47 protein-coding genes and 2 tRNA genes (1 of these 49 running past the window's edge) are annotated in these 57,081 nt (G+C 73.4%); 20 read left to right on the forward strand and 29 right to left on the reverse strand.

Annotation, left to right across the window (positions count from 1 at the left end; genetic code table 11):
- Positions 1-206: 206 nt before the first annotated feature.
- Both ACIP82_RS27120 and rsmI read right to left on the reverse strand, forming a co-directional pair.
- The gene (locus ACIP82_RS27120; protein WP_363606945.1) at positions 207-632 is read right to left on the reverse strand and encodes a hypothetical protein; all 426 of its coding nucleotides are present in this window, start codon (positions 630-632) and stop codon (positions 207-209) included.
- Between the two features lie 301 nt (positions 633-933).
- Entirely contained in the window at positions 934-1,803 is an 870-nt protein-coding gene (rsmI, locus tag ACIP82_RS27125; RefSeq protein ID WP_400657025.1) for a 16S rRNA (cytidine(1402)-2'-O)-methyltransferase, read from the reverse strand.
- A 105-nt stretch (positions 1,804-1,908) separates the two neighbouring features.
- Between rsmI and ACIP82_RS27130 the strand changes: the two genes are divergently transcribed.
- Together ACIP82_RS27130 and ACIP82_RS27135 are read left to right on the forward strand one after the other, a co-directional pair.
- A complete protein-coding gene (locus ACIP82_RS27130; RefSeq protein WP_400657027.1) occupies positions 1,909-3,750 on the forward strand; it encodes a dolichyl-phosphate-mannose--protein mannosyltransferase in 1,842 nt (613 codons plus the stop codon).
- A 163-nt stretch (positions 3,751-3,913) separates the two neighbouring features.
- Positions 3,914-5,683, forward strand: a complete 1,770-nt coding sequence (locus tag ACIP82_RS27135; protein WP_400657029.1) for a penicillin-binding transpeptidase domain-containing protein — start codon at positions 3,914-3,916, stop codon at positions 5,681-5,683.
- A 45-nt stretch (positions 5,684-5,728) separates the two neighbouring features.
- Here ACIP82_RS27135 and ACIP82_RS27140 read toward each other — a convergent pair whose 3' ends face one another.
- The 6 genes from ACIP82_RS27140 to ACIP82_RS27165 all read right to left on the reverse strand — a co-directional run bounded on the left by ACIP82_RS27140 (position 5,729) and on the right by ACIP82_RS27165 (position 12,871).
- Positions 5,729-7,138: a glycosyltransferase 87 family protein gene (locus tag ACIP82_RS27140; RefSeq protein WP_400657032.1), complete on the reverse strand. Its 1,410-nt coding sequence runs from the start codon at positions 7,136-7,138 to the stop codon at positions 5,729-5,731.
- Positions 7,139-7,275: 137 nt separating this feature from the next.
- Complete coding sequence (locus tag ACIP82_RS27145) at positions 7,276-8,832, reverse strand: amino acid permease (protein ID WP_400657121.1); 1,557 nt, start codon at positions 8,830-8,832, stop codon at positions 7,276-7,278.
- 180 nt (positions 8,833-9,012) lie between these two features.
- A complete protein-coding gene (locus ACIP82_RS27150) occupies positions 9,013-10,530 on the reverse strand; it encodes a penicillin-binding transpeptidase domain-containing protein (protein ID WP_400657035.1) in 1,518 nt (505 codons plus the stop codon).
- Complete coding sequence (locus ACIP82_RS27155) at positions 10,530-11,879, reverse strand: FtsW/RodA/SpoVE family cell cycle protein (protein ID WP_400657037.1); 1,350 nt, start codon at positions 11,877-11,879, stop codon at positions 10,530-10,532. Before ACIP82_RS27155 ends, ACIP82_RS27150 begins: the two co-directional genes overlap by 1 nt.
- A gap of 120 nt (positions 11,880-11,999) precedes the next feature.
- On the reverse strand, positions 12,000-12,584 hold the full coding sequence (locus ACIP82_RS27160; RefSeq protein WP_363606932.1) for a DUF1269 domain-containing protein: 585 nt from the start codon (positions 12,582-12,584) through the stop codon (positions 12,000-12,002).
- Positions 12,585-12,736: 152 nt separating this feature from the next.
- Positions 12,737-12,871, reverse strand: a complete 135-nt coding sequence (locus ACIP82_RS27165) for a hypothetical protein (protein WP_363606931.1) — start codon at positions 12,869-12,871, stop codon at positions 12,737-12,739.
- 154 nt (positions 12,872-13,025) lie between these two features.
- Here ACIP82_RS27165 and ACIP82_RS27170 point away from each other — a divergent pair, with 154 nt between their 5' ends.
- Both ACIP82_RS27170 and ACIP82_RS27175 read left to right on the forward strand, forming a co-directional pair.
- On the forward strand, positions 13,026-14,342 hold the full coding sequence (locus ACIP82_RS27170; RefSeq protein WP_363606930.1) for a VWA domain-containing protein: 1,317 nt from the start codon (positions 13,026-13,028) through the stop codon (positions 14,340-14,342).
- A gap of 2 nt (positions 14,343-14,344) precedes the next feature.
- Positions 14,345-15,235, forward strand: coding sequence for a peptidase (locus tag ACIP82_RS27175; protein ID WP_363606929.1), 891 nt, complete (start codon positions 14,345-14,347; stop codon positions 15,233-15,235).
- A gap of 145 nt (positions 15,236-15,380) precedes the next feature.
- Here ACIP82_RS27175 and ACIP82_RS27180 read toward each other — a convergent pair.
- The 8 genes from ACIP82_RS27180 to ACIP82_RS27215 all read right to left on the reverse strand — a co-directional run bounded on the left by ACIP82_RS27180 (position 15,381) and on the right by ACIP82_RS27215 (position 21,662).
- Positions 15,381-15,454, reverse strand: a tRNA-Ala gene (locus tag ACIP82_RS27180).
- Between the two features lie 81 nt (positions 15,455-15,535).
- Entirely contained in the window at positions 15,536-16,561 is a 1,026-nt protein-coding gene (locus ACIP82_RS27185; RefSeq protein ID WP_363606928.1) for a hypothetical protein, read from the reverse strand.
- Between the two features lie 150 nt (positions 16,562-16,711).
- Positions 16,712-17,320: a GNAT family protein gene (locus ACIP82_RS27190; protein WP_363606927.1), complete on the reverse strand. Its 609-nt coding sequence runs from the start codon at positions 17,318-17,320 to the stop codon at positions 16,712-16,714.
- Between the two features lie 14 nt (positions 17,321-17,334).
- Complete coding sequence (locus tag ACIP82_RS27195) at positions 17,335-17,838, reverse strand: molybdenum cofactor biosynthesis protein B (protein ID WP_400657042.1); 504 nt, start codon at positions 17,836-17,838, stop codon at positions 17,335-17,337.
- Positions 17,835-18,275, reverse strand: coding sequence for a cyclic pyranopterin monophosphate synthase MoaC (moaC, locus tag ACIP82_RS27200; protein ID WP_400657123.1), 441 nt, complete (start codon positions 18,273-18,275; stop codon positions 17,835-17,837). The genes ACIP82_RS27195 and moaC overlap by 4 nt, the downstream gene beginning before the upstream one ends.
- Positions 18,276-18,450: 175 nt before the next feature.
- Entirely contained in the window at positions 18,451-19,794 is a 1,344-nt protein-coding gene (gene glp / locus ACIP82_RS27205; RefSeq protein WP_400657044.1) for a gephyrin-like molybdotransferase Glp, read from the reverse strand.
- Between the two features lie 26 nt (positions 19,795-19,820).
- Positions 19,821-20,741: a UTP--glucose-1-phosphate uridylyltransferase GalU gene (gene galU, locus ACIP82_RS27210; protein ID WP_363606922.1), complete on the reverse strand. Its 921-nt coding sequence runs from the start codon at positions 20,739-20,741 to the stop codon at positions 19,821-19,823.
- A 51-nt stretch (positions 20,742-20,792) separates the two neighbouring features.
- A complete protein-coding gene (locus tag ACIP82_RS27215) occupies positions 20,793-21,662 on the reverse strand; it encodes a GGDEF domain-containing protein (protein WP_363606920.1) in 870 nt (289 codons plus the stop codon).
- A 60-nt stretch (positions 21,663-21,722) separates the two neighbouring features.
- On the opposite strand from ACIP82_RS27215, the gene ACIP82_RS27220 reads away from it, so the two are divergent.
- Positions 21,723-22,301 (forward strand): 5-formyltetrahydrofolate cyclo-ligase, encoded by a 579-nt coding sequence (locus tag ACIP82_RS27220; RefSeq protein WP_363606918.1) that lies wholly within the window; start codon positions 21,723-21,725, stop codon positions 22,299-22,301.
- Between the two features lie 140 nt (positions 22,302-22,441).
- On the opposite strand, the gene ACIP82_RS27225 is transcribed toward ACIP82_RS27220, so the two are convergent.
- Positions 22,442-25,156: a penicillin acylase family protein gene (locus ACIP82_RS27225; RefSeq protein ID WP_400657047.1), complete on the reverse strand. Its 2,715-nt coding sequence runs from the start codon at positions 25,154-25,156 to the stop codon at positions 22,442-22,444.
- Positions 25,157-25,472: 316 nt separating this feature from the next.
- Between ACIP82_RS27225 and ACIP82_RS27230 the strand changes: the two genes are divergently transcribed.
- From ACIP82_RS27230 to mscL, 4 genes are all read left to right on the forward strand, one after another.
- Entirely contained in the window at positions 25,473-26,963 is a 1,491-nt protein-coding gene (locus ACIP82_RS27230; protein ID WP_363606914.1) for a potassium/proton antiporter, read from the forward strand.
- A gap of 402 nt (positions 26,964-27,365) precedes the next feature.
- Positions 27,366-28,742: an MFS transporter gene (locus tag ACIP82_RS27235; protein WP_400657125.1), complete on the forward strand. Its 1,377-nt coding sequence runs from the start codon at positions 27,366-27,368 to the stop codon at positions 28,740-28,742.
- Between the two features lie 136 nt (positions 28,743-28,878).
- Positions 28,879-29,205, forward strand: a complete 327-nt coding sequence (locus ACIP82_RS27240) for an FmdB family zinc ribbon protein (RefSeq protein WP_400657050.1) — start codon at positions 28,879-28,881, stop codon at positions 29,203-29,205.
- 673 nt (positions 29,206-29,878) lie between these two features.
- Positions 29,879-30,298 carry a large conductance mechanosensitive channel protein MscL gene (gene mscL / locus ACIP82_RS27245; RefSeq protein ID WP_363606911.1) on the forward strand — a complete coding sequence of 140 codons (420 nt, stop codon included), beginning with the start codon at positions 29,879-29,881 and terminating at the stop codon, positions 30,296-30,298.
- Between the two features lie 33 nt (positions 30,299-30,331).
- On the opposite strand, the gene ACIP82_RS27250 is transcribed toward mscL, so the two are convergent.
- Both ACIP82_RS27250 and ACIP82_RS27255 read right to left on the reverse strand, forming a co-directional pair.
- A complete protein-coding gene (locus ACIP82_RS27250; RefSeq protein ID WP_400657052.1) occupies positions 30,332-30,565 on the reverse strand; it encodes a hypothetical protein in 234 nt (77 codons plus the stop codon).
- Positions 30,566-30,788: 223 nt separating this feature from the next.
- A complete protein-coding gene (locus tag ACIP82_RS27255; RefSeq protein WP_363606909.1) occupies positions 30,789-31,760 on the reverse strand; it encodes a sigma-70 family RNA polymerase sigma factor in 972 nt (323 codons plus the stop codon).
- 462 nt (positions 31,761-32,222) lie between these two features.
- On the opposite strand from ACIP82_RS27255, the gene ACIP82_RS27260 reads away from it, so the two are divergent.
- Complete coding sequence (locus ACIP82_RS27260; protein WP_363606908.1) at positions 32,223-33,080, forward strand: phosphatase PAP2 family protein; 858 nt, start codon at positions 32,223-32,225, stop codon at positions 33,078-33,080.
- 64 nt (positions 33,081-33,144) lie between these two features.
- Here the strand turns inward: ACIP82_RS27260 and ACIP82_RS27265 are convergent, their stop codons facing one another.
- From ACIP82_RS27265 to ACIP82_RS27275, 3 genes are all read right to left on the reverse strand, one after another.
- On the reverse strand, positions 33,145-35,652 hold the full coding sequence (locus ACIP82_RS27265; protein ID WP_400657054.1) for an ABC transporter permease: 2,508 nt from the start codon (positions 35,650-35,652) through the stop codon (positions 33,145-33,147).
- 332 nt (positions 35,653-35,984) lie between these two features.
- A tRNA-Arg gene (locus tag ACIP82_RS27270) sits at positions 35,985-36,057 on the reverse strand.
- 428 nt (positions 36,058-36,485) lie between these two features.
- Entirely contained in the window at positions 36,486-36,830 is a 345-nt protein-coding gene (locus ACIP82_RS27275; protein ID WP_363606906.1) for a protease inhibitor I42 family protein, read from the reverse strand.
- 599 nt (positions 36,831-37,429) lie between these two features.
- Here ACIP82_RS27275 and ACIP82_RS27280 point away from each other — a divergent pair.
- Both ACIP82_RS27280 and ACIP82_RS27285 read left to right on the forward strand, forming a co-directional pair.
- Complete coding sequence (locus ACIP82_RS27280) at positions 37,430-38,920, forward strand: glycosyltransferase family 39 protein (protein ID WP_363606904.1); 1,491 nt, start codon at positions 37,430-37,432, stop codon at positions 38,918-38,920.
- A gap of 122 nt (positions 38,921-39,042) precedes the next feature.
- Positions 39,043-40,029, forward strand: coding sequence for a YhjD/YihY/BrkB family envelope integrity protein (locus ACIP82_RS27285; RefSeq protein WP_363606903.1), 987 nt, complete (start codon positions 39,043-39,045; stop codon positions 40,027-40,029).
- A gap of 96 nt (positions 40,030-40,125) precedes the next feature.
- Here the strand turns inward: ACIP82_RS27285 and ACIP82_RS27290 are convergent, their stop codons facing one another.
- Positions 40,126-42,564: a hypothetical protein gene (locus tag ACIP82_RS27290; RefSeq protein ID WP_400657058.1), complete on the reverse strand. Its 2,439-nt coding sequence runs from the start codon at positions 42,562-42,564 to the stop codon at positions 40,126-40,128.
- A 298-nt stretch (positions 42,565-42,862) separates the two neighbouring features.
- Between ACIP82_RS27290 and ACIP82_RS27295 the strand changes: the two genes are divergently transcribed.
- From ACIP82_RS27295 to ACIP82_RS27305, 3 genes are all read left to right on the forward strand, one after another.
- Positions 42,863-43,609 (forward strand): GPP34 family phosphoprotein, encoded by a 747-nt coding sequence (locus ACIP82_RS27295; RefSeq protein WP_363606901.1) that lies wholly within the window; start codon positions 42,863-42,865, stop codon positions 43,607-43,609.
- A gap of 788 nt (positions 43,610-44,397) precedes the next feature.
- Entirely contained in the window at positions 44,398-45,261 is an 864-nt protein-coding gene (locus ACIP82_RS27300; RefSeq protein ID WP_363606899.1) for a helix-turn-helix transcriptional regulator, read from the forward strand.
- Positions 45,258-45,467 (forward strand): DUF397 domain-containing protein, encoded by a 210-nt coding sequence (locus ACIP82_RS27305; RefSeq protein ID WP_363606898.1) that lies wholly within the window; start codon positions 45,258-45,260, stop codon positions 45,465-45,467. The genes ACIP82_RS27300 and ACIP82_RS27305 overlap by 4 nt, the downstream gene beginning before the upstream one ends.
- Positions 45,468-45,590: 123 nt before the next feature.
- On the opposite strand, the gene ACIP82_RS27310 is transcribed toward ACIP82_RS27305, so the two are convergent.
- Both ACIP82_RS27310 and ACIP82_RS27315 read right to left on the reverse strand, forming a co-directional pair.
- On the reverse strand, positions 45,591-46,706 hold the full coding sequence (locus tag ACIP82_RS27310) for an ADP-ribosylglycohydrolase family protein (protein WP_363606897.1): 1,116 nt from the start codon (positions 46,704-46,706) through the stop codon (positions 45,591-45,593).
- 149 nt (positions 46,707-46,855) lie between these two features.
- Positions 46,856-49,429: a bifunctional FO biosynthesis protein CofGH gene (locus tag ACIP82_RS27315; protein WP_400657060.1), complete on the reverse strand. Its 2,574-nt coding sequence runs from the start codon at positions 49,427-49,429 to the stop codon at positions 46,856-46,858.
- Between the two features lie 181 nt (positions 49,430-49,610).
- Here ACIP82_RS27315 and ACIP82_RS27320 point away from each other — a divergent pair, with 181 nt between their 5' ends.
- The 3 genes from ACIP82_RS27320 to ACIP82_RS27330 all read left to right on the forward strand — a co-directional run bounded on the left by ACIP82_RS27320 (position 49,611) and on the right by ACIP82_RS27330 (position 52,916).
- Positions 49,611-50,927 carry an outer membrane lipoprotein carrier protein LolA gene (locus tag ACIP82_RS27320; RefSeq protein WP_400657062.1) on the forward strand — a complete coding sequence of 439 codons (1,317 nt, stop codon included), beginning with the start codon at positions 49,611-49,613 and terminating at the stop codon, positions 50,925-50,927.
- Positions 50,928-51,004: 77 nt separating this feature from the next.
- Positions 51,005-51,994: an ABC transporter ATP-binding protein gene (locus ACIP82_RS27325; RefSeq protein ID WP_400657064.1), complete on the forward strand. Its 990-nt coding sequence runs from the start codon at positions 51,005-51,007 to the stop codon at positions 51,992-51,994.
- A complete protein-coding gene (locus tag ACIP82_RS27330) occupies positions 51,981-52,916 on the forward strand; it encodes an ABC transporter permease (RefSeq protein WP_400657066.1) in 936 nt (311 codons plus the stop codon). Before ACIP82_RS27325 ends, ACIP82_RS27330 begins: the two co-directional genes overlap by 14 nt.
- A 44-nt stretch (positions 52,917-52,960) precedes the next feature.
- Here ACIP82_RS27330 and rarD read toward each other — a convergent pair whose 3' ends face one another.
- Together rarD and ACIP82_RS27340 are read right to left on the reverse strand one after the other, a co-directional pair.
- Positions 52,961-53,950, reverse strand: a complete 990-nt coding sequence (gene rarD / locus ACIP82_RS27335; protein ID WP_363606891.1) for an EamA family transporter RarD — start codon at positions 53,948-53,950, stop codon at positions 52,961-52,963.
- A gap of 169 nt (positions 53,951-54,119) precedes the next feature.
- Positions 54,120-54,968: an SDR family oxidoreductase gene (locus ACIP82_RS27340; RefSeq protein WP_400657069.1), complete on the reverse strand. Its 849-nt coding sequence runs from the start codon at positions 54,966-54,968 to the stop codon at positions 54,120-54,122.
- A gap of 115 nt (positions 54,969-55,083) precedes the next feature.
- On the opposite strand from ACIP82_RS27340, the gene ACIP82_RS27345 reads away from it, so the two are divergent.
- Complete coding sequence (locus ACIP82_RS27345; protein WP_400657127.1) at positions 55,084-55,473, forward strand: winged helix-turn-helix transcriptional regulator; 390 nt, start codon at positions 55,084-55,086, stop codon at positions 55,471-55,473.
- A 33-nt stretch (positions 55,474-55,506) separates the two neighbouring features.
- Here ACIP82_RS27345 and ACIP82_RS27350 read toward each other — a convergent pair whose 3' ends face one another.
- Complete coding sequence (locus ACIP82_RS27350; RefSeq protein WP_400657071.1) at positions 55,507-56,307, reverse strand: TetR/AcrR family transcriptional regulator; 801 nt, start codon at positions 56,305-56,307, stop codon at positions 55,507-55,509.
- Positions 56,308-56,351: 44 nt separating this feature from the next.
- Between ACIP82_RS27350 and ACIP82_RS27355 the strand changes: the two genes are divergently transcribed.
- Positions 56,352-56,552 (forward strand): DUF6011 domain-containing protein, encoded by a 201-nt coding sequence (locus tag ACIP82_RS27355; RefSeq protein WP_363606886.1) that lies wholly within the window; start codon positions 56,352-56,354, stop codon positions 56,550-56,552.
- A gap of 10 nt (positions 56,553-56,562) precedes the next feature.
- Here the strand turns inward: ACIP82_RS27355 and ACIP82_RS27360 are convergent, their stop codons facing one another.
- Positions 56,563-57,081 carry the final stretch of an ABC transporter ATP-binding protein gene (locus ACIP82_RS27360; protein WP_400657074.1) on the reverse strand. The gene runs 1,176 nt beyond the window's last position, so 519 of the gene's 1,695 nt are visible here — the last part of the coding sequence; the start codon falls outside the window, past its right edge; it ends in the stop codon at positions 56,563-56,565.

Genomic DNA, 57,081 nt, shown 5'->3' on the forward strand with positions numbered 1-57,081 from the left:
GGGGGGACCGGTTTTCCGCGGGGGGGGGGGTCCGGGTGGTGGTGTGGTCGGCCGGGGCCGCCTGGGGGGGAATTCGTCGTCGGGGGGGGGGGCCCCCCCCCCCGGGGGGGGGGGGGGCGGCCCGGCACCGTCGGCCGCTCACGCCGCTGGATGGTCGCCGCCCGCCGCGGAGGGGGTCGCGGTCGCGGTCGGCGCCGTCGCCGCGGTCAGCCCAGCAGCCGCGACCAGAACCGCGCCCACCGGCCCTGCGGGCGGACGGTGTCGGTGGCCGCCGGGGCCCCGGCCGGCTCGGCGTGCGCGGGGTAGCCGGGGGCGTGCTGCCAGTGCCGTTCGGCGCTGGCCACCCGGCCCTCGCGCATGATCCGGACGGTGTGGCCACCACAGCCCGGGCAGGTCGGCTTGAGCAGCGGGGACGGCACCCGGACACCGTTGGCGTGGTACTCGAACACGACGTGCCCGTCCCGGGCGGGGTGGTGCTCGATGTCGTACGCCTGCTCCCAGCCGTACCCGCAGCTCAGGCACGCGAAGGAGTAGGCCTCCCGAACGGTCTCCACGGGAGTGTGCGGCCGGCCCGCCGGGCCGGGGTCGCTCAGCGCGTTACCACCGAGGGGGCTACCGATCGTCTCGCTCATAGCCGTCTCCCAGCGCCCGCCGGGCGCTCGCCCGGCTGGGTCTTTCCTTCCCAGGAAATGCCCGGACCGCCCCGGCCGATACCCGTCTTGTGAAGACTTGGACGCTGGTTGGGAATCCCTATACGAAAGGAGGGATCCTGTACGAAAAGCGCGCCCAAAGCTTCAGCTCAACGAGTGTTTACCGGGGCCTCCTCTCCAAGGTACGCGCCCTCCCGGCCCCGGGCACTCCCGGTTTCCACCCGTTTTCCGGGGCCCGCTCCGGGCCCCGTTCCCGGCGTTCCCGGCGCGGGTTCCGGCCCGGCTACCCGGCCTTCCCGGCCGGCTTCCCCGCCTCGTTCTTGGCGGCGACCACCGCGTCGAACACCTCCCGCTTGGGCAGCGCGAGCTCCGCCGCGACCGCCGCGATGGCCTCCTTGCGGCGCTCCCCCGCCTCCTCCCGGACGGCCACCCGGCGGGCCAGTTCGGCCGGGCCCAGCTCCTGCGGCACGGCCGGCGGGGCGCCCGAGACCACCACGGTGATCTCGCCCCTGACGCCCTCGGCGGCCCAGGCCGCCAGCTCGCCGAGCGGTCCTCGCCTGACCTCCTCGTAGGTCTTGGTCAGCTCGCGGCAGACCGCGGCCGGCCGCTCGGCCCCGAACGCCTCGGCCATCGCGGCCAGCGCCTCGGCGATCCGGTGCGGGGCCTCGAAGAAGACCATGGTGCGCGGCTCGGCGGCGACCGAGGCGAGCTGGCGGGCCCGGTCCCCGGTCTTGCGCGGCAGGAAGCCCTCGAAGGTGAAGCGGTCCACCGGGAGGCCGGACAGCGCCAGTGCGGTGAGCACCGCGGACGGCCCGGGCACCGCGGTCACCTTCACGTCGGCGGCCACGGCGGCGGCCACCAGCCGGTAGCCGGGGTCGGAGACGGACGGCATCCCGGCGTCGGTCACCAGCAGCACCCGGGCGCCGCCGAGCAGCGCCTCGACCAGTTCGGGGGTCCGCCCGACCTCGTTGCCCTCGAAGTAGGAGACCACCCGCCCGACCGGGGTCACCCCGAGCGCCTGGGTGAGCCGGCGCAGCCGCCGGGTGTCCTCGGCCGCGATCACATCCGCGGCGGCCAGCTCGGTGAGCAGCCGGGGCGGGGCGTCCGAGACGTCGCCGATGGGGGTGCCTGCGAGAACGAGTACTCCTGTCACGCCCCCATCCTTTCAGCTTCCGGCCGCCGGGCGCTTTTGGTGACGATTCGGGCAGCTTCGGAGGGAGCCGTTCCCCGGCCGGCGACCGCCCCTACGATGTGGCGGATGAACGGCGACACGGCGGCGCAGACGCCTACTGGTACAGACCACACCGCGCAGGGTGGCGTTGGCGTGCCGGTCCTGACGGACCAGCCGTCCCCCGCCGTCCCCGGCCCCCGCGAGCCCGGACCGGAGCAGCCCGGACCGGACCGGCCCGGTCCACCGCGCCCGGCCTGGCTGCGCGGCCTGGTCCGGCACGGCTACACGCCCGCGCCCGCGGTCCCGCTGGCCGAGCGGCTGGTGCCGCCGATGCCGGACGGCCCGGGGGTGACGCCCGACCGGGTCGCGCCCTCCCCGCTGCTGCTGCGGCTCGGGATAGCCCTGCCGGACCGGCTCTGGTCCTGGCTCTGCCGCTGGGCGGGCTGGCTGGGCCCGCTGGCGGTGGCGCTGTTCGGCGGGCTGCTGCGGTTCACCGGCCTCGGCCAGCCGCACGCGATCATCTTCGACGAGACGTACTACGCCAAGGACGCCTACGCGCTCTGGCACGGCGGCTACGAGATCAGCTGGCCGGAGGGCGCCAACGAACAGATCATGACGCCGGGGGCGGCGGTGCCGTACCAGGCCGTCGCCAGCTATGTGGTCCATCCGCCGGTCGGCAAGTGGATCATCGGCGCGGGCGAGCAGCTCTTCGGGATGAACCCGTTCGGCTGGCGGTTCTCGGTGGCGTTGCTGGGCACGCTCTCCATCCTGATGGTGGCCCGGATCGCCCGCCGGCTGTTCCGTTCGACCCTGCTGGGCTGCGTGGCCGGGCTGCTGCTGGCGGTGGACGGTCTGCACTTCGTGCTCAGCCGGGCGGCGCTGCTGGACCTGATCGTGATGTTCTGGATCCTCGCCGCGTTCGGCTTCCTGCTGCTGGACCGCGACCGCACCCGGGCCCGGATCGCCGAGCGCCTCGGCGGCGTGGCGGACCCGGCGCTGGCCGGGCGGCTGAACCTGGGCTGGCGGCCGTACCGGATCGCGGCCGGTGTCTGTGTGGGGCTGACCTGCGCCACCAAGTGGAGCGGCCTCTACGTGGCGGCCGCGTTCGGCGTGCTGACGGTGCTCTGGGACGTGGGCGCGCGCCGGCTGGCCGGGGCGGGCCGGCCGCACCTGGCGACGCTGGTCCGGGACGTGGTGCCGGCCTTCGTCTCGGTGGTCGTGGTCTCGGTGGTCGTCTACATCACCTCCTGGTGGGGCTGGTTCGCCAGCAGCAACGCACCCGGCAAGGGCGGCTGGGGCCGGGACTGGGCGGTCGGCCGGGACGGTGCGACCTGGATCCCGGAGGGCCTGCGCGCGCTGTGGCACTACCACTCCACGGTGTACGAGTTCCACACCCACCTGAGCGACCCGCACACCTACCAGTCCAACCCGTGGAGCTGGCTGGTGCTGGGCCGGCCGGTCTCCTTCTTCTACGAGTCCCCGAAGCAGGGCCAGAGCGGCTGCACCGCGAGCGAGTGCGCCCGCGAGGTGCTGGGCATCGGCACCCCGCTGCTCTGGTGGGCGGGCCTGGTGGCCCTGGTCTACTGCCTGTGGCGCTGGGCGGCCCGCCGGGACTGGCGGGCCGGCGCGGTGCTCTGCGGCCTGGCCGCGGGCTATCTACCCTGGTTCGCCTACCAGCAGCGGACGATCTTCCTGTTCTACGCGGTGGCCTTCGTGCCGTTCCTGGCGCTCGCGGTGACCATGATGGTCGGCGCGCTGATCGGGCCCCCCGGCGCCTCCCGGGACCGCCGGGTCATCGGCTCCGCGGCGGCCGGCCTGCTGGTCCTGCTGATCATGTGGAACTTCCTCTTCTTCTACCCCCTCTACACGGGGCAGGCGATCCCGATGGAGGACTGGCGCCGGCGGATGTGGTTCACCAGCTGGATCTGAGCGCGGGACCGGTACCGGCGTGGTACGCGACACGTACCAGATCCGTCACAAGACCCGGTCATTTCGTCGGCGTACGGAGTCCGTCTGCCTACGCTGAACCCGGAACCCGTATCCGGCCACCGTCGGCTGCGACCTGTCGCCAGACCCCAGGGGGATCAGCACCATGCGCAGAGGCGCGAAGATCGGCATCATCACCGGCGTGTCCGTCGCCATGCTGGCGGGCGGCGGCTACGGGGCGTACAGCCTCATCGGCGGCTCCGACGACGCCGACGCGCCGAAGGCCAAGAAGGCCCGCACCGTGGTCGCCGAGCCGCCCACGGCGGAGCAGGCCTCGGCCGGTGCCAAGGACTTCCTGGACGCCTGGGCCGCCGGTGACATCTCCAAGGCGGCCGGGCTGACCGACGACCCGGCGGCCGCGACCACCGCGCTGAACTCCTTCAAGGACCAGGTCAAGCCGAGCGGGCTGACCCTGACCCCGGCCGGTCCGGCCACCCCGGCCGCCTTCGCGTCCGCCACCGGCACCCCCGCGCCGACCGCCGCCAAGCCCTCCGCCTCCGGCACGCCCTCGGCGACCGGCACCGCGGCGGGCACCGAGTCGCCGTCCGCCGCCGCGGGCCCCGCCGGTGTGCTGATGGGCTTCAAGGCCCGGGCCGAGTTCGAGGGCACCAGCCGGGCCTGGGACTACAACGGCTTCCTCAGTGTCGTGAAGATGAGCGACAACACCCCGGCCGTGCACTGGGCGCCGACGGTGATCCACCCGCACCTGGGCCCGGGCGAGGTGATCGCCACCCAGCCGGTCTTCGCCCCGCCGTCCACCGTGGTGGACCGCAACGGCAAGGCGCTCCAGGGCGCCTCGATCACCCCGGCGCTGCTGAGCGCCCTGCAGGACAGCGCCCGCAAGATCCTCCAGGCCGACCCGACCAAGGACCAGAGCGACGCGGGCAGCGGCGTGGTGATCACCGACGCGGCCGGCAAGGGCGCCTCGGACAAGCTGTTCACCATCGTCGAGCCCAAGCCCGCCAAGCCGTTCAAGGTGACCATCGACAACGCGGCGCAGGCCGCGGCCGAGAAGGCGATGAGCGACCTCGCCGGCAAGTCGGGCTCGATCGTCGCGATCGAGCCGAGCACCGGTCAGGTGCTGGCCTTCGCCAACGCGCCCGCCAGCGGCCAGAACCGGGCCTTCACCGGCCTGCTGGCCCCCGGCTCCACGATGAAGATCCTCACCTCGGCCGCCCTGCTGGAGGCCGGCGTCAACCCCGACACCGTGGTGCCCTGCCCGGCGAAGAGCAGCAACCCGCAGGCGATCCCGAACTCCTTCGAGGACGTCTACCCGAACAACACCCTCAAGCAGGACTTCATGATCTCCTGCAACACCGCCTTCATCAATCAGGGCCTGGCCAGCCTCAAGCCGGGCGCCCTCACCTCCACCGCCAAGGACGTCTTCGGCATCGGCCTGGAGTGGAAGACCGGCCTGCCCAACACCGACGGCCGGGTGCCGGACGCGGGCGGCAACAAGGACGAGCAGGCCATGCAGTACATCGGCCAGGGCAAGGTCCAGATGAACCCGCTGGCCATCGCCTCGGTCACGGCCACCGTGCAGAGCGGCGAGTTCAGGCAGCCGATCCTGGTCGCCGACCTGCCCCAGCAGAAGGCCGCCCGCAACCTCTCCCCCGACGCCGCCGGCAAGCTGCGCGACATGATGGCCGCCACCGCCAAGGACGGCACCGCCAAGGCCGCCATGGCCGGGATCTCGGACAACGCGGGCGCCAAGACCGGCTCCGCCGAGGTGGCCGGCATGGCCACCACCAACAGCTGGTTCACCGCCTACCGGGGCAACATCGCCGTCGCCGCCGAGGTCCAGGGCGGCGGCCACGGTGTCGACGCGGCCGGGCCGGCCGTGGCCGCCGTGATCAAGGCGGCCGGCAACCGCTGACGCGGCCCACGGGCCCGTCCGGTCCCCGTCCCGGTCCCGGTGTGCTCAGCTCCGGGGCAGGACGGGATCCGGGCGGGCCAGCAGACAGTTCACCGGGACGGGTCTGCGCCCGCTCAGCCGCCGGGCCGCCAGCCGGGGCCAGATCAGCAGCACCACCGGCAGCGCCAGGTACCCGAAGCGCCCGGCCGGCGCCAGCATGAAGGCGATCGCCAGCCCGCCCGCCAGCAGGTCGGCGGCGGCGATCGCGGAGACCGGCGGCCGGGCCAGCAGCCAGATCGTCACCCCGGCCCCGCCCACCGTCATCAGCGCCAGCGAGACGGTGTGCCCGGTCGGCCCCAGCCCGGCGAGCACCTTGCCGGGCAGCGGGCTGCCCGCCGGGGTGTGGATCGCGGTCAGCCCCAGCGGGAACCGCACCACCTGCTCGCGCAGCGCGTCCGCCCTGGCCAGGACGGACGGGAGGATCACCACCAGGCCCGCGCCGAGCGCGGTGAGCCCGGCCCGGGCGGCCGGCCGCCGCCCGTACAGCCGCCAGAGCAGCAGGACGGCCACCGGCAGCGCCGGCCACGCCGTCCACTTCAGGGTGCAGGCCAGGGCGAGCACCAGCCCGGCGGCGATGGTGCGGTCCCGCTCGGCCAGCGCCATGGCGAGGCAGCAGACCCCGATCAGCGGCAGGTCCACCCCGCCGACCACCAGCGCCAACGCGATCAGCGGTGAGGCGGTGAGCGCGGCCAGCGGCAGCAGTGGGGCGCGGTCCCGGGACGGCCGCAGCAGCCGCCAGCTGGCCAGCAGACAGCCCAGGAAGGCCAGCGCGAACCAGATCCGGGCGTCCCCGGCCAGCCGCGCCGCCGGACTGCCGTTGCCGAACAGGGCGCGGGGCATCCCGAACAGCGTCATCGCGGGCAGGTACGGGTCGTAGTCGGTGACCACCGCCGGGTGCGGCAGGTACGGGCTGCCGGTGGTGAGCAGCAGGTGCGCGGAGCGTTCGACCACCATCACCTCGGACTGGTGGCGGCCCTGGAGGGCCAGCAGCACCAGCGGCACCAGGACCGCCCCCAGCAGGGCGGCCACGGCGGCGGCACGGGCGGCGAACCGCCGGGGCAGGACCAGACAGAACAGCCCGGCGACCGCGTACGCGGGGGCCGCGACGGTGCCCCAGAGCCGCTGGTTGGGCAGGTTCGAGACGAGGGGGAAGGCGGCGGCCCACCCCGCGGCGATCGCACAGCCGAGCACCTGGACGCGGCGCAGGGAGGCGAGCCGGGCCGGGTTCAGCCGATCGGGCGGCGGGGCGGGGGCGCTCCCGCCGCGCTGGCGGGGGAACGGTCCGGGGGCCAGGCCGCGGCGCAGGCGTCCGTACCTGACCGACGGTCCGGCCGGTGCGGGCGGGACCGGCGTGCCGCTACGGCCGGTGAAGCGGCCGCGCGGGCGGGAGGTGCCGGGCGTGCGGGTGCTCACCATGGTGGAAGGTTATGGGTGGGGGTGGCACCCTGTCGCCATGTCGGCGCGGGGTGTGTCCACCGGGACGAAAGGGACCGCCGGGGTGTCATGGCGTCCGGCGGTCCCCTCCTCGTGCCCCTACTCGTGGTTCTGCGGCCTCAGCCGGTCGCGCGGTCGGCGAGGGCGGTCTGCTCCGGCCGGTTCAGCCTGGAGTGCTTGACGCTGTACCCGAAGTACACGACCAGGGCGACGGCCAGGGCGATCGCACCGGCCCGGTAGGTGTCGGCGTGCAGGCCGGTGATCAGGTAGACGCAGAAGCCGACGCTGAGCAGCGGGACGACCGGGTAGCCGGGGACCTTGAAGCCACGCGGCAGGTCCGGCTGGGTACGGCGCAGGATGATCACGCCGATCGAGACGACCGAGAAGGCGATCAGCGTGCCCAGGCTGGTGATGTCGGCCAGGACGCGCAGCGGCACGAAGGCGGCGAGCGCGCCGACGCCGAGGCCGACCACGAGGGTGTTCCAGACCGGGGTGCCGGTGCGCGGGGAGAGCTGGGCGAAGCGCTTCGGCAGCATGCCGTCGCGGCCCATCGAGTACAGGATGCGGGTCTGGCCGTAGATCACCACCAGGGTGATGCTGAAGATCGAGACGATCGCGCCGATCGCGAAGACCACCGCGGGCCAGCTCTGGCCGGTGATGTCCTGCAGGATCTGGGCGAGGCCGGCCTCCTGGCCCTCGAACTTCTGCCAGGGCTGGGCGCCGATGCCGGCCAGGGCGACCAGGATGTACAGCAGGGTGACCACGACCAGCGAGATGATGATCGCCAACGGCAGGGTGCGGCGCGGGTTCTTGACCTCCTCACCGGCGGTGGACACGGCGTCCAGGCCGATGAACGAGAAGAAGATGCTGGAGGCCGCGACCTGGACGCCGCCGATGCCCAGCGGCATGAACGGGGTCAGGTTGCCGGAGTGGAAGCCGGTCAGGCCGATCCCGACGAAGAGCAGCAGGATGAGGATCTTGATGCCCACCATGGCCGCGTTGACCTTCACCGACTCGCTGACGCCGCGCACCAGCAGGAGGCAGACCATCGCGACCAGGATGAGCGCCGGCAGGTTGAACCAGTGGCCGCCGCCGGGCGCGCCGGACAACTGGGCGGGGATCTGCCAGCCGACGGTCAGGTCGAGGAACTTGTTCAGGTACTCGGCCCAGCTCACCGCGATGGCGGAGGCGGAGACGCCGTACTCCATCAGCAGGCAGATGCCGACGCCGAACGCGACGCCCTCGCCGAGAGTGGCGTAGGCGTACGAGTACGAGGAGCCGGAGACCGGGATCGCGGAGGCCATCTCGGCGTAGCAGAGCGCGGTCAGGCCCGCGGTGACCGCGGCGATCACGAAGGACAGGATGACGGCCGGGCCGGCCGACGGAACGGCCGTGCTGAGCACGAAGAAGATGCCGGTGCCGATGGTGGCGCCGATGCCGATCGAGGACAGCTGCCAGAGGCCGATGGAACGCCGCAGGTGGATGCCGGAGCGTCCGCCCTCCTCGGGCGCACCGGCGGGGAGGGCGTCCCGGCCCTCGCTCTCGGCGATCAGGGTGGCGACGGGCTTGCGTCGCAGAAGACGCGCGCCAAGGGTGTTGCTGGTCAAAACGCGGATCCTTCTAGGCGGGGGAGGGTGTCCTAGGAGCCGGTCACTCGATCTGCCGTGGGGTGACATCAGGGACCAACCGAACAAAGATGGGACAGTACCCCCCGAAAGCACCAGTGTCGCAAACGAACAGTCTCGTCGCGCGCATTGGACGAATCGTCGTGCCAGACTGTACAAACCGGACACTTCGCAGACGGCGGATCTGCCACCGAGCAGCTAAGCGGCAGGTCGGCCGGGGTGCGAAGGCCCTCAGCCGGCCAGGACGGCCTGCATCACCGAGCGGGCGATCGGCGCCGCGAGTCCGCCGCCGGTGACATCGGTGGCGTCACTGTCCGCGATCACCACGGCGACCGCCACCGGCGCCACCTGGTCCGAGCCGGCCGGCCTGGCCCAGGAGATGAACCAGGCGTACGGCGTCCCGCTGTTGTCCACCCCGTGCTGGGCGGTACCGGTCTTGCCGCCGACCACCGCCCCGGCGATCCGGGCGTTGCGCCCGGTGCCGTTCTCCACCACGTCGGTCATCAGCCGCTGCACCTGCGCGGCCACCGCCGGGCTCATCGCCTGCTTGTACCGGGTGGGCCGGCTCAGCCGCACCGTGGTGCCGTCGTTCCTGGTCAGTTTCTCCACAAGCTGTGGACGCATCACCGTGCCGTTGTCGGCGACCCCGGCCGCGACCATCGCCATCACCAGCGGGGTGGCCGCGGTGTCGAACTGGCCGATGGCGGAGAGCGCGACCTGGGACTGGTCCATCTCGGTGTCGAAGTTGGAGCGGGCCGACCGGACCGGGATGTCCAGCCTGGGGTCGTTGAAGCCGAAGTTCTCGGCCATCGCCGTCATCCGGTCCAGGCCGGTCGACACCCCGAGGTGGCCCAGCACGCTGTTGCAGCTGTAGACCATCGCGGTGTCCAGCGACAGCCCGGCCCGGTCGCACGCCGAGGTGTCGTTGACCAGCGGGGTGGTGGTGCCCGGCAGGACGTACGGGTAGGGCGTGTCGGTCGGCGCGTCGATGTCGGTGACCACCCCGTTCGCCAGCGCGGCCGCCGCCGTGACCACCTTGAAGGTCGACCCGGGCGGGTAGGTCTGGCGCAGCGCCCGGTTGAGCATCGGCTGGTCGGTGTCGGCCTGGAGCCGGTTCCAGGCCACCTGGTCGGCGGCGGTGGAGCCGGCGAAGCTCCCCGGGTCGTACGAGGGGGTGCTGGCCAGGGCCAGGATCCGGCCGGTGGCGGGCTCGATCGCGGCGACCGCGCCCTTCTGGCTGCCGAGGCCGCGCATCGCGGCCTCCTGGGCGGCCCGGTTGATGGTCGTGTAGACGTCCCCGCCCGGGTTCTGCCGGCGCGCGACGGCGTCCCAGACCGCCCAGCTCGCCAGCCGGCCGTCGGTGCCGGAGAGCAGGTCGTCCTCGGTCCCCTCCAGCTGGGTGTTGCCGTACGCCTGCGAGGAGTACCCGGTGACGGCCGCGTACAGCGGGCCGTCGGTGTAGGTGCGCTTGTAGTCGTAGCGGCCGCCGGTGGGCGTGGAGCCGGTGACGGTGTCGGAGCCGACCAGGATGTTGCCGCGCGGCTGGGAGTAGCGCTCGATGGTGAGCCGCTGGTTGGCGGCGTTGTGGTCGAGTTCGTCGGCCCGGAACACCTGGATCCGGGTGGCCTGGGCGCAGAGCGCCACGATCAGCAGCAGGCAGAAGGTGCCCGCCCGGCGGCCGGTGACGGAGATCCCCGGCAGGCCCTGGGGCCCGTTCCCGGCGCTCTTCGGACGGGTGCGACCGGACATCAGACCTCCTCCGGGGCCGGGCGGCGGGCGATGTCGCTCATCCGCACCAGCAGGGCGACGATGATCCAGTTGGTGACCACCGAGGAGCCGCCCTGGGCGACGAACGGCAGGGTCATCCCGGTCAGCGGGATGAGGTCGAGCACCCCGCCGGCCACCACGAACACCTGGAGGCCGACGATCGCGGCCAGCCCGATCGCCAGCAGCCGCCCGAACGGGTCGCGCAGCGCGATGCCGGTGCGGAAGCCCCGGGAGACCAGCAGCGCGTACAGCAGGAACACCGCGATCAGACCGGTCAGCCCCAGTTCCTCGCCGATGGTGGCGAGGATGAAGTCGGACTTGGCGGCGAAGCCGATCAGGACGGAGTGCCCGTTGCCGAGGCCGGTGCCCAGTTCGCCGCCCCAGGCGAACGCGAACAGCGACTGGGCGATCTGGTTGGCGCCCCGCCCCGCGGTGATCGAGCCGAGCGGGTCCAGCCAGTCGGCGACCCGGCTGTGCACGTGCGGCGAGAGCCAGCCGACCCCGACCGCCGCCACCGCGGCCAGGAACAGCCCGATGGCGATCCACCCGCTGCGCGCGGTGGCCACGTACAGCATCACCACGAAGAGGCCGAAGAAGAGCAGCGAGGTGCCGAGGTCGGTCTCCAGCACGAGGATGCCGACGAAGGCCGCCCAGATCAGCAGGACCGGTCCGAGCACCCGTCCGGGCGGCAGCCGGAACCTCCACACCCGGCGGCCGGTGAGCGCCAGCGCGTCCCGGTGCACCGCCAGGTAGGCGGCGAAGAAGACCGCCAGCAGGATCTTGGCGAACTCCCCCGGCTGGAAGGAGAGCGGTCCGACGGTGATCCAGATCCGCGAGCCGTACACCGGTGGGAAGAAGATCGGCAGTACCAGCAGCACCAGGGCCACCAGCGCCCCGATGTACGCGTAGCGCTGCAGCCGTCTGTGGTCGCGCAGCAGCAGCACCACCGCGATGAACAGCGCCACCCCGAGCGTCGACCAGAGCAGTTGGGTGGGCGCCGCGCCGGCGCCGGGGGTGGCCCGGTCGAGGCGGTAGATGACGACCAGTCCGATCCCGTTGAGCAGGACGGCGATCGGCAGCAGCAGCGGATCCGCGTACGGCGCCCGTCGGCGGACCACGACGTGCGCCAGCAGGGCGAGCACGCCGAGCGCGGCGCCGTACTCGCCCGCGTCGGCGGGCACCGTGCCGTCGATGTTGACCCCGACCTCGGCGTAGCCGAAGACGGCGATCAGTACGGCGGCCAGGACCAGCGCGAGTTCGGTGGTGCGCCGGGTCCGCGCCGTCCGGCGCGGCCGGCCGGCGGTTCTCGTCGCGGCGGAGGGTGTCACCACGGACCGTCCTGCGTAGGGGTGTCCTGCGGGGGTGTTTCTGCCGGGATGGCGATCGGGGCGGACGGGCGGCGGGCCCGTCCGCCCCGACGTGAGCGGCTGGTCAGGTCAGGCCGGTACGGCTCAGGCGGACGCCGGCGCGGGCGGGGCGGGCGGCGCGGCGGGTGCGGGCGGCGCGGCCGGGGCGGGCGGCGCGGCCGGGGCGGCGGGGGCGGCGGCCGCCCGGGACGCCTCGACGGTCGCCTTCAGCTCGGCCTCCGCGGCGGCCGAGAGCGAGGTCTGGATGATCTGGCCGCCGTACCGGGCCAGCGCCGGAACGACCTTGTCCGCGGTGGCCTTGCGGACCAGCAGGAACACCGCGGCGGTGCCCGGCTGGAGGTGCCGTCCGACCTCGCGCATGAAGTCGTCGTCGACCCCGATGTCGGTGGAGGCGCCGACCGCCGCTCCGGCGGCGCCGCCGACCGCCGCGCCGAGGAACGGCATGAAGAACAGCAGGCCGATGACGCCGCCCCAGAGCGCGCCCGAGGCCGCGCCCGCTCCGGTGGTACTGACCTGCTGGTGCAGCTTGATCCTGCCGTCGTCGCGGCGCTCCACCACGACCGCGTCCTCCAGGTCGATCAGCTTCTGCGTCTGCAGCCCGACCGCTTCGTCGCGCACCGCCCGGGCGGTGGCCAGATCCGGGTAGGCGATCGCGAAGAGGTTGCTCACGTGCTGATCCTTCCAATCAGTCGGACATGCCGGCCGGGTCCGGACGCCGGTGCGGCGGCGCCCATGCCCTGTTCTGCACCCTAACGAGTGCTATCCCCATGTATCGGCTCTTCCGTCCGGTGTGTCCTGTTATTGGCGGCGCCCCGCCATGCTCACTCCGGGCGGCGCCCCGCCAGGGCCAGCAGCCCGGCGGCCAGCAGCAGTTCGGCCCACGGGTAGCCGAGCCGCCCGGTCCGGACCGCGGCGACCAGCCCGCGCACCGCCGAGTTCGCGGGCGAGGCGGCCACCACAGAAGGTCGGCCAGCCCCGGCAGGACCGGCGTGAAGCTCCGCGCCGGGCGCTCGATCTCCCATCGGCGAGCGGGAGTTCACGCCGGATCCGCACCGCACGCGCACCTCCCCTCGTTGGCCATGGCGAACTGATGATCCCTAGGATCGGCGGGTGACTACCGGACGACGACCGAAGGCCAGGCTCGGCAGCCTGCTGGCCGCCCTGGCGATAACAGGCGGTGCGCTGCTCAGCGGCCTGCCCGCCCATGCCGACGAACCATCAGCCGGCTCCGCCGGCAAGGAAGCCCCCCGGGTCGACCTCGTGCTGGACGTCAGCGGCTCCATGCGGACCGCCGACATCCAGGGCAAGAGCCGCATCGCGGTGGCCCAGCAGTCCCTGAACGAGGTGATCGACGCGCTGCCCGCGGAGACCGAGTTCGGCATCCGCACCCTCGGCGCCAACTACCCCGGCGACGACAAGAACCAGGGCTGCCAGGACAGCAAGCAGCTCTTCCCGGTCGGCAAGACCAACAAGGTCGAGGCCAAGACCGCCGTCGCCACCCTGCGCCCGACCGGCTGGACCCCGATCGGCCTGGCCCTGCGCGGCGCCGCCCAGGACCTCGGCAAGGGCGAGACCACCCGCCGGGTGGTGCTGATCACCGACGGCGAGGACACCTGCACCCCGCCCGACCCCTGCGACGTCGCCCGCGAACTCGCCGCCCAGGGCATCCACCTGGTGGTGGACACCCTCGGTCTGGCCCACGACGACAAGACCCGCCAGCAGCTGCTCTGCATCGCCAACGCCACCGGCGGCACCTACACCGACGTCCGCACCCAGGAGCAGCTCACCGACAAGGTGAAGCAACTGGTCGACCGCTCCAACGACACCTACACCGTGACGCCCACCAAGACGGCGGGCACCGACAAGTGCGAGAACGCCCCGGTGCTCTCCCCCGGCGTCTACAGCGACCGGGAGAAGTTCTCCGAGCACCGCGTCTACCGCGTCCCGGTGAAGGCCGGCCAGGAGCTGCGCGCCTCGGTCAGCGTCTCGCTCGACCGCGCGGTCGCCCGTGACTACGGCGTCCTCCTCCAGGCCACCAGCACGGCCGGGCAGGAACTGGTCCGCGGCACCGACGCCGGCAACGGCCGGACGGACGTCATCTCCACCGGCCTGCGCTGGTCCACCAACGACTCCAAGGGCTACGTCACCGCGTCGCCGTCCAGCTCCGCGAGCGCCAAGCCGGAGACCACCGTCTGCCTGGTCGTCAGCAACTCGCTCGCGGCCCAGCCCGGCGTCCAGGCCGACCCCGGCATGCCGCTGGAGCTGACGGTCGACCTGGCCAGTGCCTCGTCCGCCCCGGACGGCCCGGCGATGGGTCTCGGCCGCGGCTGGATCCTGCTGCTGGTGCTCACCCTCGCCGGTCTGCTGGCCGGCCTGGTGTTCGGCTGGATCGCACGCTGGCGGATCGCTGTCTGGCGGGAGAACTGACCATGCCCATCTCGACACTTCGCGGCGCCTTCCGCGGCGCGCTCGCCGCGCTCGCCCTGTTCCCGGCCCTCGCGGTCGCGGCCCCGGCCGCCTCCGCCGCCTCGCCGTCCCCCTCGGCGAGCGAGAGCGGGACGCCGGCCCCGGCCACCAAGGCGGGGACGTCCTTCCTGACCGCCATCAACCTCGCCCCCGGCCAGGACGCCAACGTGGCCGCCTCCACCGGCGACTACCTGTACTGGGCGTTCGGCGCCTCCGAGGGCCAGACCGCGACGGTCGGCCTGACCGTCAACCTGGCCCCCACGCCCGACCGGCACGGGCCGCAGACCTGGAGCGTCGAGGTGTTCGACGGGCTGCGCCGCCGCCAGTCCTGCACCGCCGGCACCCAGAACGCCACCGGTGAGACGACCACCACCTCGCTCGCCCTGAGCTGCACCCTGCGCGAGGTCCGCTCCTGGGCCGAGCCGTGGTCCGGCGACCCGCTGCCGGGCACCTACTACGTCCGGCTCTCGCTCTCCGACGCCCCGCAGCCGGACCTCGGCCTCGCCGCCTCGGTCCAGCTGCACGTCAGCGCCAAGGGCGACGCGGACAACGCCCAGCCCGAGGGCGGCGAGCTGAAGGCCCCGCTGGTGCCCCCGGTCGGTGGCGGCGCCGCCACCGCCAAGGCCGCCGCACCGGAGGAGCCCGAGGAGCACTGGTACACCGGCTGGTTCTCCGGCTGGAACAGCCGCTGGTTCTGGACCGTCGGCGGCGGCATCCTGGCCGCCCTGGCGGGCGTCGCGGGCTACACCCTCACCCGCCACCCGCGCGGGTACCGCCCCGCCCGCTACGGGGCCGTCCCGCCCCAGTCCGGCGCCCCGCAGCCGGACCCGTACGCCGGCTCCGGCCGCCCCTGACAGCCCCGCCCCGAGGGCCGGCCGGACCACCTCCGGCCGGCCCTCGGCCGTCCCGCCCCAGCTGACCCCGGGTCACCCACCGCCGCACCCCAGACAACGCAGAAGTCCCGCCCGATCTGATGATCGGACGGGACTTCTTGTTGGGTGGAGCTGAGGGGATTCGAACCCCTGACCCCCTCGATGCGAACGAGGTGCGCTACCGGACTGCGCCACAGCCCCAACGAGAAGAAACTCTAGCACCTTTCGGAGGGGGTCCGTGACCACCCCCCTGGACGCGCTCCTGGTCGGGGGCGGGGCGGCTCACTCGTTGGCGGCACGGGGGCGGGTCTCGGGGGCGGGGGCCTCGGCGTACTGGTCGAACAGCGGGGTGTTGTTGCGGGACTCCGCCGGGCGGCCGGCGGTCCAGGTTCCGGGGGCCGACAGGTCGAGGCCACGGCTGACCCGGGGAGCCACCGGGGCGGTGACATAGGTCGGCAGCGGGACGGGCACCGGCTCCCACGAGTCCGGACCGGCCGCACCGCGTTCGCGCATGCCGTCCACCCACTCCTCGTGCTCGGTCGCCTCCGCCAGGGCCGAGGCCGAGCCGGACGGACGCGCCTCCGCCGGGACCTGGTCGGCCTCGGTGGCGAGCCGCAGGTGCGAACGGCCGCGCCCGGCCCGGCCCTCGGGGGCGGGTACGGGCGCCGGGGCGGGCGCCTCGGCGCCCTCGGTCTGCCGGGCCTCGGCGCGCTGCCGCTCGCGCTTGCGCAGCCGCTCGGCGGCCTGGGCGGCCCGGGCCCGGTCGAGCTTCACCTCGTACCGCTGGCGCTCCAGCTTGCGCAGGTGGCCGATGTAGAGGGTGAGGAGGATCGCCGGCACGGCCGGGACCCAGAGGAAGGCGAGACCGGCCACCGCCGCGACGACCGCGCCGAGGGCGAAGGCCATGAAGAGGACGGTGACCATCCGGCGCCGGCGGGCCAGCAGCCGCGCCCGGCGCTCGGCGGCCTGGGCGGGCGGGCGCTCGGACGCCGGCTCCGCCGCGGGTTTCTCCTCGGCCCTCTCCTCGGTCCTTCCGTCGGCCCCGCTTCCGGGATCGCTGGAGGCGGCCTCGTCCCGTACGGGAGGACCGTCGTCATTGCTCTGCTCGTCGTCACGCGGTTCGTCGCCCAGGGTCCGGGACGCCCGCCGCTCCAGCGCCGAACGCCCGGCCAGCAGGCGGATGGCGGTGCTGAAACGCTCCGTGGGGCGCGCCTCGTTGAGCTCGTCCTGCCTGCGGAGCCACATTGGCACCAGATAGGCGGCCCAGGCCCCTACGATGACGGCGTAGATAAGGCCGCTACTGCTCACGTTTCACACCGTACGGGCGCCGGGGAAGGCCCGGCAGCAATTTGACACGGCGTGTCGTGCGATCAAGCTGATTCTCCGACTATTTTGCCGCTATTTGTGCCTGTCCGTCGCCACGGCGATGCCATATTGATATTTTTTTCGAACATATATTCAATTACCTGACTCGCGGCCCGAACTGATCGCCCGCCACCGCTCCAGCATCCCCTCGGGGACCTCCTCGGCGGTGAGCGCGTACACCAGGTGGTCCCGCCAGTCACCGTCGATGTGCAGATAGCGGGGCCGCATTCCCTCCGAACGGAACCCGAGCTTTTCCACCACCCGGCGGCTCGGGCCGTTCTCCGGCCGGATGCAGACCTCGATCCGGTGCAGCCCCAGGGTGCCGAGGCAGTGGTCCACCGAGAGCGCCACGGCGGTCGGCATGATGCCCCGGCCGGCCACCGCCTCGTCGATCCAGTAGCCGACGTTGGCCGAGCACATCGAGCCCCAGGTGATCCCGCCGACGGTCAGCTGGCCGACCAGCTGCCCCTTGTAGAGGACCACGAAGGGCAGCATCCGGCCCGCCGAGGCCTCGCCGCGCAGGAAGCGGACCATCTGCCGGTACGTCGGGCGCGGACCGGCGCTCCGGCCGGCCGCGCCGGGCGGCACGGTGGCCTCCCAGCGTCGCAGCCAGTCCCGGTTGCGGAGGCTGACCTCCTGCCAGTCGCGCTGGTCGCGGGCCCGGATCGGGCGCAGCGTGACCTCCCCCTCGTGGAGCTCCACCGGCCAGCCGGCGTTCAGTGCGCCCTCCCGGCGGCAGGTGTGTCGGGCCGGGGGTGGTCCCCGCCGCCGAGCTGGTCGACGGCGTGCGCGAGCAGCGGCTCCAGGACCGCCAGGCCGTCCTTCACACCGCCGGTGGAACCCGGCAGGTTGACGATCAGGGTGCGTCCGGCGAGGCCGGCCAGCCCGCGGGAGAGCGCCGAGGCCGGGACCTTCTCCCGCCCGTACGCCCGGATGGCCTCGGCGATGCCGGGGACCGGCCGGTCGACGACCCGGGCGGTCATCTCGGGGGTGAGGTCGGTGGGCGAGATGCCGGTGCCGCCGGTGGTCAGCACCACGTCGTAGCCGGCCGCGACGGCCTCGCGCAGCACCGCCTCGACCGGTTCGCCGTCCGGGACGACCCGGGGGCCGTCGGCGGTGAAGCCCATCGCGCGCAGGCCGGCCACCAGCAGCGGGCCGCCCCTGTCCTCGTAGACGCCGGCCGAGGCGCGGTTGGAGACGGTGACGGCGAGGGCCCTCATTCCGCGGTCTCCGGGGCGAACCAGTCGCCGCTCTTGCCGCCGGTCTTGCCGAGCACCCGGATGTTCTCGATGGCGGCGGCCTTGTCCACGGCCTTGACCATGTCGATCACGGTCAGGCCGGCCACCGCGACGGCGGTCAGCGCCTCCATCTCGACGCCGGTGCGGTCGGCGGTCCGCACGGTGGCGGTGATCTCGACCGCCTCGTCGGTGACCGTGAGGTCCACCTGGACGCCGGAGACCGCGATCGGGTGGCAGAGCGGGATCAGTTCCGGGGTCTTCTTGGCGCCCATGATCCCGGCGATCCGGGCCACCGCGAGCGCGTCGCCCTTGGGGACGCCCTCGCCGCGCAGCAGCTCGACCACCCGGGGGGCGACCCGGACCCGGCCGGCGGCGACGGCGGTGCGCACGGTGGCCGTCTTCTCGGAGACGTCGACCATCCGGGCCGCGCCCTGGTCGTCGACGTGGGTGAGGCGGTCGCCGGGGGGTGAGGTGGTCACGGGTGGCTCCAGGGGGACGCGCAGGTCGAATACCGCGCTACGGTACCCCTCCCCCAGGCCGGTGCGTGGGACGGGCCATGCCGGTGCGCGGGACGGCCCGGGGCAGGTGGGAGGCTCAGCCGCCCAGCAGCACGACGTCGACCTCGCTGCCGGCCGGCAGCTCGACGGCGTCCTCCTCCACGGTGATCAGGCAGTCCGCCCTGGCCAGCGCGCCGACCAGGTGCGATCCCGCCCCGCCGACCGGCTCGACCATGCCGTCGGCGGCCGAGTAGCGGCCGCGCAGGAACTGCCGCCGCCCGGCGGGTGAGCGCAGTGCCACCGGGCAGACGGCCCGGACCACCGGGCGGTGGACGTCGGCGGCGCCGAGCATGGTGCGGATCACCGGGCGGACGAACAGCTCGAAGGAGATGTACGCGCTGACCGGGTTGCCGGGCAGGGCGAGCAGCGGCACGCCGGCCCCGGCGCCGATCCGGCCGAAGCCCTGCGGCTTGCCGGGCTGCATCCGCAGCCGGCGGAAGTCGACCCCGCCGTAGGAGTCGAAGACCTCCTTGACCACGTCGTACGCGCCGACGCTGACGCCGCCGCTGGTGACGATGAGGTCGGCCCGGCCGAGCTGGTCCTCCAGGACGGCGCGCAGCAGGGCCGCGTCGTCCGGCACACCGCCGACCCGGTAGGCGATGGCTCCGGCGTCCCGGGCGGCGGCGGTGAGGGTGAAGCTGTTGGAGTCGGGGATCTGGCCGGGTCCGACCGGCTCGCCGGGCTGGACCAGCTCGCTGCCGGTGGAGAGCACCACGACCCGGGGCCGGGGGCGGACCTTCACGGTGGCCCGGCCGATCGCGGCGAGCAGGCCGAGCTGGGCGGGACCGAGCCGGGTGCCCGCGTCCAGGACGCGCGCACCGGTGGCGACGTCGCTGCCGCGGCGGCGGATGTGGGCGCCCTCGGCGACCGGGCGCAGCACCCGGACCTCCTCGTCGGCGACGGGCGCGGTCATCGCGTCGGCGGCGCGGCCGGTGCCGGTGCCGCCGTCGGTCCACTCGACCGGGGCGACGGCCTCGGCGCCGGGCGGCACCGGGGCGCCGGTCATGATCCGGGCGGCCTGTCCGGGGCCGACCCTGGGCAGGGCGCCGGCGCCGGCGGCGATGTCGCCGACCACGGTGAGCGCCGAGGGGTACTCGGCGGTGGCGCCCACGGTGTCGGCGGTGCGGACGGCGTAGCCGTCCATCGAGCTGTTGTCGAAGGGCGGCAGGTCGCCGTCGGCGATCACGTCCTCGTCGAGCCGGCAGCCCTGGGCGTCGAGCAGCTGGAGCTCGATCGCGGGCAGCGGGGCGACGGCCGCCAGGACGTCGGCGAGGTGCTCGTCGACCGTCCAGAGCCGGTCCGGGCGGGCGTCCGGTGCCGGGTCCGCGGATTCGTCGCAGCAGGCTGCGGCGGGGCTGGTGCTCTCCGTGGACCCGGTCATCGGCTCACTCACTCTCTGTCGGTGTGTCAGTCCTGCATCTCGGAGGCGACGAACTCACGGAGCCAGGAGCGGAACTCCGGGCCCAGGTCGTCACGCTCGGACGCCAGCCGGACGATGGCGCGCAGGTAGTCCGCGCGGTCGCCGGTGTCGTAGCGACGGCCCTTGAAGAGCACGCCGTGGACCTGGCCGCCGGTCTCCGGGTCACGGGTGGTCAGCTCGCGCAGGGCGTCGGTGAGCTGGATCTCGCCGCCGCGGCCGGGCTCGGTCTCCCGCAGCACGTCGAAGACCGAGGGGTCGAGGACGTAGCGGCCGATGACCGCGTAGTTCGACGGGGCGTCGGCGGTGTCGGGCTTCTCGACCAGGTCGGTCACCTGGAAGACGTCCTCGCCGAAGCCGTTCGCCTTGACGGCCGCGCAGCCGTACAGGTGGATCTGGGCGGGGTCGACCTCCATCAGGGCGACGACCGAGCCGCCGAGCTCCTGCTGGACCTCGATCATGCGGGCGAGCAGCGGGTCGCGCGGGTCGATGAGGTCGTCACCGAGCAGGACGGCGAAGGGCTGGCCGGCGACGTGCTGCTCGGCGACCGAGACGGCGTGGCCGAGGCCCTTGGGGTCGCCCTGGCGGACGTAGTGCATGTTCGCCAGGTCGACGGACTCGCGCACGCGGCGCAGCCGGTCCTGGTCGCCCTTGCGGGCGAGCAGCTCCTCCAGCTCGTAGGCGCGGTCGAAGTGGTCCTCGAGGGCGCGCTTGTTCCGGCCGGTGACCATCAGTATGTCGGACAGCCCGGCGGAGGCCGCCTCCTCGACGACGTACTGGATCGCCGGCTTGTCGACGACGGGCAGCATCTCCTTCGGCGTGGCCTTGGTGGCCGGGAGGAAGCGGGTGCCCAGTCCGGCCGCGGGTACCACGGCCTTGGTTACCGGAATTCGGGTGTTGGTCGTCGTCATGCGTTTACCTTACTAAGGCACGTTTTCGCCTGGCCGAGCGCGGTCGAACGACTATGGCAGCACGTCGCGGGGCCCGGCCACAGTGGCATGCGTATGGGAAGTGACGGGGGAGGCGAGGGGGTCCCCTCCGACACAGGGCGACAGACTACCGGGCTTTCCCGAACGATCAGGTTCGGTCACGGAGCCGTTGTCCGACCGTGGGGAGACCACTGCGCGCCAGCAGTCGCCGCCCGCCGCGCGGGCCTCGGCGAGGGCCCCGTCGGCGGCTCTGAGCAGGACGGCGGTGTGGGTGCCGTGCTCGGGCAGGACGGCCACCCCGACGGCGGCGGTGAGCCCGTTGCCGTGCGGGGGGCGGCCCTCGCGCGGGCCGGAGGACCAGTCCAGCAGCAGGTGGCGGCGGACCGACCAGACCAGGCGTTCGGCGACCTGTGCGGCGCCCTCGGCCCCGGTGTCCGGCAGGACGATCAGGAACTCCTCCCCGCTGTACCGGCCGAGGGTGTCCGAGCGGCGGATCTCCATGCCGAGGCGCTGGGCGAGGTCCCGCAGTATCGCGTTGGCCCGGCCCCGGCCGTGCTCGGCGATGACCGCGTCGAAGCCCGCGATCTCCAGCAGCAGGACGGCCAGCGGGCGCGGCCCGCCCTGCTGGTCGGTCTGCTCGCCGCGGCGGGCCCGGCCGATCTCCCGGTCCAGGGTGAGCTGGAGGTGCCGGTAGTTCCACACCCCGGTGAGCGGGTCGCAGGAGGCGGTGCGTTCCAGCTCGGCGCAGCGGGCCTCCAGTTCGCCGACCCGTTCGCGCAGCCCGGCCTCGCGGACGGCGGCGGCGCCGTCCCCCCGGCGCAGCCGCAGCCCGAGCACGGTGGTGCCGGCCAGCGCGGGGACGCTGAGCGCGGCCAGGGCCTGGACCAGCAGCGGGGTGGACATCGGGGCGCCTTCCGCGTGTCAGGCTCTGAGCGTCACGGACCCAGAGCTGTGGAGGATCGCATGCACAACGAGAAGAGCGCGCTGAGGACACGGCTGCTGTCCGAGCGGCGTGCCCTGTCACCGCGGGCCCGGGAGGCGGCCGCGGACGCCCTGGCCGGGCACGCCGGGGAGCTGGCCGGGCCGGGTGCCACGGTGGCCGCGTACGTGTCGGTCGGGGCCGAGCCGGGCACCCGGCCGCTGCTGGACGCGCTGCGGGCGCGCGGGGTGCGGGTGCTGCTGCCGGTGCTGCTGGCCGACAACGACCTGGACTGGGCGGAGTACGAGGGGGCGGAGGCGCTCGCGCCGGCCGGGCGCGGGCTGGTGGAGCCGGTCGGCGCCCGGCTCGGCCCGGAGGCCGTCACCGGGGCGTCGCTGGTGCTGCTGCCCGGCCTGGCGGTGGACCGCCGGGGGCTGCGGCTGGGCCGGGGCGGCGGCTCGTACGACCGGGTGCTGGCCCGGCTGGGCCGTGCGGGGGCCCGGCCGCTGCTGGCCGTGCTGCTGTACGAGCACGAGCTGCTGGAGCGGGTGCCGGCCGAACCGCACGATCTGCCGGTGGACGTCGCGCTCACTCCGGCCGGGCCGCACCGGCTGGCGCGGTAGCGGGCGCGTACCGGCTGGCGCGGTAGCGGGCGCGTACCGGGCGAACGGGTGGCCGGGCGGCCGGGCGGCCGGGCGGCCGGCGGGCCGGAAACGACGGCGGCCCCGCCCGGGGTGGGCGGGGCCGCCGTCGCGGGGCGGGGTCAGCCGGTGGTGAGCACCAGCTTGTTCTTGGTCGCCTTCTCGACCGCGTCCGGTGAGTAGGCCCAGGTCAGCAGCTTGCCCTTGAGCCAGAGGTCGGTCTGGTCGTTGTAGTTGGGGTGGAAGGCGTGCCCGGAGGCGCCGCCGACGTTGACCCACCGCGAGGCGTCGAGGTCGCTCAGGTCGACGACCATCCGCATCGAGGGGATCCAGTCCACCTCGTACCCGGCGGCCGCGTTCCAGCCGGCCGCGTCGACCGCCGCCGAGCCGCCGGAGAGGCGGTACGGGCCGCGGTTGAGCAGCCGGTGGACCGCCCCGGAGGCGAGCGAGGAGTCGTCGGTGCCCATGGTCTGCTCGCGCAGCGTCAGCTTGTGCAGGCGGCCCCAGCTCCAGGTGGAGACGTCCTTGCTGAGCAGCGCGGTGAGGTCCTGGCGGGCGTTCTTCATCGCCTCGGCGAGCAGGTGGTCAAGGCCCTTCTGCTCGTGGTGCTGCGAGTCGATGTACGTCCACCAGCTGCTGTCGGGCTTCTCCAGCTGCTGGCGCACCACCTCGGTCCAGCGGTCGCCGCCGTCCGGCTGGGCCTTGCCCGGGTCGCGGGTGCCGCACTCGGTGACGATGGGGGCGCTGGTGCCGGTGTCGGGCTTGGTCGGATCCGCCTGCTGACGCACCAGCAGACAGTTGCCCTTGGCCCGCAGGTCGGCCGGGAACTTCTGGCCGAAGGAGAGGCTGAGCAGCTGGCGCCAGACGCCGTTGTAGTAGGCGGCGGCCGCCGAGTCGGCGTCCTGGTGGTAGTTCCAGTCCTTCAGCAGGTCCTGCGCCTCACGCACGTACGGGTCGTCGATCGGCACCTTGAGCAGCAGCGGGACCAGCGTCTTGGCCAGGATGCTGGTGTTGTCGAGCTGCATCTCCTGCATGTCGTCCGGGGAGATCTTGCCGTTGTTCTTGAGCTTGGACTCGATCTGGTCGGTGATCTCCTTGGCCCGGGTGCCGTACTCCCAGTCCTTGGTCAGCAGGTACTTGTACGACGGATCGACCACGGCCTGGTTGGCGGTGACGATGTAGCCGGACGACGGGTTGATGCTGTACGGCAGGGCGCTGAAGGGGACCGAGCCCTTCCACTGGTAGGCCGAGTCCCAGCCGGGCGCCGGGTTGCTGCCGTCGCCCTTGCCGCGGATCGGGATGTTGCCCGGGGCCTGGTAGCCGATGTCCTTGGAGTCGGCGAAGATCAGGTTCTGGGCGGGGACGGCGAAGTCCTTGGCCGCGGCCCGGAACTCCTCCCAGTTCTTGGCGCGGTCCAGCTCGAAGACGGCGTCCATGGTCTTGCCGGGGCTGAGCGCCGTCCACTGCAGGGCGACGCCGTAGCCGCTGGTGGAGCGGTCCGGGGCGGCGCTGCCGTTCGGGGCGTACTTGCCGACGTTCTGCTGCTCGGTGCTCTGGTCGGAGATCAGCGGGGCACCGGTCTGGGTGGTGCGGACGGTGATGGTGCGGTCCTCGCCGCCGGCCACCTTGATGGTCTCCTTGCGCAGCTCGAACTTCACGTCCTTGCCGTCGACCTGGTAGGTGTCCGGGCCGGTGACCTTCTCCAGGAAGAGGTCGGTGACGTCGGCGCCGAGGTTGGTGAAGCCCCAGGCGATGTCCTTGTTGTGGCCGATCACCACGCCCGGCATGCCGGCGAAGGTGAAGCCCGAGACGTCGTACTGGCAGGTCGGCGAGACGGTGCGGCAGTGCAGGCCCATCTGGTACCAGACCGAGGGCAGGCCGGGGCCGAGGTGCGGGTCGTTGGCCAGCAGCGGCTTTCCGGTGGTGGTGTGGGTACCGGCGACCACCCAGGAGTTGGAGCCGATGCCCTGACCCTGACGGCCGAGCATCTGCGGCATCGCGTCTATCCGGTCGGTGACGTCCTTGAGCATCGCCTTGGTGGCGGCCGCGCCCTGGGCGGTGGTCCCGGCACCGGCCTGGCTGGAGCCGTCGGCCGGGCGGTAGCTGTCGCCGACGACGGTGCCGGTCTTCACGATCGTGCCGTTGCGGGCGTACGGGTACTCCGGGTACAGCTCGGCGATCTTCTCCGGACTGAAGTCCTGGGCGAGCAGCGAGCGGTCGATCTCCTCCTGGAGGTTCCCGGAGAGGTTCCAGGCCATCGCCTTGAGCCAGGCGACCGAGTCGACGGGCGTCCACTGCTCGGGCTTGTAGCCGCTGTTGACGACGCCGAGCAGGGTGTACTCCAGCGAGGCGCTCTGGCCGCCGGGATGTTCGGCGAGCCAGGCGTTGACGCCGTCCGCGTACGCCTGGAGGTTCTTCTTGGTGTCCGCCGAGAGCTGGGTGTCGTACTCCTTCTGCGCCACCTGGCGCCAGCCCATGGTGCGGATGAAGGAGTCGGTCTCGACCTGGCCGTCGCCGAACATCTCGGAGAGCCGGCCGGCGGTGATGTGCCGTCGGACGTCCATCTCCCAGAACCGGTCCTGGGCCTGCACATAGCCCTGGGCGCGGAAGAGGTCCGCGGAGGTGTCGGCGTAGAGCTGCGGGATGCCGTTGGCGTCCCGCTTGACGTCGACCGGCGCGCTCAGGCCCGCCACCTTGACGCTGCCGTCGACCTCCGGGAAGGACGCGCGGACCGCGGCCACCCCCCGGTAGCCGCCGTAGCCGGCGCCGGCCACCAGCAGCATTACCAGCACGATCACGATCAGACGGGCGCGCCGGAACTTCTTCGAGCGGGGCATCTGGGTCCTTGCGGTCCTCGACTGGGGGGCGGGCGGGCGTGTCCAGGGCACTCGGCCATGGCAGGGCACCACATTAGGCCGAGTCGGCTGGCGGGCGTGCACGGGGGACGCTCACCGTGGGATCGGAGGAGGTCAACTGGGAAGCCCCGGACGCCCGATGAAGGCCTGTGTGAGAAGCGAAACTAAAGATATGGCAAAATGTTAGACTGAGTAACGATCCGCAAGGGGAGCATTGACCCTTGCCGGTCGGCTCCCCCTTCGGCCTCACCGCCGTCAGACACCCCGCCCGCCCCCAGCCCGCTCGAGGTGCCCCTGCGTGAATGTCGACCACCTGAACCAGCTGCTCCTCGAGTTCTCCGTGATCCTGCTGGTCGCGGTGGTTGCCGTGCGCATCTCGACCCGATCAGGGCTACCAAGCCTGCTGATCTATCTCGGGATCGGCGTCGCCCTCGGCCAGAACGGCCTCGGCGTCTCCTTCAACAACGCCGCGCTGACCCAGGTGCTCGGCTACGCCGCCCTGGTGGTGATCCTGGCCGAGGGCGGTCTCAAGACGAGCTGGCGCGAGGTCAAACCGGTGATGCCGGCGGCCACCGTGCTCGCCACCGTCGGCGTCGGGGTGAGCGTCTTCGTCACCGCCGCGGGCGCGCACTGGCTGGTCGGCCTGGACTGGCGCACCTCCATGCTGCTCGGCGCGATCGTCTCCTCCACCGACGCCGCCGCCGTCTTCTCGGTCCTGCGGATGGTGCCGCTGCCCCACCGGCTGACCGGCCTGCTGGAGGCCGAGTCGGGCTTCAACGACGCACCCGTGGTCATCCTGGTCGTCGCCTTCGCCACCACCGGCGAGCTGGACTCCTGGTACGTCCTGATCGGCACGATCGCCGCCGAGCTGGCGATCGGCGCGGCGGTCGGCCTCGCGATCGGCAAGCTCGGCGCGTACGGCATCAAGCACGTCGCCCTGCCGTCCTCCGGCCTCTACCCCATCGCCGTCATGGCACTGACCGTGCTCGCCTACGCCGGCGGTGCCCTGCTGCACGGCTCCGGCTTCCTCGCCGTCTACATAAGCGCCGTGATCCTCGGCAACGCCAAACTGCCGCACGGCCCGGCCGTCCGCGGCTTCGCCGACGGCCTGGCGTGGATCGGCCAGATCGGCATGTTCGTGCTGCTCGGCCTGCTCTGCACCCCCGGGACGATGGGCTCCGCCGTGGTGCCCGCGCTGGTGATAGGCACCGTGCTGGTCTTCCTGGCCCGGCCGCTGTCGGTGATGCTCACGCTGACCCCGTTCCGGCTGCCCGGCCGCGAGCAGGCGCTGCTGAGCTGGGCCGGACTGCGCGGGGCGGTGCCCATCGTGCTGGCCACCATCCCGATGGTGGCGGGCACGCCCAGGGCCCAGGACGTGTTCAACATCGTCTTCATCCTGGTCGTGGTCTTCACCCTGCTCCAGGGCCCGACCCTGCCCTGGGTCGCCAAGCGGCTGCGGATCTCCGAGGGCTCGATGGGCCAGGACCTGGGCATCGAGTCCGCGCCGCTGGAGAAGCTGCACGGCCACCTGCTGTCGGTGGCGCTCTCCCCCGCCTCCCGGATGTCCGGCGTGGAGATCGGCGAGCTGCGGCTGCCGGCCGGCGCGGCGGTGACCCTGGTGGTGCGCGAGGGGAACAGCTTCGTGCCCGACAAGGCAACCGTGCTGCGCGGCGGCGACGAGCTGCTGGTGGTCACCACGGACGAGGTCGGCGAGGCGGCGGAGCGGCGGCTGCGGGCCGTGGACAAGGGCGGCAAGCTCGCGGGGTGGCTGAACGGGCGGGGTGACTGAACGGGCGGGTGGCCGGCCGGGCGGTCCCGGGCGGTCGGCGCGGGGGCTTCTCCCCGCGTTCACCGCTGTTCACCGGCCCGGCGCCTTCATCCGGCGGGACAGTATTGGATCTGCCCTGTAAAGTGGGGGTCAGCGCGCTATCTACGCGCGTATACGTATGATGGTTGATACACACCCAGCATCTGCCTGATGCAGAGTTGGCGCGACCGCTCGGCGGCCGCGGCCCGGCCCTCGGCGCACCGCGCCGGCCCGGCCCGGTAACTACCCCGGTCGACGCGCGAGAGGACGACTCTCGGCGCCGTCGGGGCCGTCCCATGTCCCTTCCGCGCTACCAGGCAGCAGGAAGGACCGACCGTGACGGCCCGCCGAACGGTCGACAACACCGCGGACACCCGCGCCGCCCTGGACACCGCGGACGCCCGTACCGCCCCGGACACCGGTGCCGGCGCGCCCGCCCGGATCGGGTACGGCGCGCTGCTGCGCACGCCCGGCGTCTGGACGTTCCTGGCGCCCGCGTTCGCCGCGCGGCTCCCCTACGCGATGCTCAGCCTGGGCATCGTGCTGCTGGTCCTCGACACCCACGGCTCGTACGGCACGGCCGGCAGCGTCGCGGCGGTCTCGGCCGTCGCCCAGGCCCTCATCGGCCCGCAGACCGGCCGGCTGGCCGACCGCTACGGCCAGGCGGCCGTACTGGTCCCGACCGTGCTGGTGCACGCGCTCTCGGTCGGCGCGCTGATCGCGCTGGCGCTCGGCCACGCCCCGGTCTGGAGCCTGTTCCTCGCCGCCGCCCCGGCCGGCGCCAGCGTGCCGCAGGTCGGCGCGATGGTCCGGGCCCGCTGGGTCGCCAAGCTCTCCGCGGACGGCGCGCCCGCCGCCAAGCTGAACACCGCCTTCGCCTTCGAGTCGGTGACGGACGAGTTCACCTTCGTGATCGGTCCGGTGCTGGCCGGCGCCATCGCCACCTCGGTCAGCCCGTCCGCCGGGCTGATCGGCGAGGCCGCGCTGACCGTGGCCGGCGGGCTGGCCTTCGCCGCCCAGCGCCGCACCGCCCCGGCCCGGCACCCGCACCAGCCCGGCGTCCGTCGTGCCTCCGCGCTCGCCTCCCCGGGCGTCCGGCTGCTGGCCGGCGTGTTCCTGGGGGTCGGCTCCGTCTTCGGCGCCATGCAGGTCTCGGTGACCGCCTTCGCCGACTCGGTGGGGCGGCACGGGGCCGGTGGCATCGTGTACGGGGTCTTCGCCGGCGGTTCGATGCTGGCCGGTGTGCTGTACGGTCTGGTCGCCTGGCGCAGGGCCGCGAGGCACCGGCTGCTCGCCAGTTACGCGCTGCTGGTGCTCGGCTGCTCGACGCTCTGGGCGATGCCCGACCTGGTCGCGCTGACGGCCGCCGGGCTGGTCTGCGGCCTCGCCATCGCCCCGACGCTGATCACCGGGTACACCCTGGTCGAAACGCTGGTCGCGGACGGCGCCAAGACCGAGGCCTTCACCTGGCTGACCGGTGCCATCGGCCTCGGTCTGGCGACCGGGTCCACGGTGGCCGGGCAGCTGATCGACGGGTGGGGCCCGTCGGCCGGGTTCCTGGTGACGGTGGCCGGTGCCGGGCTGGGCCTGGTGACGCTGATCGCGTTGCGGCACCTGCTGGTCGCGCCGGGCGTGGCCGGTTCGGCGAACTCGGCGGGCACGCCGGACTCGGCGGGCGCGGTCGGTTCGGTGGACTCGCCGGGCGTGGAGGCGTCCGGGCGGACCGCGACGGCGCAGCTGGTGGGCGCGGTCAAGGGCTGAGCCGACCGGTCCGGGCGGTGGTCCGCGGTCGCGCCCCGGCTCATCTCACACCGGAGTCGCTGGACTGATCCAGCGGAATGCCGCATCATTGACCATCGTTAGCACTCATCAGGCGAGAGTGCCAGGAGGAAGACAAGTGCCCACGTACCAGTACCAGTGCACCGAGTGCGGCAACGGCCTGGAGGCGGTGCAGAAGTTCACCGACGAGGCACTGACCACGTGCCCCGACTGCCAGGGGCGGCTCCGCAAGGTCTTCTCGGCCGTGGGCGTGGTCTTCAAGGGCTCGGGCTTCTACCGGACCGACAGCCGTTCGTCCTCCAGCAGCTCGGTGGGCGCCGCTTCGTCGTCCCCGGCGGGGGGCTCGTCCTCGGTGTCGTCCGGCGCGTCGTCCCCGTCGACCGCCGCTTCGAACGGCTCGGCCCCCGCGGCGAGCCCGGCTCCCGCTGCGAAGTCGGCCGGCTGAGGCCGGAGCGGCTCAGGCCGGGTACCGCCGAACCTCTGGCACCCCGGCCGATCCAGGCATTCGAAAGGTCCGTTGACCCGCTTTTTGGCGGAGTCGGCGGGCCTTTCGCATTCCCGTCGCATTCCCGGAAACGGGCAGCCTCACCCGTGTGGGTGTACGAAGTTATCCACAACCCCGGGTTTTCCACAGGATCCGAAAGAGGGGTTCCGTCCGCCGTGGGCGCGGCGCAGAGTGTGGGTCACAAGAGACCGGCCCGGTTGGGGCCGGCGCCCTGCGACCACCGGTGGTGCCCGATGACGACCCCGAGCTTCACGCTCCCCCTCCCCCTCACTCTCCCGCTCTCGTCCCCGCTGCCCCGCGCCCCGCAGTCGGCTCCGGCCCGGAGGTACACCGCTCCGCCGCCCGCGCCGGCCGTCCCGCCGCAGCGGGAGGTGCCCCGGTTTCCGCCGATCCGGCGCGGCGTCGGCGGGTGGCACCGGCTGTGGCACCCCGTACGGCGGCGGGGCGGGGTGCCGGTTCTGGTCCTGCTCGCCGTGGTCACCGCGCTCGCCAGTGGACCGGCGCGAGCGGCGCTCTGGCCACCGGGAGCCGCGGCCCTGCACCAAACAGGTTGCCAATTGGGAAAGGAGGAAGATCACCCGTAACCGGACAACGACTTCGTCGTTCACGCGACATGAAAGGCTTCAAGGAATTCCTGCTGCGTGGAAATGTCGTCGACCTCGCCGTCGCCGTTGTCATCGGTGCGGCTTTCACCAACATCGTCAACGCCTTCGTCAAGGGCGTAATCAATCCGATCGTCGGTGTTTTCGGAGCCAAGGATCTGGCGTCCTACAGTTCCTGCCTCAAGGGTCCCTGTGCGGTCAGCGCGACCGGCGAGGTCACCTCCGGCGTCTTCATCCTGTGGGGCTCCGTGCTCAGCGCGGCCCTGCAGTTCCTGATCACCGCGGCCGTCGTCTACTTCTGCCTGATCCTGCCCATGACCAGGTTCGCCGCCAAGCGCAAGAGCCTCGCCGAGACGCAGATCGAAGCCGAGGCCAAGGAGGTCGTCCTGCTCACCGAGATCCGCGACGCGCTGGTCACGCGGGAGCGCTGACCGCCCCCGCCGACGGCGGACCCGTCGGCCCCTTCAGTCCCCGTGGTGCGGCGGGCGCTGGCTCAGGTACCAGTCCAGCCCCCGTCCGCCACCGCCCCCGGAGCCTGCTCCCGGGCGGTCGCCCCAGCCGGCGTCGGTGTCGTCCCGGGACTGCTGGTCCAGCGGGTCCCGGAAGACCAGCCGGGCCTTCGGCGCCTTCTTGTCCTCGTTCCCACGCTTGGCGCTCTCGGCGCTCTCGGCACCCCGTACCGAATCCTGCTCGCTCACCGACCCGCCTCCGTTGTTCACTGTCGTCCCGATCCCCTGCCGCTTCTACCCGTCCCCCACCTGCCCCTACAGCCTAGAAGCTCGCCGGGCCGCCGCCGTCGGCAGAGAACGGGCCTTGGTGCGGAGCGCTCCGCAGCACGGCCCGCCACGACGGTCACGGCACGCACAGCACACCCGCACGCGGCCTGCCGGCCGCTCCCCTCGGGCTGGGAGATCAGGCAGCTCAGGCAGCCTCGAAGCCCGAGTGGTCGGCGATCCGCTTCAGCTCGGCCAGCGCGTGCTTCTCGATCTGGCGGATCCGCTCACGGGTCAGCCCGTGCTGCTTGCCCACCTCGGTCAGGGTGCGCTCGCGGCCGTCCTCCATCCCGTACCGCGACCGGATGATCGATGCCGTACGGTCGTCCAGCCGCCCGATCAGACCGTCCAGCTCCTCACGGCGGAGCATGACCATCACGGCGTCCTCGGGGGAGGTCGCTCCGGTGTCCTCGACGAGGTCGCCGAACTGGGTCTCACCCTCGTCGTCGACCGACATATTGAGGCTGACCGGGTCCCGGGCCCAGTCCAGCACGTCCTTGATCCGCGCCTCGGTGGTGTCCAGCTCGGCCGCGATCTCGGCCGGCTCGGCCTCGCGGCCCAGCTCCTTGGACTTCTCCCGCTGCACCCGCCGGATCCGGCCCAGCTCCTCGACCAGGTGGACGGGCAGCCGGATGGTGCGCGACTGGTCGGCGATCGACCGGGTGATCGCCTGCCGGATCCACCAGGTGGCATAGGTGGAGAACTTGAACCCCTTGGCGTAGTCGAACTTCTCCACCGCCCGCACCAGGCCCGCGTTGCCCTCCTGGATGAGGTCCAGCAGGGGAAGGCCACTGCGCGGGTAACGGCGCGCCACAGCGACCACGAGACGGAGATTGGACCGGATGAAGACGTCCTTGGCGCGCTCGGCGTCCTCGGCTATCGCCTCCAGCTCCTTGCGCTTCACGCCTTTCGGCAGTTCGCCCGCTTCCAGCAGGTGCTGGGCGTACACACCGGCCTCGATCCGCAGCGAGAGCTCGACCTCCTCGGCGGCATCGAGCAGGGGCGTCCTGGCGATCTCGTCGAGGTACATACCGACCAGGTCGCGGTCGGCCTCAAGGTTGGTCGGGCGGGCCGCGCGAGTCCGGTCGGCCCTGTCGCGAACGACGGCACGGGTGGCCATGCTTGCTCCCTTTGCTGGTATTGCCGGGGTCTGCCTGCCTGCCCCGAGAGGGCAAGAAATGCGGGCCCCGCAGGGCTCACACGTAACGATCCAACGAACAGATTCCGGACAACATTCCCAAGTCGCTCAGATTCTTCCAGCGATGCAGTATCCTGCCGATTTTCACCCCGGTTTTGGACGGAGGGTGACCACCCCGGCACATCGGGTGCCAATCGAGCGACCGATTCGGAACGGACACCCCGTTGCGGCACACCGCTTCGCAACTCCTCCACATCGTGAACCCATGGGCCGCCGCCCACGTTCCCGCACTGTCCGGCCAACATTGCCGCCGGACCCGACGGCGAGCGCCTTCGCTTTCACCGGCGCACACACCCCGGCGTGCGCAAGTTCTCCGCACAAAAGATGCAAAATCGCTATCACCCCGCTGCCCGATCGGCCCGGCGCACTGGGAAGGTGTCAGCCATGCACCTGACCAACAGCGCATCCACCATCACCCCGCGTGACCGTCGCCTGCTCCGGTATTCGGCACTCGCGGTCGGCTGTGCCGCGTTGTTCGGCGTCCTGGCGGCCCTGGTGCAGACCGGCTGGCACCCGCTCAGCGCCCTCGACCACGGCTGGATCGACCGGATGCACCGCTACGCCCGGGAGCACACCGCCGGAACGGCCGCGGTGCAGACGCTCTCCGACATCGGCGGCACGATCACCATGCGTACGCTGCTGGGCATCGCCGCCCTCTGGCTCTGGCTGATCGGCGCGCGTGTGCTGGCCGGCTGGGTGGTCGCGCAGACCCTGGTCGGCTGGGGTGGCCAGTGGCTGCTGAAGCTCTCCTTCGACCGTCAGCGGCCGCACTTCAGCGACCCCGTCTCACACGCCGGCGGCCCGGCCTTCCCGTCCGGTCACGCGATGGCCTCCGCGATCACCTGCGCCGTCCTGGTCGGGCTGCTCTGGCCCCGGGTCGGGCGCGGCGGGCGCATCGCCGCCTGCGCCGTCGCCGCGGTGACCGTGCTGACGATCGGCTGGACGAGGACCGCCCTCGGGGTGCACTGGCCGAGCGACGTCCTCGGTGGCTGGCTGGCCGCCGGAATCGTGCTGGGTACGGTCACCACCGTCATCGAGCTCTGGCGCCCCGGCGCCCTGGCCCGGGACGTCCGACGGGTCAACTGGCGGACCAGGCCCCGGGTCCAGCGCGTCCTCGTCTCCCCGGCCGGCCCCGCCCCGGGTGGCCCGGCCCTCGACGGCACCCTCGGCAGCACTCTCGGCAATGCCTACGACAACGCCCTCGACGAGGGCACCGGTCACCCGGACAGCGCGGTCCGCTGACGCGCCTGCCGCGTGGCCGCTCCGGACGGCGGCCACGCGCTCGGCTGTCCTCGTCGGCCGGCCGTCAGACCGCCCGCATCGCGGCCACGACGGTCATCCGGCCGACCCGCCGGGCCGGCAGGACGGCGGCGGCGAGCCCGGTCAGCACCGTCAGCACCAGCGCCGCCAGCACCAGCAGGACCGGCGGGCCACCGGTCGTCCCCAGCGTGGAGGTGACCGACCGCGCGGCCGCCCAGCCGTAGGCCAGCCCGAGGCCGGTACCGACCAGCGCGCCCGCCGTCGAGAGCAGCACCGCCTCCAGGGTCAGCATCCGGCGCAGCTGCTGCCGGGACATCCCGATCGCCCGCAGCATGCCGATCTCCCGGGCACGCTCGCTGATGCTGAGCATCAGGGTGGCCGCGACACCGAGCCCGGCGATCAGGACCGAGAAGCCGAGCAGCGCCATGGTGATCAGCATCATCCGGTCGAGCAGCGAACGCATGGTCTCGGCCTGGGCAGCCGTGTCGACGACGTCGACGTGCGGATATCCGCCCAGCGCCCGGTCCATCGCCCGGCGGGCGGTGAGCCGGTCGGTGCCTTCGGCAGGGCTGATCCACACCGTGGTGACGGCCGCACCGGGGGCGAGCCGCTCCATGGTCGCCGGGGTCACGAACAGCGCGGCCCCGGTCTGGAGCGTGAACGGCAGGGCGCTGCGCCCGGGTTCGACCCGCAGGGTGGTGCCGGGCTGTCCCACCGCCCCCGCGACCTGGTGCGCACCGGCCGCACCGGTGCCCGCCGGACCGTCCCCGAAGCCGGTCAGCGCGGCGCCGTCGGCCAGCGCGCGGGCCCGGTCGACGCCGTCGGCGGTCGCGTTGAGCCGGGCCGGGTCGGCGCCGGCCACGAGCAGACTGCGGCCGTCGACCTCCAGGGTGGCCGAGCGGACGGGTGTGACGATCAGTCCGGGCTCCGCACCGAGCGCGGTGACCGCCCCGGCGGGCAGCGGAGTACCACCGGTGGCGGTGGCCGAGAAGACACCGGGCTGGCGGGCGGAGAACGCCGGCACCAGGGAGTTGGAGGTGATCTCCAGCGCGGTGACGGCGCTGACCATCACCGTCACACCGAGCAGCAACGCCGACCCGGTGGCCCCGGTCCGGGCCGGGTTGAGCCGCAACTGCTGCGTGGCGAGCCGCCCCGCCGTGCCGCAGAGCCGTCGGGCCGGTGCCCCCAGCGCGGCGACGACCGCGGGCAGCAGTCGGTGGCAGAGCCGCAGCACGCCGAAGAAGCTGCTGATCGCACCGAGGGTGACGGCGAGCAGCGACAACGGCGGTCCGGCCACCACCCCGGCCGCCAGCAGACCGACGCCCGCCACCAGCAGCAGCACGGACAGCGCGGCGGCGCGCAGCCGGGCCGTACCGCTGCCGGCGCTGTGCGCGCCGCCGAGCGCGGCGATCGGCGGCACCGCCGCGGCGGCCTTCGCCGGGCCGCGTACGGCGAGAACGGTGAGTGCGACGCCGAACAGCCCGGCCAGCACACAGGTGAGCGGGGACGGCATGAGCGAGAGGTGCACCGGTCCGAGGTCGACGGTGCCGGCCAGCGCCGTCCCGACCGCGCACAACCCGGTGCCGAGCAGCACTCCGGCGGCCGACGCGCCCGCGCCGAGCAACAGGCCCTGACGGCGGATCAGTCGCCGGATCTGGGCACGGTCGGCGCCGACACACCGCAACAGGGCGAGCTGGCGGGTCCGCTGCGCCAGCACGACGGCGAAGGTGTTGCTGACCACCATGCGCGCGACGGCGAGGGCGATCAGCACGAACGACAGCGCGGCTATCAGCACCACCCCGTAGAGCGTGCGGCTCTGCTTGGTCGCCTCGGCGACGGAGGCCTCCCGGGTGCGGACCTCCGTCTGGCCGTCGAGGACGCCGCGCAGCGCCTCGGCGGTCTGCGAGCGGGAGGTGCCGGGAGCGAGGCGGAGGTCGAGCCGGGTGCCGCTGACGCCGGTCGCGTACCGCTCCACCTGCCCGTCCGGGACGGCGACCACGGGCCGGCCGGCGAAGCTGGGCGCGCCGCGCCCGTCCAGGGTCCCGACCAGCCGGACGGTGGCGGTGCCGCCGTCGGCCAGGGCCAGCCGGACGTCCGCACCTGGCGCGGCGTCGATCCGCCGCGCGGTCTCGGCGTCGAGCAGCACCTCGCCGGGGCCGCCCGGCCACCGGCCGTCCTTGAGCAGTTGCCACCGCAGGGCCGGGTCGGACGCCACGGAGCTCACCACGGCGGTCTCGTCCAGCGGCAGACCGGCCGGGGTCAGTACGCCGCCCCTGCCGGTCTGCCGCAGCGAGACCTCCGTCACCCCGGCCACCTGCCGCACCCGGGCGGCCGTCCCCTCGTCCAGCACACTCTGCGCCGTGGCCCCGGTCACCTGGAGATCGCCCGGCCCCACCTCGGCGGCCGCCGTCTGGCTGAAGGAGTCCACCAGCGCCCCGCTCCCGCTGACCGAGGCGATCAGAAAGGCCACGCCCATCGCGATCGCCGCCCCGGTGAGGAACAGTTGCCGAAGCTGTCCGCGCAGCTCGGCCATGGTGTACCTGTACGTCGTCATCGTTCCTCGGTTTCACGCCTCTGATCAGCCATGATGCGCCGTCAGGATCATGAAGAGCCTACGGAGCGACAGCGTCCGCTTCCGTCGCCACAACGTCGGTTCCTTGATCATCCCCGAGGCGGACCCCGTCCCGTCCGGCCTCCTCCCCCGGGCGTAGGCCGACCCTCACCTCCCCCGAAACCCGGCCCGGGCCCACGGCCGGCGAACCGGCGGCGGGGGCGGCGGCGCTTCCCGGGCGGCCCCGCCCCGACCACGTGTACCGCATGTGCGCCGGAACGCCACAGGCCCTCCAGTCCGGGTGGGCGGAGGGCCTGTGACCTGTGCGTTCTCTGTGCCCCAGGCAGGATTCGAACCTGCGACACCGGCTTTAGGAGAGCCGTGCTCTATCCCCTGAGCTACTGAGGCGGGGCTTGTCAAGGACCTTGCCGAAACCCGGAAGGGGCTTCGGGCTGGTTGGACAAACGCCCTGGTCAGGCAGTGGGCACGCGCTCCCGGCGACACCCGGGGAAGGGTGGCGCCCGTGTCCGCAGCGGGACAGCCGACTGACCGATGACAGACTAGCGGATCGGACTGCCGGAGATCTCCCCCCGCTGCGCCCCGGCCCCTGTTCTGTTTGTCGACACCTCGCTGATCTGCGTGTTTGCCGGCCGGGTGGCGCTGCCCGGGCGGTGACCCCGGCCGCCCAGGCGGAGCGGCTCCCCCGAGATCGCGGCCGCGTGCGGCCACGAGGTGGCGGCACCGCCCGGGTGGTCGGCGGTTCAACCGGGGGAACGCCGCGGCTCCGGCCGGTCGAAGGCCCGACTCCCGGGCGGTACCGCCCAGATCCCCCGAGCTCAGTCAGCCGGCACGATCTCGATGGTGAACAGGACCGGTTCCCCGTCCGGCTGGCCCTGCTGCTCATGCTCGAACCTCAGCTCCCCGGTTCCGGGCCGCACGGCACGGAACAGGAAGGAGTGGGCTCCCGACGAACCCGGGATCTTGCCGGACAGTTCGGCGTCGCTGAGCAGCTCGAACGACTCCGGGCCCCCGATCAGCGGCGTGTAGCGCCAGTCGGATCCGATGCTGGCGTTGGTCTCCAGGTCCACCACGACCAGCCCGTTGAGCTGGACCTGGAGCGGCCTGCCCAGGTCCGCCTGGGACAGGACGAGGAACTGCGTCGGCGCGGTGACAGACGTCATCGTCATTCGCTCCTTCCGAGAACGCGGGACCCGGACACGATCACGGGTTCACGAGAGCCGTGACCCTGCTCGTCCGATGTCTTCGGAGCGGCTTCCCCCGCGCGCCCCCGCATGCCGGTGACATGGTCCCGGGCGCAGCTCCGGCCCCGCGTTCCCCAGCGTAGGCACGCGGGCACCCGTCCTCATCCGTACCGGCCATTCGGGTGAACGGATGCCTGTGGGGCCTCGGCCGCGGGCGGATCGTCCTGGTGTCTCCGGTGCGGGGACCACCCACCCGGCGAGGCCGGAACCCACGACCGGCTCGACGTCGGTGCCGACGCGTTCGGCACGTCACCGGATCGACCGGCCGCTTCGGGGATCCGGCCGATCCGGCCCCGCCCCATCGTCACTGTCGGCCCTCGATCGGCCGCCGCTCGGCGGTTGTGCCGAGCGGATCCGGCGGGGCCGGACGGGCCGGGCGGCTGGAGGGCCGGGTGGCGATGGGGCGTCAGGAGCAGTCCAGTAGCCTGCGAAGGACCCAACCGCTCCATCGCCACGACGAGGCCTGCCCGATGAGACCAGCTGCCGCTTCGAGCACGGTTGTCCGACTGCTGGGGCAGGTGTGGCTGTGGCCGGCGCTGGCCATGCTCGCGGTCGGGACGTACCGGCTCGGGACGCCCGAGCTGTGGCGGGACGAGGTGGCGACCTGGACGGTGGCCACCCGGTCGCTCGGTGATCTGCTCCGGCTGCTGCAGCACATCGATGCCAGCAACGGGGCCTACTACCTGCTGATGCACGGCTGGACGGCGCTGTTCGGCGACTCGGCGATCGCGCTGCGGCTGCCCTCGGTGCTGGCGATGGCCGGCGCGGCGGCGTTCGTGGCGCTCACCGCGGAGCGGCTGTTCGGCGGGCGGGTCGCGGCGATCGGCGGGGGGCTGCTGTTCACGGTGGTGCCGCTGGTCTCGCGGTACGCGCAGGAGGCCCGCTCGTACGCGCTGGTCACCTGCGCGGTCGCGGCGGCCACCTGGTTCCTGCTGCGTGCGCTGGAGCGGCCGGGGCTGCGGCGCTGGGCGCCGTACGGCGTGGCGATGGCGGCGGCGGGCGCGGGGCATCTGATCTCGCTCAGCACCCTCGCCGGGCAGCTGATGGTGGTGGCGCTGCACCTGTGGCGCACCCGGGGCGCGGTGGAGCGGCGGCTGTTCTGGCAGTACCCGCTGGCGGTGGGTGCGGCGGCGCTGCCGGTGGTGCCGGTGGTGGTGCTGGGCAGCCGGCAGTCGGGCCAGCAGCTGGGCTGGATAGGGACGCCCTCGCTGAGCGAGCTGTGGCACTTCGGTGAGCCGCTGTTCGGCTCGGCCTCGGTGTTCCACAGCTTCGTCCTGCTCGCGCTGCTGGTGCTGGTGCTGCCCGCGCGGCGGCTGCCCGCCCTCCAGCTGCTGCTGCTCGCGGTGGTGCCGGTGGTGGGCGTCTGGCTGGTGTCACGCGGCAGCACCTCGTACTTCGTCGACCGGTATCTGCTGTTCACGCTGCCCGCCTGGGCGGCGCTGGGCGGTGGCGGGGTCCGCGCGGTGTACACGACGGTGGCGGCCGCGGCCCGGCGCAGCCGGACGCCGGGGCAGCTCCGGGCCGCCGGGGCGCTGCTGGCGGTCGGGTTGCTCGCGGTGCCCGCGCTGGTGGCGCTGCCCAAGCAGTCCTCGGTGCGGTACGCGGGTTCGCACTCGCGCTCGAAGGAGCCCTACCGGGCGGCCGCCGGGCTGATAGCGGCCGGGTACCGGCCCGGGGACGGGCTGGCGGCCCCGCTCGGCGACCAGAGCTGGGCGATGATCTGGGCGGGTGTCTCCTACTATCTGCCGGACGGTGTGCGGCCGTCCCCGGTCTTCGTCGAGCGCAGCGCCCTCCAGGCGGAGGGCCTCTTCCCGGTCGGCTGTCCGCGGCCCGCCGAGTGCGTGGGGCAGGGGCAGCGCATATGGCTGCTGGTGCTCGGGGACACCGCCGATCCGCTGGCCGCGATGCCGGAGGACCAGGCGCGGGTGCTCCGGTCCCGGTACGGCGCGCCGGGCCGGGTGACGCCGCTCGGCGGGGTGACGCTCGCGCTGCTGGACCGTACCGGCTGAGCCTGCGGTCCGTTCGCGGGCGCGCGGCCCGGATGCGGGTGGCCGGGGGCCGGGTGACCATGGAGCCCGGTGATCAGGGCGCCCCGGACGCCCGTCCGGCGGCGGCCGAGGAGGACGAGCCCGTGAGCGAGCAGCCGACCGGTCCGCCCCCGGGCGACGACGGCAGCGGCGGGCGCGGGACCGGCGGCAGCGGCAGCGCAGGCGGGGACGGGAAGCCCCCGGACGGCGGGAAGTGGCGGCGGACGGCCCGGCTGCGGGAGCGGTCGGCGGAGCTGACGCGGTTCGCGCGCGGGCTGCCCGACCAGGTGCCGCTGGTGGGCCGGGCGGTCGGCCAGCTGCTGCGGGTGAACCTGCTGGACTGCGCCACCCGGCTGGCCGCCCAGGCCTTTCTGAGCGCACTGCCCGCGCTGTTCGTGGTGTCGGTGTTCGCCCCGACGGCGATCCGCACCGGTGTGCTGGACTCGCTCCGTACCGAGCTTGGCGTGCAGGGGGCGGCGCAGCAGTCGCTGCAGCAGCTGCTGGCGACGAGCCACGAGGAGGACACCGGCTTCGGGGTGGTCGGCGCGCTGGTGACGCTGCTGTCGGCGACGGCGCTCAGCCGGGCGATGCAGCGGGTCTGCGAGCGCTGCTGGGAGCTGCCGAGGGCGGGCACGCGCCTGGCGGCCTGGCGCTGGCTGGTCTGGCTGGCGGTCTGGCTGATCTGGCTGGCCTTGCAGACGCCGGTACGGGACGGTTTCGGCGCGGGCGCCTGGCTGGGGCTGCCGCTGGCCTTCCTGAGCACCACCGCGCTCTGGTGGTGGACGCAGCACCTGCTGCTGGGTGGCCGGGCGCGCTGGCTGCCGCTGCTGCCGGGGGCGCTGCTCTGCGGGGTGACGGTGATGGCCCTCGGGGTGGCGGCGCGGATCTATCTGCCGCACGCGATGGCGAAGAGCGTGGCGGAGTTCGGCGCGTACGGGGTGATCTTCACCGGTCTGTCCTGGCTGATCGTGCTGTTCGCCGGGTTGACGCTGGCGCTGGCGCTGGGCCGGGTGGTGGCGGAGGAGGAGCCGGTCGCGCACGTTCTGGGCACCCGCACCGAACCGGGCGTCTGGGGCGGCACCCGGTTCTGACCGCGCGTTCCGGCGGCGCCCGGGGCCGGAACGGCGGGAGGGGGAGCCGGCCGGGCCGGCTCCCCCTCCGTCAGGGCCTCAGGGGCCGGTGGCCGCTCAGAGCGTGCGGGTGAGCCGGGAGAGGATGGACGGCGGGGTCAGGTCGGACTGGAGGACCACCGGGACCTCGACCCGGTTGTCGCCCTCGCCCGAGCGCAGAACGCCGACCTCGGTCCCGGCCTGGGCCTTGTGGCCGATCTTCGCCGGGTCCAGGGTGAGGGTGGCGGTGATGCCGGGGAAGCCGGCCACCGTGAGGTCCTTGGCCGCGACGACCGGGACCTTGCCGCCGAGCCCGTCGTCGACCTGGCCGACCACGTCGCCCTGCTTGACGGGGGTCTGTCCGGTCAGCCCGTTCTGGGCGGCCTGGATCTGCTTGGCGCTGACGTTCTGGACCACCTTGAGGATGCCCTCGGTGGCGGTCGCGGGCTGGCCGAGGGTGACGCCGAGGATCAGCCGCCTGACGCCGCCGATCTCCTTGTACGCGGCCCACATCAGGCAGCCGCCGGCCGGGGTGCTGGAACCGGTCTTGACACCGATGATCCCGTTCTTCGGGGAGATCAGCTGGTTGGTGTTGTAGATCTTCTGGCCGTTGAAGGTGGTGTCGGGGGTGGAGACGATCTGCCGGAAGACCTCGTTCTGCATGACCCGCTCGGCGAGCTTCAGCTGGTCCTTGGCGGTGCTCTTGGTGTCGGCGATGAACCCGGCCGGGTCGGCGTAGACGGTGTTGGTCATACCGAACGCGGCGGCGGTGTCGTTCATCTTCTTCACGAACGCCTCCTCCGAGCCGGAGTCCCAGCGGGCGAGCAGCCGGGCCACGTTGTTGGCGGAGGGGAGCATCAGCATCTCCAGCGCCTCGTACTGGGTGAGCTGCTGGTTCTCGACGAGGGTGACCTTGGACTCGTCGACGTTGCCGGACTCCTGGGCGGCCTGCTTGTCGACGGTGATCTTCGGGCCGCTCTCCCCCTTCTTCAGGGGGTGCGCCTGGAGGATCAGGTAGGCGTTCATGACCTTGGTGACGCTGGCGATCGAGGCCGGCGTCTCCGGGCCGGAGCTGCCGAGGCTGCCGACCCCGACCACCTCGGCGGCGGACTGCCCCTTGGCGGGCCAGGCGAGGTCGAGCGGGTCGCCGCCGAAGGCGAAGCTGCCCGGGGAGGTCGACTTCACCCTGGTGTTCGGCAGCGGCCGGAGCAGCTGGGCGGTCGCCACCGCGCCGAGGACGACGGCCAGGAAGACGGTCCAGATGGTGATCCGCTTGAGCGCGCGGCGAAGCGGCGAGACCGGGCGGGCGTTGAGCGCCGCCAGGACCTCCATGGCCTCGGCCGTCGTCTCCGGCCTCGGCATCGGCTCGGGGACGGGCAGCGGCTCGGGCCTCGGCAGCGGCGGTGCGGGCGGCACCGGCTGCCGGTCGGGCGTGGGGAGCGGCTCGGGGACCGGGACCGGTACGGGCTTCGGGGCCGGCTTGCGGGCGGGCTCGGGCTTCGGTGTCGGCTCCGGCTCGGGCTCCGGCTCAGGGACGGGCTCCGGCTCGGGGACGGGCTCCGGCTCGGGGACGGGCTCCGGCTCGGGGACGGGCTCCGGCTCGGGGACGGGCTCGGGAACGGGCTCGGGCTCCGGCCCGGGAACGGGGGCCGGACCGGGCAGCGGCTTCGGCGCCGGCGGTTCGGGGACGGTACCGGCGGCGGGGGCCCGGGACGCCCGGGGCTTCTCCGGTTTCCCGGCCGGCTCGGACTCGGCGGGCTCGGCGGGCTGCTCGGGCTGTTCGGCGGCCTCCGTCTCGGCCTGGTCCGCGTTCCGAACGTCCTCGGCCTTCTCGGCCTTCTCCGTTTCCTCTTCCTCGGGCTTCTCGCCCTTCTCCGCCTTCTCGACGTCCGCGGCCTCGGCGGCGCCCTCGGCAGCTCCCCCGGCGCCCGCGGCACCCCCGGACCGGTCCGCCTCCGGTGCGTCGGCCGTCTTCTCCACCGCCTTCGCGACCCCTCCCGCCCCGGCCGCCACGGCCGTCCGGATCGCAAGACGCGGATCGACGGCGGCCGGGCGCTCGGCCGGCGCGGCGGCGGCACCCGTCGGCGTTCCGGCCGCCTCTTCACCGCTCTCACCGCCGTCACCTGCGGAACCGTCAGGGCCCACCGGCCTCAGCACCTCATCGGGCAGGCGCAGCGCGGTGGTCGCGTTGTCGACCGGCAGGCGCAGCATGGTGGTTCGGGTGTCCACATCCCGGACACGGAGCTGCACGGTCGAGCCGGCCTTCGCCGCTCGCGGCGCACCGCCCGCCGCGGGTTCGGCGGCGCCGTCGGCCCCGGTTCCGTCGGCGGCCCCGGTTCCGTCGGCGGCCTCGGCTGCGTCGGCGTCGTCCGGCTCGGCCGGAGCCGCGGCCCTCGCCGCCGAAGCGGCGGCCGGAGCGCCGGCCGGAGCGGTACCGGTGCCGACACCGGCCCGCTCGCGGTCCCGCTCCTGCTCCCGCTCGCCGTCCCGCAGCACCCTGTCGGGGGACTCGCCCACGTAACCCAGCCTCCTCAACGCCCGGCGGGGCACCAGCAGACCCGATTTCGGGAAGCCGACGCCCCGCCCCATGTACCAGTACAGTCTCCGCCACCGGCGGCCGTTCCGACCGCCCACACCCCGCCCGACCGGCGCGTATTGTCGCCGCACGGCCGCACTCCGGGCTGTCCCCCGGTCAGACGCCCACCCTGCCGCCGCCGGTTCCCCGGCCCCGCCGCAAGGTCACGATTCGGAGGCGTACTCGACAAGCCCGTGTGAGAGGCGTCACGCTGTCATTCATCCACGCGGGGAGGCTTGGATGGGCAAGAGCCGCAGAACTGTTCCCGAGGAACTCTTGTTGCTCGCTTTGGACCCGACCACGGGCACCACGGCGCAGCCGCAGACCCTCGACCTCGGACTTGCCGGGGCACAGCTCGTCGAGCTGTCCCTGGCCGGACGGATCGTCCCGGAGGGAGACCGGATCGCCGTGGTGCTGCCACGGCCGACCGGCGACCCGACGCTGGACCACGCACTGGAGTTGCTGCGCCGACGCGGCAGCCCGGTTCGCGCTGCGCACTGGATCGGCGGGCCCCGGCTGGGGCTGCGGCAGACCTATCTGGCGCACCTGGAACGGTGCGGCATGGTGACCGCCGTGCCGGGCCAGGTGTGCGGGGTCCTGCCGACGACGCGCTATCAGGCGTCCGACGACTGCACCAACGCCGCGATAAAGCAGCGGCTGGACACCGCGATCCGCACCGGCGTGCCGCCGGACCCGCGGACGGCCGCGCTCGCGGCCCTGGCCCACTCGGTGGGTCTGGGCAAGCACCTGTACCCGGGCAACGAGGGGCGGTCGTCGCGGTCCCGGCTGCGCGATCTGATCCGCTACGACCCGCTGGGCGGGATGGTCGCGCACGCCGTGATGGACGTGCAGAACGGCCTGCCGGCCCAGCAGAACCGCTCGCCGCAGGGCGGCGCCCCGGCCGGCACCGGCCGTCCGGGTCAGCGCACGGCGGGTCGCGGCGCGGCCGGCGGGCGGGCCACACCGTCCCGCGTCGGCGTCCGCTGACGGAGACTCCCGAGGGCTCCGGCCGCACCACCGACGCCGACCGCGTCACCGACCGCACCGACCGCACCGACCGCACCGACGGCCGTGTCGACAGACGCACCGGCCGTCGGTCGTCGGGCCGGTCCCACGGCCCGACGAACCGGTCCCATGGCCCGCACGGCCCGTCCGGCGGCCCGTACGGCCGCGCAGGTTCCCGGCGGGAACGTCGTCCGGCGCGCGAGGCGGCGCGCGGCGCATCGCTCGCGCCGCCAGTCCGCGGCGGGCTCCCGAGTGAGTCACCCGGGTGAGCAACCCCGGTGACAGCGGCGGGACCGAGCAGTACCCAGCAGGGAAGAGGGGCGATCGCCCGCGACGGAAGTCGCCCGGCGACCGCCCCTCTGCCGTCCCCGCACCCGGCCCGGATGCCATGGCGGAGACCGGTCCACAACACCCGGGCACGTGCCATCAGCATGTGCGTCAGCGGATACCGTCTCCGCAACACCCGTTCACCGCCACCGCGGCCCGGCCGCGGCACCACCACCGCACCACGCACCACGGCAGCACCACCGCCATCGCACCATCACCGCACTACCGGATCGAGCCGCACCACCGCCATACCATCCGGAGGCACCCGCCGTCTCGCCGAAGCGCTTTTCTGATGATCCGATCTACCGCGCTCATGCGATTCCCCGGCGCCGACCTGATCCAAGGTGACATGCTGCTCCAAGTCAGGGGGGTTGGTCCCAATTTCAACAGTGTTCCGAGGGCTGCCGGTCCAACGATCACCCGAGGTCCGGCCGGAGGTCGACGTGTCCGCGAACATCAATCCCACCGTGCGCCGCAGGCGCCTTGGTTCCGAACTCCGCAAGCTGCGCGAGGGCCTGGCGATGACGGCCGAGGAGGTGGCCGGCCGGCTGATGGTCTCCCAGTCGAAGATCAGCCGCCTGGAGAACGGCCGCCGCAGCATCAGCCAGCGCGATGTGCGCGACCTCTGCGACGTCTACAACGTGACCGACGAGCAGATGCGCGCCAGTCTGATGGAGATGGCCAAGGAGTCGCGCCAGCGCGGCTGGTGGCACGACTTCAACGACATGCCGACCCCGTACAGCGTCTACATCGGGCTGGAGGCCGAGGCCTCCTCGATCCGCGCGTACGAGTCCTCGTTCGTCCCCGGCCTGTTGCAGACCGAACAGTACGCGCAGGCCGTGGTGGAGGGCACCCAGCCGGACACCGACGCGCTCTCCGTGCAACGGCGGGTCCAGGTCCGGATGAAGCGCCAGGACCGCGTCCACGGGGAGAACCGGCTGGGCAGTCTCTGGACGGTGATAGACGAGGCGGTGCTGCGCCGGGAGGTCGGCAGCCGTGAGGTGATGGCCGGCCAGCTGAAGCACATGCTGGAGCTGAGCCAGCGCTCCAACATCACCATCCAGGTGATCCCGTTCTCGCACGGTGCCCACCCCGGTATGACCGGGACATTCTCCCTGTTGGAGTTCCCCGAGTCAGCCGATTCGACGGTTGTCTACTTCGAAGGGGTGACGAGTGATCTCTACCTCGAGAAGGACGCGGACGTGCGCCGCTATACCAGTCTCTACGACCACCTGCGCGCAGCGGCGCTCGGGGTGGCGGAGAGCCGGTCACTGATAGCCACGATTGAAGAGGGATACCACGAATGAGCACCACCTTCGAGAACAGGACGGCCTGGCGGAAGAGCAGTCACAGCGGCGGCAACGGCGCCTGTGTGGAGATCGCCACCCCGCTGGCGGACGCGGTGTCGGTCCGGGATTCCAAGGATCCGGAAGGCCCGCAACTGCACTTCTCGTCCGACGCCTGGAATGCCTTCGCCACCGCCGCCGGGACAGGGGCGTTCGGCGGATTCTGATCCTGGCCCGGTCCCGTCCGGGTCCGGGGGTCCGTTCTCGGCCCAGTTGCCCGTAGCGGTGCCCGTCGCCCTCCCCCGGCGACGGGCACCGCTACGGGCAACTGTGCGTCCTGGAAGCGGCGTTCAGCCCAGCACCGGATAGCGGGTGGCCCAGGCGGCGCCCTCCGGGGTCTCCTGGCCGTGCAGTTCGGGGCCGTGCATCAGTTCCAGGACGAAGTCGTCGGCCAGTTCCAGGATCGCCCCGCGCCCCTCCACACCGGCCACCAGGCCGGGCGGCAGCGCGGTGTCACCGTGCAGCACCCCGAGCAGGTTGCCGCAGATCGCGCCGGTGGAGTCGCTGTCCCCGGAGTGGTTCACCGCCAGCAGCAGGCCCGACCGCACGTCGTGGGCGACCAGCGCGCAGTACACCCCGATCGCCAGCGCCTCCTCGGCGACCCAGCCCTCCCCCAGCGCCTCGACCCGCTCGGCGGACGGCTCGCCCGCCCGGACGGCGTCCAGCGCGGCCCGCAGCGCGGCCGTGGTCTCCTCGTGCGCCGGCCGCTCGGAGAGCAGGGCCAGCGCGAGGTGGACGCCCTCCTCCAGGGTGCCGCCGCGGGCCACGGTCTGGACGATCACCGCCAGTGCCCCGGCCGAGAGGTAGCCGGTGGGGTGGCCGTGGGTGAGCACCGAGCACTCCACCGCCAGCTGGAACACCAGGCCCGGCTCCCAGGTGGTGAGCAGCCCGAACGGCGCGGCCCGCATCACCGTGCCGCAGCCCTTGGAGTGCGGGTTCTTGGGTGCGTCCAGGGTGCCCAGCCGGTCGGCGTCCGGCCCGGAGAGGCCGGAGAGGCAGGCCTGGCCGGGGGCCCGCTGGGCGTACAGCCACTCCTCACGGCCGAGCCAGCCGAGGTCGGCCCGGCGCTCGTCCGGGCCCCAGTCGCGCTGGGTGGCGGCCCAGCGCAGATAGGCGAGGTGGATGTCGGTGGGCGGGTGCCAACTGCCGGTGTCCCGGCGGACATGGGCGCGGATCAGGCCGTCGAGGGTGAACAGCACCATCTGGGTGTCGTCGGTGATCGCGCCGCTCCGCCCGTACGCGGGGACGTAGCCGGTCACCCCGTGCGGGCCGTGCACCGCCCGTATCCTGTCCAGCGACTCGAACTCGATTCCGGCGCCGAGCGCGTCGCCGATCGCCCCGCCGAGCAGACAGCCCCGCACCCGGCTGCGGAAGTCCTGCTGCTGTGCGCGTGACCACAGTGGCATCACGACGAGGTGCCTTTCGTCCGGGGAACAGGCGCGCGACGCACGGCCGGTCGCGCGCCTTCGCACTGTATTCGAATGCCCGAACAAGTCGAGGGGTTCCCTCGGGCACCAGCACTTCCACGAACCGCCGCACAGCTCTGGCAGGTGCCCTACTCCAGCACCGGCAGCAGCTCCGGCAGGTGCCCGTCCGAGGCCAGCGCCGCGGCCCGGCGCTCGGCGGGCACCTCGCCGTAGGTGGTGGTGCGCTGGCGGTGCGGCCGGCCGGCCGCCTCGGCGATCGCCTGGAGGTCCCGGACGGACTTGTAACTGCCGTACGCGGAACCGGCCATCCGCGAGATGGTCTCCTCCATCAGGGTGCCGCCCAGGTCGTTGGCGCCCGAGCGGAGCATCTCGGCCGCGCCCTCGGCGCCCAGCTTGACCCAGCTGGTCTGGATGTTGGGGATGTGCGGGTGGAGCAGCAGCCGCGCCATCGCCACCACGGCCCGGTTGTCCCGGGCGGTCGGGCCGGGCCGGGCGATGCCGGCCAGGTAGACCGGCGCGTTGGTGTGGATGAACGGCAGTGTCACGAACTCGGTGAAGCCGCCGGTGCGCTGCTGGATCCCGGCGAGCAGCCGCAGATGCCCCAGCCAGTGCTCCGGGGTGTCCACATGGCCGTACATCATCGTGGACGAGGAGCGGATGCCCAGCTCGTGCGCGGTGGTGACGACCTCCACCCAGGTCGCGGCGGGCAGTTTGCCCTTGGTGAGCACCCAGCGGACCTCGTCGTCCAGGATCTCCGCCGCCGTACCCGGGATGGTGTCCAGGCCCGCCTCCTTGGCCTGCTGGAGCCAGTCGCGGATCGAAAGCCCGGTGCGGGTGGCGCCGTTGACCACCTCCATCGGCGAGAAGGCGTGCACATGGATGCCGGGCACCCGCTTCTTCACCGCCCGCGCGATGTCGAAGTAGGCGGTGCCGGGCAGGTCCGGGTGGATGCCGCCCTGCATGCAGACCTCGGTGGCGCCGACCTCCCAGGCCTGCGCGGCCCGGTCGGCGACCTGCTCCAGCGAGAGGGTGTAGGCGTCCGCGTCGGTGCGGCGCTGGGCGAAGGCGCAGAACCGGCAGCCGGTGTAGCAGACGTTGGTGAAGTTGATGTTCCGGGTGACGCAGTAGGTGACGTCCTCGCCGACCGCCGACCGCCGCACGTCGTCGGCGATCCGGCAGAGCGCGTCCAGCGCCGGGCCGTCCGCGTGGAACAGCGCCAGCGCCTGCTCGTCCGTCAGCTTCACCGGGTCGTCGGCGGCCACCGCCAGGGCCTCGCGCAGATCGCCCGCCGGCCGCTCGGGCGCGCCGTTCGCGCCCACCTGCTCGCGCAGCACCTCCCAGTCGCCGTAGACGTCCTCGAAGTCGGCCCGGCGGTCGCCGGTGCGGCCCTCGGTGTCGATGGCGGTGTGCAGGTCGGTCCGCCCGTAGGAGGCGGGCAGGTCCTCCGGCTCCTGCCAGGGCCGGCCCTGGACCACCGCGTCCGGGCGGGCCAGCCCGGTCTCCGGGTCGGCCAGCGCCCGGACGTGCGGCAGCACCCGCGGGTCCAGCCAGGGCTCGCCGTGCCGGACGTACTCGGGGTAGACGGCGAGGCGTTCCCGCAGTTCGAAGCCGGCGGCGGCCGAGTGCCCGGCGAGGCGGTCGATCTGCGGCCAGGGGCGCTCGGGGTTCACATGGTCGGGTGTCAGCGGCGAGACGCCGCCCCAGTCGTCGATCCCGGCGCCGATCAGCCGCTCGTACTCGCCGTCGACCAGGTTCGGCGGGGCCTGGAGGCAGGCGGCCGGGCCCATGATGTGCCGGGCCACCGCGACCGTGGCCACCAGCTCGTCCAGTTCGGCGTCGGGCATGCCGCGCATCGCCGTGTCCGGCTTGGCGCGGAAGTTCTGCAGGATCAGCTCCTGGATGCCGTGGTAGGCCCGGGAGACCCGGCGCAGCGCGAACAGCGACTCGGCGCGCTCCTGGTACGTCTCGCCGATGCCGATCAGCAGGCCGCTGGTGAACGGGACGGAGCTGCGCCCGGCGTCCTCCAGCACCCGCAGCCGGACGGCCGGCTCCTTGTCGGGCGAGCCGTGGTGCGGGCCCCCGGGCTCGCTCCAGAGGCGGGTGGCGGTGGTCTCCAGCATCATGCCCATCGAGGCCGAGACCGGCTTGAGCCGCTGGAAGTCCGTCCAGCCGAGCACCCCGGGGTTGAGGTGCGGCAGCAGGCCGGTCTCCTCCAGGATGCGGATGGACATCGCCCGGACGTAGGCGATGGTGTCGTCGTAGCCGTGCGCGTCCAGCCACTCGCGCGCCTCGGGCCAGCGGTCCTCGGGCTTGTCGCCGAGCGTGATCAGGGCTTCCTTGCAGCCCAGTTCGGCGCCGCGCCGGGCGACGTCCAGCACCTCGTCCGGCGACATGAACATCCCGTGTCCGGCCCGTCGCAGCTTGCCGGGCACGGTGGCGAAGGTGCAGTAGTGGCACTTGTCGCGGCAGAGCCGGGTGAGGGGGATGAAGACGCTCTTGGAGTAGGTGATGACGCCGGGCCGCCCGGCCGCCGCCAGCCCCGCGTCGCGTACCCGTGCGGCGCTCGCGCACAGGTCGCGCAGGTCGTCGTCTCTGGCCTGGAGCAGGACCGCCGCCTCGGTCGCGTCCAGCGCGACACCGTCCCGGGCACGGCGCAGGGCGCGCCGCATCGCGTTCGCAGTCGGGGTGCTTGTTGCGTCCATGGCGCGACCCTACGCCAGTTCTCGTACGTCCGGAGGAGGCAGACCCTGAGGGCGTCTCAGGGTCGGCTGCGACACCGGGACTACCCCGATCTGGCCCTGCAGAGCGATGCCTCCACGGGCCGGTGGCCGTGTAATGGAGGGGCACAGGCAGTCGGTCACGGCTACGGAGGGGTTGCTCGTTATGACGGACGACACGACGACCGAGGACTACCGGGGCGGCGGCGCGCCGTACCGGTCCGGGCGGCGTACGGCGGTGCGGGTGGTGGTACCGGTGGCGGTGGCGGGGGTGATCGCCGCGGGGATCGGCCTGGTGCCCGCGCTGGCGGACGACTCCCCGCCGAACCTGCCCGCGCTGACGGCCGAGCAGGTGGTGGCGAAGGTGCTCGGTTCGCAGGCGCAGACGCTCTCCGGCACGGTCTCGGTCTCGGCCGACCTCGGGGTGCCCAGTCAGCTGCTGGGGGCGGCGGCCGGCGGCGCGGTCGCGGGCGGCGGCGGTTCCGGGTCCTCCTCCTCGGCCGCGCCGGGGGCGAAGCTGGGCGGTCTGCTCGGCGGCGACCACACCCTGCGGGTGGCGGTGGCCGGGCCGGACCGCCAGCGGGTCGACCTGATCGAGAACCTGGCCGGGTACACGCTCGTCCACAACGGTGACCAGGCCTGGGCCTGGGACAGCTCCACCAACGAGGCGGTCCACCTGACGCTCCCGCAGGGCGCCCATCCCCAGGGCGCCCATCCCCAGGGCGCCCGGCCGGAGGGCGTCCCGCTGACCGGGGTGCCGACCACCCCGCAGGAGGCCGCCCGCCAGTTCCTCACGGCGGGCGCGGGCACCACCGCCGTCACCGTGGACGGCACGGCGAGCGTGGCCGGGCAGAAGGCGTACCAGCTCTCGGTGAAGCCCACCCGGTCCGGTTCGACGATCGGCGAGGTCCGGATCGCGGTGGCCGCCGACAACGGAGTGCCGCTCGCGGTGGTGGTCAAGGGCGCCGACGGCGGCACCGTGCTCGACGTCCACTTCACGGACGTCTCCTTCGCCGAGCCGGCCGCCAGGACCTTCGACTTCTCGGTGCCCAAGGGCGCCAAGGTGACGGAGCAGAAGACGGACGGGCCGCAGGGCGGGCAGGCCGGCCAGGGCGGTCACGCCGCGCCGGACGCGCCGGACGCGCAGGGCGGGCCGGCGGGCCGGGGCGGCCACGCCGGGCCGGCCGGCCTGAACGTGGTCGGCGAGGGCTGGACGGCGGTGCTGAGCGCCCAGCTGCCGACCGGCGAGGTCACCGTGCCGAAGGAGGCCAAGCCCGGGCGGCACGACGGCAAGGGCCAGGGGCAGAACGGCCACGGCGGGGGCCAGAGCCTCCAGTCGCTGGTGAAGGCGCTGGGCAAGCCGGTCGGGGGCGGCACGCTGATCAGCACCAAGGTGCTGAACGTGCTGGTCACCGAGGACGGCCGGGTCTTCGCGGGCGCGGTGACGCTCCCGGTGCTGCAGAGCGCGGCCGGGGTGAAGTAGGAGTGACGAAGACTCCCGTAACGGGGGACGTTACGGAGTCGGCCGGGGGCCGGGGCGCCGAGACGCGCCCGGCCCCCGTGGCCGTTCCCGCCGCCGTCCCGTCCGCTGCCCCGTCCGGCGTCCCGTCCGACGACGTGATCAGGACCAGGGGCCTGACCAAGCGCTTCCGGGGCGGCCAGCTCGCCGTGGACGGGCTGGACCTGACGGTGCCCAGGGGCTCGGTCTTCGGCTTCCTCGGGCCCAACGGCTCCGGCAAGACCACCACCATCCGGATGCTGATGGGCCTGATCGCGCCCACCGCGGGTGTGGCGACGGTGCTCGGCGAGTCGATGCCGCAGTCCGTCTCCACGGTGCTGCCCCGGGTCGGCGCGCTGATCGAGGGCCCGGCGCTGTACGGCTTCCTCTCCGGCCGGGACAACCTGGCCCGGTTCGACGCGGCCGACCCGACGGCCGACCCGCGCACCCGGCAGCGGCGGGTCACCGAGGCGCTGGAGCGGGTCGGGCTGACGGCCGCCGCCGGCAAGCGGGCCCGGGCGTACTCGCTGGGCATGAAGCAGCGGCTCGGCCTGGCCGCGGCGCTGCTCCAGCCGCGCGAGCTGCTGGTGCTGGACGAGCCGACCAACGGCCTGGACCCGCAGGGCATGCGGGAGATCCGGGCGCTGGTCCGGGAGGTCGCGGCGGAGGGCACCACGGTGTTCCTCTCCTCCCACCTGCTGGACGAGATCGAACAGGTCTGCACGCACGCGGCGGTGATGTCGCGCGGCCGGCTGGTGGTGCAGGGCACCGTCGCCGAACTGGCCGCCCGGGCCCAGGGCCGGCTGGTGGTCCGCACGCCGGACGTGGCACGGGCCGCCGAGGTGCTGGCGGCGCACCGGGTCGCGGCGGTGACGGCCGGGGAGGGCCGGGTGGACGGCGAGCTGGGGGCGCTCTCCGACGAGGTGCTGCCCGGGCTGTGCGCCGCGCTGGTCGGGGCCGGGGTACGGGTCCACGGCTTCGGGGTCGAACGCGGGACGCTGGAGGACGCCTTCGTGGCACTGACCGGGGAGGGCTTCGATGTCGCGGGCTGAGCAGGCTGAGCAGGTCGGGCGGGCTGAGAAGGTCGGGCAGGTCGGGCCCGGCGAGCGGATCGGGGTGGCCGCGCCTCCGGTCGGCCGGCGGCCGCAGACGGCGGCCGGGTTCCTGGCGCTGTTCCGCAGCGAGCTGCGGCTGACCTTCCGCCGGGTCCGGACCATGGTGCTGCTGGCGATCCTCGCGGTGCTGCCGGTCCTGATCGGCACGGTCGTCAGGATCGAGACGGACGGGCCGCGCGGCGGCGAGGGCCCGGCCTTCATCGCCCAGGTGACCCAGAACGGCCTGTTCCTGGTGTTCACCGCGCTGGCGGTGGCGCTGCCGGTCTTCCTGCCGATGACGGTCGGCGTGGTCGCCGGGGACTCCGTCGCGGGCGAGGCGGCGGGCGGCACGCTGCGCTATCTGCTGGTCGCGCCGGCCGGCCGGACCAGGCTGCTCGCCGCCAAGTTCACCGCCGGGCTGGTGTTCTGCCTGGCGGCGACCGCGACGGTCGCCCTGGCGGCGCTCGCCACCGGCGCGGCGCTGTTCCCGCTCGGCGATGTCACGCTGATCTCCGGGGACACCATCGGCCTCGGCTCGGCCCTGCTGCGGGCGGTGCTGGTGGCCGGTGTGGTGGCCGCCTCGCTGGCCGGGCTGGTGGCGATCGGGCTGTTCATCTCGACGCTCACCGGCAGCGGCATCGCGGCGATGGCCGCCACCGTCGGCCTGGTGATCACCGTCCAGATCCTCGACAGCTTCCCGCAGCTGCACGCGATCCAGCCGTTCCTCTTCACCCACCACTGGCTGAGCTTCGGGGACCTGCTGCGGGAGCCGATGTACTGGGACGGTGTGCTGAAGAACCTCGGGCTCCAGGCCGCGTACGTCGCCGTCTTCGGCTCGGCCGCCTGGTCGCGCTTCTCCAGCCGGGACATCACGGCGTAGGACGGCGGGGGCTTCCCGGCGCCGGGAAGCCCCCGCCGGGCGGTTCAGCGGGTGGCCGCCGGAGCGGTGGCGGCCTCGGTGCCGGCCCCCGCGGCGAGCCCCGCGGCGAGCGCGGCCCGCTCCGCGCGGTCCGCCCGCACCCGGCGCAGCGCGTCCCAGGTGAGCAGCGCCAGCGCGGCCCAGACCAGGGCGAAGCCGGCCCAGCGGGCGGGCGGCATGGACTCGTGGAAGACCGCGATGCCGATCAGGAACTGGAACACCGGCGCCAGGTACTGCAGCAGCCCGAGCACGGTGAGCGGCACCCGGACCGCCGCCGCGCCGAAGCAGAGCAGCGGGATCGCGGTGATCACCCCGCTGAGCATCAGCAGCCCCGAGTGGCCCCAGCCGAACGAGCCGGCCACGGTGTGCCCGAAGGTGCCGCGTCCGCTGATCTCCAGGTAGACCAGGTAGCCGACCGCGAACGGGAACATGAAGGCGCTCTCGGCCGCCAGGCTCTCCAGCCCGCTCAGCCCGACCTTCTTCTTCAGCAGCCCGTAGGTGGCGAAGGAGAGCGCCAGGGTCAGCGCGATCCAGGGCAGCCGCCCGTACCCGACGGTCAGCACGGCCACCGCGAGGGCGCCGACCCCGACGGCCGTCCACTGCGCCACCCGCAGGCGCTCCTTGAGCACCAGTACGCCGAAGGCGATGGTCACCAGGGGGTTGATGAAGTAGCCGAGGCTGGTCTCGACGACGTGCCCGGCGTTGACGGCCCAGATGTAGACGCCCCAGTTGACCGAGATCACGGCGGCGGCCGCGCCCAGCATGGCGAGTCGGCGGGGCTGGCGCAGCAGCGGGCGTATCCAGCCCCAGTGCCGCTGGGCGATCAGCAGCAGCACCACGGCGACCAGTGACCAGACCATCCGGTTGGCCAGGATGTCGTCGGCGGCGCCGGGCTCCAGCAGCGGCCAGAACAGGGGGAAGAGCCCCCACATCCCGTAGGCGGCGACGCCGTACCAGAGGCCCCGGCCGGCCTCCCGCTGATCTGTCTCCGGCATGACGGCCTGCCCTCCGAAACGCGCGCGTGTGTCGAGCCGACGGTAGCGGGCGGGAAGGCAGACTGTCATCTCCGTATTCGGTTTTTGGTCATGACATTGCCGGGCGGGGCCTGTCGGGCGGGGCCGGTCGGGCGGGGCCGGTCGGGGCGGCCGGGCCCCGCAGGCGGCGTCAGCCCCGGAGCGCGGCGCTCACGCTCTCCGCCAGCGGGACGGTCGGCCGGCCGGTCAGCCGGGCCAGGTCACCCGGGGTGCCCGCCAGCTCGCCGCGCGCGATGCCCGCGTCCACGTCCACCAGGATCTCCGCGAAGCCCTGCGGCAGACCGGCGCCGACCAGCACCTCCAGGTGCTCGGCCGGGGCCACCTCGCGGTACTCGACCGGCTTGCCCGAGGCCTGCGCGAACGCGGCGGCCAGCTCGGCGAGGCTCCACGCGGCGTCGCCGCTCAGCTCGTACACCGCGTTCTCGTGGCCCTCGCCGACCAGCACCGCGACGGCGGCGTCCGCGTAGTCCCGGCGGGTGGCGCCGGCGACCCGGCCCTGACCGGCGCTGCCGATCACCACACCGCGGTCCACCGTGCCGGCCGCGTCACCGAGGTAGTTCTCGGTGTACCAGCCGTTGCGCAGGAGGGTGAAGGGCAGCCCGGACTCGCGGATCAGCGCCTCGGTCTCCTTGTGCTCGTCCGCCAGCCTGAAGGTGGCCGCGCCCGGCGCGCTGGTGTAGGCGAGGAGCGCGACACCGGCGGCCCGCGCCGCGTCCACCACGGCGCGGTGCTGCGGGATGCGGCGGCCGACCTCGCTGCCCGAGATCAGCAGCACCCGGTCTCCGGCGGCGAAGGCGCCCGCCAGGCTCTCGGGCCGGTCGTAGTCGACCACCCGGACGGTCACGCCGCGCTCGGCCAGGTCGGCGGCCTTCCCGGCGGAGCGGACGGCGACGGCCACCTCGCTCGCGGGGACCTTGGCCAGCAGGCCCTCGACGACCAGCCGGCCGAGCTGTCCGGTGGCTCCGGTGACGACGTACATAGCGCTGCTCCCTGCACATGGTTGCGTGTTGAACTTCCTGCTCGACACTCACCTTAGGGATGGCACTAACTTCTGGAAAGTACGCACTTTGAAGTAGGGTACTGACATGCAGGTAATGACCAAGGCCGTGCCGCTCGACGAACTGCCCCCGCCGAACGTCTACGACCGCATGTGCCCGTCCCGGGGCGTCCTGGAGCACGTCACCAGCCGCTGGGGCGTGCTGGTGCTGGCCGCGCTGGCCGAGCGCGGCTACCGCTTCAGCGAGCTGCGCCGCCGGGTCTCCGGCGTCAGCGAGAAGATGCTCGCGCAGACCCTCCAGACCCTGGAACGGGACGGTTTCGTGCTGCGCGAGGCCCACCCCGTCATCCCGCCCCGGGTCGACTACAGCCTCACCCCGCTGGGCCGGGAGGCCGCCGGGCTGGTCGCCGCCCTCGCCCGCTGGTCCGAGGAGCGCGTCCCGGCCGTCGAGCAGGCCCGCGCGGAGTACGACGCCCGGCCGCGCTGAGGCGGGCCGCGCCGCCCATGAGGCGGCTGTCGATCAGTGTCCCGTCGGCCCGTTCTCCGCGATCCGGCCGTTCTCCGCGATCAGTGCCGCCAGCCCGTCCAGCACCCGGGCCAGGCCGAAGACGTACGCGTGGTCCGGGCTGTACGCACCGCCGTGGGCCTCGCCGGCGGCGGCGCCGACCCGGGCGGCGACCGGGTAGCGCTCGGCGTCGAAGACCCGGGCGAGCAGGTCGGCGTTGGCGGCCCACCACTGCCCGTCGGTCATCGCGCTGTCCTGCCGGGCGGCCCGCTCGTCGGCCGCCATCCGGGCGCAGGTCTGGACGAAGCCCAGCAGGTGGGTGAGGGCCGCGTCCAGCTCCACGTCGGGCAGGCCGGAACCGGCCAGGGCGCGCAGCTCGTACTCGTACTTGGCCATCAGGCCCGGGCCCAGCGGCGGCCGGCTGGTGGAGACGGCCGCCGCCCAGGGGTGGGACCGGTAGAGCGCGCGGTTGTCGTCCGCGACGGCGGCGGCCCGGGCCCGCCAGCCGTCACCGGCCGGGGCGGTCCGCGGCATCGCCGCGTAGACGGTGTCCAGCATCAGGTCGAGCAGCTCGGCCTTGCCGGGGACGTAGGTGTAGAGCGCCATCGGCGAGAGCCCCAGCTCCTGGGCGACCCTGCGCATGGTGACGGCGTCCACGCCCTCGGCGTCGGCGAGTGCGATGGCCGCCGCGGCGATCTCCGTCGTCGAGCGCGCCTGCCTCGGGCCGCGCCGGCCCGGCTTCTCCTCCGTCGCCAGCCCCCAGAGCAGGGCGAGGGTGCGCGCCGGGTCTCCTGCGCTGCTGCGGTCGGTGGCCATGGGGGAAATCCTTGCACGGCCGCCGCCCCGCTACCGTCTACCCCATGACCAGCCCCGGAGCCGAACCCCTGCCCGGCACACCCGCGCCGGAGCCGCTGCGCGTCCGCGTCACCTGCCGGCGCTGCCACCGGCCCCTGCACGACCCCGAGTCCCGCATGCTCCGCCTCGGCCCGGAGTGCCGCGACCCGGCCGAACGGGTCCCGCGCCACGAGGTGGAGCAGGACCCGCTGCCGGGGATCGGTTAGGGGGCCCGCGTCATCCGGACCGGCTCAGCGGGCTGTCCACCGGGCCCAGGGCGAGGATGCGGTCGGCCGTGCGGGCGAAGCCCTGGTCGTGGGTGATCAGGAGGGTGGTGCGCCCTGTCATGAGGTGGCGCAGCGGGGTGATCACATGGGCGGCGGCCTGCTGGTCCAGGCCCGCGGTGGGCTCGTCCAGGATCAGGACGGGGGTGTTGCGCAGGAAGGCCCGGGCGATGGCGATGCGCTGGCTCTGTCCGCCGGAGAGCTGGAAGCCGTCCTCCCCGATCTCGGTCCGGTAGCCCTGCGGCAGGGCCATGACGAAGTCGTGGGCACCGGCGTTGCGGGCGGCGTTCTCGATCTCGCTCCGGGACGCCTCCGGCCTGCCGTAGGCGATGTTGTCCCGGATGGTGGCGTGGAAGAGCGGCGCCTGCTGGGGCAGCAGGGTGATGGCCTCGCGCAGTGAGGCGAGGGTCAGGTCCCTGAGGTCGTGGCCGTCGAGGCGGACGGCTCCGGCGTCCGGGTCCAGGAAGCGGAT

The organism is Kitasatospora sp. NPDC088548 (genome assembly GCF_044753005.1).
In the GTDB taxonomy this organism is placed as follows: domain Bacteria; phylum Actinomycetota; class Actinomycetes; order Streptomycetales; family Streptomycetaceae; genus Kitasatospora.

Excerpts from the sequence above, each read along its gene's own strand:
- ACIP82_RS27120 (WP_363606945.1), bottom strand. The coding sequence starts at position 632 with ATGAGCGAGACGATCGGTAGCCCCCTCGGTGGTAACGCGCTGAGCGAC.
- ACIP82_RS27130 (WP_400657027.1), top strand. The coding sequence starts at position 1,909 with ATGAACGGCGACACGGCGGCGCAGACGCCTACTGGTACAGACCACACC.
- ACIP82_RS27135 (WP_400657029.1), top strand. The coding sequence starts at position 3,914 with ATGCGCAGAGGCGCGAAGATCGGCATCATCACCGGCGTGTCCGTCGCC.
- ACIP82_RS27140 (WP_400657032.1), bottom strand. The coding sequence starts at position 7,138 with ATGGTGAGCACCCGCACGCCCGGCACCTCCCGCCCGCGCGGCCGCTTC.
- ACIP82_RS27145 (WP_400657121.1), bottom strand. The coding sequence starts at position 8,832 with ATGTCACCCCACGGCAGATCGAGTGACCGGCTCCTAGGACACCCTCCC.
- ACIP82_RS27150 (WP_400657035.1), bottom strand. The coding sequence starts at position 10,530 with ATGTCCGGTCGCACCCGTCCGAAGAGCGCCGGGAACGGGCCCCAGGGC.
- ACIP82_RS27175 (WP_363606929.1), top strand. The coding sequence starts at position 14,345 with ATGCCCATCTCGACACTTCGCGGCGCCTTCCGCGGCGCGCTCGCCGCG.
- ACIP82_RS27195 (WP_400657042.1), bottom strand. The coding sequence starts at position 17,838 with ATGAGGGCCCTCGCCGTCACCGTCTCCAACCGCGCCTCGGCCGGCGTC.
- moaC (WP_400657123.1), bottom strand. The coding sequence starts at position 18,275 with ATGGTCGACGTCTCCGAGAAGACGGCCACCGTGCGCACCGCCGTCGCC.
- glp (WP_400657044.1), bottom strand. The coding sequence starts at position 19,794 with ATGACCGGGTCCACGGAGAGCACCAGCCCCGCCGCAGCCTGCTGCGAC.
- galU (WP_363606922.1), bottom strand. The coding sequence starts at position 20,741 with ATGACGACGACCAACACCCGAATTCCGGTAACCAAGGCCGTGGTACCC.
- ACIP82_RS27215 (WP_363606920.1), bottom strand. The coding sequence starts at position 21,662 with ATGTCCACCCCGCTGCTGGTCCAGGCCCTGGCCGCGCTCAGCGTCCCC.
- ACIP82_RS27220 (WP_363606918.1), top strand. The coding sequence starts at position 21,723 with ATGCACAACGAGAAGAGCGCGCTGAGGACACGGCTGCTGTCCGAGCGG.
- ACIP82_RS27225 (WP_400657047.1), bottom strand. The coding sequence starts at position 25,156 with ATGCCCCGCTCGAAGAAGTTCCGGCGCGCCCGTCTGATCGTGATCGTG.
- mscL (WP_363606911.1), top strand. The coding sequence starts at position 29,879 with ATGAAAGGCTTCAAGGAATTCCTGCTGCGTGGAAATGTCGTCGACCTC.
- ACIP82_RS27255 (WP_363606909.1), bottom strand. The coding sequence starts at position 31,760 with ATGGCCACCCGTGCCGTCGTTCGCGACAGGGCCGACCGGACTCGCGCG.
- ACIP82_RS27260 (WP_363606908.1), top strand. The coding sequence starts at position 32,223 with ATGCACCTGACCAACAGCGCATCCACCATCACCCCGCGTGACCGTCGC.
- ACIP82_RS27265 (WP_400657054.1), bottom strand. The coding sequence starts at position 35,652 with ATGACGACGTACAGGTACACCATGGCCGAGCTGCGCGGACAGCTTCGG.
- ACIP82_RS27275 (WP_363606906.1), bottom strand. The coding sequence starts at position 36,830 with ATGACGTCTGTCACCGCGCCGACGCAGTTCCTCGTCCTGTCCCAGGCG.
- ACIP82_RS27295 (WP_363606901.1), top strand. The coding sequence starts at position 42,863 with ATGGGCAAGAGCCGCAGAACTGTTCCCGAGGAACTCTTGTTGCTCGCT.
- ACIP82_RS27305 (WP_363606898.1), top strand. The coding sequence starts at position 45,258 with ATGAGCACCACCTTCGAGAACAGGACGGCCTGGCGGAAGAGCAGTCAC.
- ACIP82_RS27310 (WP_363606897.1), bottom strand. The coding sequence starts at position 46,706 with ATGCCACTGTGGTCACGCGCACAGCAGCAGGACTTCCGCAGCCGGGTG.
- ACIP82_RS27315 (WP_400657060.1), bottom strand. The coding sequence starts at position 49,429 with ATGGACGCAACAAGCACCCCGACTGCGAACGCGATGCGGCGCGCCCTG.
- ACIP82_RS27320 (WP_400657062.1), top strand. The coding sequence starts at position 49,611 with ATGACGGACGACACGACGACCGAGGACTACCGGGGCGGCGGCGCGCCG.
- ACIP82_RS27330 (WP_400657066.1), top strand. The coding sequence starts at position 51,981 with ATGTCGCGGGCTGAGCAGGCTGAGCAGGTCGGGCGGGCTGAGAAGGTC.
- rarD (WP_363606891.1), bottom strand. The coding sequence starts at position 53,950 with ATGCCGGAGACAGATCAGCGGGAGGCCGGCCGGGGCCTCTGGTACGGC.
- ACIP82_RS27340 (WP_400657069.1), bottom strand. The coding sequence starts at position 54,968 with ATGTACGTCGTCACCGGAGCCACCGGACAGCTCGGCCGGCTGGTCGTC.
- ACIP82_RS27345 (WP_400657127.1), top strand. The coding sequence starts at position 55,084 with ATGACCAAGGCCGTGCCGCTCGACGAACTGCCCCCGCCGAACGTCTAC.
- ACIP82_RS27350 (WP_400657071.1), bottom strand. The coding sequence starts at position 56,307 with ATGGCCACCGACCGCAGCAGCGCAGGAGACCCGGCGCGCACCCTCGCC.
- ACIP82_RS27355 (WP_363606886.1), top strand. The coding sequence starts at position 56,352 with ATGACCAGCCCCGGAGCCGAACCCCTGCCCGGCACACCCGCGCCGGAG.